The sequence below is a fragment of the Caballeronia sp. INML1 genome (assembly GCF_023631085.1).
Classification (GTDB): Bacteria; Pseudomonadota; Gammaproteobacteria; order Burkholderiales; family Burkholderiaceae; genus Caballeronia; species Caballeronia turbans.
This window is the reverse complement of sequence record NZ_JALQDT010000038.1, coordinates 1-56,496: the sequence shown is the minus strand read 5'-3', so window position 1 is coordinate 56,496 and position 56,496 is coordinate 1. Positions and strand designations below refer to the sequence as shown.

The 56,496-nt window shown below is 62.9% G+C and carries 58 protein-coding genes, 1 tRNA gene, 1 pseudogene and 1 riboswitch (1 of these 61 only partly in view); of the genes and pseudogenes, 53 read left to right on the top strand and 7 right to left on the bottom strand.

The features are described from left to right. Positions 1-286: the 3' portion of a protein-methionine-sulfoxide reductase heme-binding subunit MsrQ gene (gene msrQ, locus NCR38_RS12265; RefSeq protein ID WP_250477163.1), read on the top strand. It extends 365 nt beyond the left edge of the window; the window shows 286 of its 651 coding nt (coding positions 366-651); the start codon falls outside the window, past its left edge; the stop codon is at positions 284-286. A 46-nt stretch (positions 287-332) separates the two neighbouring features. On the opposite strand, the gene lysA is transcribed toward msrQ, so the two are convergent. Together lysA and lptM are read right to left on the bottom strand one after the other, a co-directional pair. Continuing rightward, positions 333-1,595, bottom strand: coding sequence for a diaminopimelate decarboxylase (gene lysA, locus NCR38_RS12260; RefSeq protein ID WP_061120209.1), 1,263 nt, complete (start codon positions 1,593-1,595; stop codon positions 333-335). Between the two features lie 45 nt (positions 1,596-1,640). Further along, on the bottom strand, positions 1,641-1,925 hold the full coding sequence (lptM, locus tag NCR38_RS12255) for an LPS translocon maturation chaperone LptM (RefSeq protein WP_061120208.1): 285 nt from the start codon (positions 1,923-1,925) through the stop codon (positions 1,641-1,643). Positions 1,926-1,960: 35 nt separating this feature from the next. On the opposite strand from lptM, the gene cyaY reads away from it, so the two are divergent. Next, the gene (cyaY, locus tag NCR38_RS12250; protein ID WP_250477162.1) at positions 1,961-2,278 is read left to right on the top strand and encodes an iron donor protein CyaY; all 318 of its coding nucleotides are present in this window, start codon (positions 1,961-1,963) and stop codon (positions 2,276-2,278) included. A 54-nt stretch (positions 2,279-2,332) separates the two neighbouring features. On the opposite strand, the gene NCR38_RS12245 is transcribed toward cyaY, so the two are convergent. Then, positions 2,333-4,747 (bottom strand): penicillin-binding protein 1A, encoded by a 2,415-nt coding sequence (locus NCR38_RS12245; RefSeq protein ID WP_061120206.1) that lies wholly within the window; start codon positions 4,745-4,747, stop codon positions 2,333-2,335. A gap of 246 nt (positions 4,748-4,993) precedes the next feature. On the opposite strand from NCR38_RS12245, the gene pilM reads away from it, so the two are divergent. The 12 genes and pseudogenes from pilM (at position 4,994) to ugpQ (ending at position 17,070) form a co-directional block, all read left to right on the top strand. Then, positions 4,994-5,995, top strand: a complete 1,002-nt coding sequence (pilM, locus tag NCR38_RS12240; protein ID WP_250477161.1) for a type IV pilus biogenesis protein PilM — start codon at positions 4,994-4,996, stop codon at positions 5,993-5,995. After that, positions 5,992-6,675: a PilN domain-containing protein gene (locus NCR38_RS12235; protein ID WP_250477160.1), complete on the top strand. Its 684-nt coding sequence runs from the start codon at positions 5,992-5,994 to the stop codon at positions 6,673-6,675. Before pilM ends, NCR38_RS12235 begins: the two co-directional genes overlap by 4 nt. Then, positions 6,672-7,541, top strand: coding sequence for a type 4a pilus biogenesis protein PilO (pilO, locus tag NCR38_RS12230; protein WP_250477159.1), 870 nt, complete (start codon positions 6,672-6,674; stop codon positions 7,539-7,541). Before NCR38_RS12235 ends, pilO begins: the two co-directional genes overlap by 4 nt. 65 nt (positions 7,542-7,606) lie before the next feature. Continuing rightward, positions 7,607-9,045: pseudogene (locus NCR38_RS12225) on the top strand (type IV pilus secretin PilQ). 92 nt (positions 9,046-9,137) lie between these two features. Beyond that, positions 9,138-9,689: a shikimate kinase gene (locus NCR38_RS12220; RefSeq protein WP_061120203.1), complete on the top strand. Its 552-nt coding sequence runs from the start codon at positions 9,138-9,140 to the stop codon at positions 9,687-9,689. Beyond that, entirely contained in the window at positions 9,689-10,786 is a 1,098-nt protein-coding gene (gene aroB, locus NCR38_RS12215; protein ID WP_250477158.1) for a 3-dehydroquinate synthase, read from the top strand. The genes NCR38_RS12220 and aroB overlap by 1 nt, the downstream gene beginning before the upstream one ends. A 44-nt stretch (positions 10,787-10,830) precedes the next feature. Further along, positions 10,831-12,051 carry a deoxyguanosinetriphosphate triphosphohydrolase gene (locus NCR38_RS12210; protein ID WP_061120201.1) on the top strand — a complete coding sequence of 407 codons (1,221 nt, stop codon included), beginning with the start codon at positions 10,831-10,833 and terminating at the stop codon, positions 12,049-12,051. Between the two features lie 43 nt (positions 12,052-12,094). Then, on the top strand, positions 12,095-13,420 hold the full coding sequence (gene ugpB, locus NCR38_RS12205; protein WP_061120200.1) for a sn-glycerol-3-phosphate ABC transporter substrate-binding protein UgpB: 1,326 nt from the start codon (positions 12,095-12,097) through the stop codon (positions 13,418-13,420). Positions 13,421-13,471: 51 nt separating this feature from the next. Continuing rightward, positions 13,472-14,356, top strand: a complete 885-nt coding sequence (gene ugpA / locus NCR38_RS12200; RefSeq protein ID WP_061120199.1) for a sn-glycerol-3-phosphate ABC transporter permease UgpA — start codon at positions 13,472-13,474, stop codon at positions 14,354-14,356. After that, a complete protein-coding gene (gene ugpE / locus NCR38_RS12195; protein WP_061120198.1) occupies positions 14,353-15,198 on the top strand; it encodes a sn-glycerol-3-phosphate ABC transporter permease UgpE in 846 nt (281 codons plus the stop codon). The genes ugpA and ugpE overlap by 4 nt, the downstream gene beginning before the upstream one ends. A gap of 16 nt (positions 15,199-15,214) precedes the next feature. Continuing rightward, positions 15,215-16,300 carry a sn-glycerol-3-phosphate import ATP-binding protein UgpC gene (locus NCR38_RS12190; RefSeq protein ID WP_250477157.1) on the top strand — a complete coding sequence of 362 codons (1,086 nt, stop codon included), beginning with the start codon at positions 15,215-15,217 and terminating at the stop codon, positions 16,298-16,300. Between the two features lie 14 nt (positions 16,301-16,314). Beyond that, complete coding sequence (ugpQ, locus tag NCR38_RS12185) at positions 16,315-17,070, top strand: glycerophosphodiester phosphodiesterase (protein ID WP_061120196.1); 756 nt, start codon at positions 16,315-16,317, stop codon at positions 17,068-17,070. Positions 17,071-17,074: 4 nt separating this feature from the next. Here the strand turns inward: ugpQ and NCR38_RS12180 are convergent, their stop codons facing one another. Then, complete coding sequence (locus tag NCR38_RS12180; RefSeq protein ID WP_061120195.1) at positions 17,075-17,452, bottom strand: YqjD family protein; 378 nt, start codon at positions 17,450-17,452, stop codon at positions 17,075-17,077. Between the two features lie 294 nt (positions 17,453-17,746). Beyond that, positions 17,747-18,472, bottom strand: coding sequence for an OmpW family protein (locus tag NCR38_RS12175; protein ID WP_061120194.1), 726 nt, complete (start codon positions 18,470-18,472; stop codon positions 17,747-17,749). 205 nt (positions 18,473-18,677) lie between these two features. Here NCR38_RS12175 and NCR38_RS12170 point away from each other — a divergent pair, with 205 nt between their 5' ends. The 3 genes from NCR38_RS12170 to NCR38_RS12160 all read left to right on the top strand — a co-directional run bounded on the left by NCR38_RS12170 (position 18,678) and on the right by NCR38_RS12160 (position 25,957). Continuing rightward, complete coding sequence (locus tag NCR38_RS12170) at positions 18,678-19,385, top strand: transposase (RefSeq protein WP_061120193.1); 708 nt, start codon at positions 18,678-18,680, stop codon at positions 19,383-19,385. Between the two features lie 324 nt (positions 19,386-19,709). Beyond that, positions 19,710-24,413 (top strand): glutamate synthase-related protein, encoded by a 4,704-nt coding sequence (locus NCR38_RS12165; protein WP_250477156.1) that lies wholly within the window; start codon positions 19,710-19,712, stop codon positions 24,411-24,413. Positions 24,414-24,490: 77 nt separating this feature from the next. Then, on the top strand, positions 24,491-25,957 hold the full coding sequence (locus NCR38_RS12160) for a glutamate synthase subunit beta (protein WP_061120191.1): 1,467 nt from the start codon (positions 24,491-24,493) through the stop codon (positions 25,955-25,957). A gap of 65 nt (positions 25,958-26,022) precedes the next feature. On the opposite strand, the gene NCR38_RS12155 is transcribed toward NCR38_RS12160, so the two are convergent. Next, a complete protein-coding gene (locus tag NCR38_RS12155; RefSeq protein ID WP_250477155.1) occupies positions 26,023-27,765 on the bottom strand; it encodes an ABC transporter ATP-binding protein/permease in 1,743 nt (580 codons plus the stop codon). 230 nt (positions 27,766-27,995) lie between these two features. Further along, positions 27,996-28,120, top strand: a riboswitch (TPP riboswitch). A gap of 182 nt (positions 28,121-28,302) precedes the next feature. On the opposite strand from NCR38_RS12155, the gene NCR38_RS12150 reads away from it, so the two are divergent. The 29 genes from NCR38_RS12150 to tatC all read left to right on the top strand — a co-directional run bounded on the left by NCR38_RS12150 (position 28,303) and on the right by tatC (position 49,708). Beyond that, positions 28,303-29,451, top strand: coding sequence for an FAD-dependent oxidoreductase (locus NCR38_RS12150; RefSeq protein WP_250477154.1), 1,149 nt, complete (start codon positions 28,303-28,305; stop codon positions 29,449-29,451). A 16-nt stretch (positions 29,452-29,467) separates the two neighbouring features. Continuing rightward, a complete protein-coding gene (thiS, locus tag NCR38_RS12145; protein ID WP_061120188.1) occupies positions 29,468-29,665 on the top strand; it encodes a sulfur carrier protein ThiS in 198 nt (65 codons plus the stop codon). Between the two features lie 23 nt (positions 29,666-29,688). Further along, the gene (locus NCR38_RS12140) at positions 29,689-30,495 is read left to right on the top strand and encodes a thiazole synthase (protein ID WP_250477153.1); all 807 of its coding nucleotides are present in this window, start codon (positions 29,689-29,691) and stop codon (positions 30,493-30,495) included. Then, positions 30,492-31,574, top strand: a complete 1,083-nt coding sequence (thiE, locus tag NCR38_RS12135; protein WP_250477152.1) for a thiamine phosphate synthase — start codon at positions 30,492-30,494, stop codon at positions 31,572-31,574. Before NCR38_RS12140 ends, thiE begins: the two co-directional genes overlap by 4 nt. Positions 31,575-31,671: 97 nt before the next feature. Next, positions 31,672-32,487, top strand: coding sequence for an ABC transporter ATP-binding protein (locus NCR38_RS12130; protein WP_061120186.1), 816 nt, complete (start codon positions 31,672-31,674; stop codon positions 32,485-32,487). After that, entirely contained in the window at positions 32,484-33,251 is a 768-nt protein-coding gene (mlaE, locus tag NCR38_RS12125; RefSeq protein ID WP_061120185.1) for a lipid asymmetry maintenance ABC transporter permease subunit MlaE, read from the top strand. The genes NCR38_RS12130 and mlaE overlap by 4 nt, the downstream gene beginning before the upstream one ends. A 93-nt stretch (positions 33,252-33,344) precedes the next feature. Next, positions 33,345-33,926, top strand: coding sequence for an outer membrane lipid asymmetry maintenance protein MlaD (gene mlaD / locus NCR38_RS12120; protein WP_061120184.1), 582 nt, complete (start codon positions 33,345-33,347; stop codon positions 33,924-33,926). Between the two features lie 10 nt (positions 33,927-33,936). Beyond that, positions 33,937-34,836, top strand: a complete 900-nt coding sequence (locus NCR38_RS12115) for a VacJ family lipoprotein (protein WP_250477151.1) — start codon at positions 33,937-33,939, stop codon at positions 34,834-34,836. Positions 34,837-34,960: 124 nt separating this feature from the next. Beyond that, on the top strand, positions 34,961-35,590 hold the full coding sequence (locus tag NCR38_RS12110) for a phospholipid-binding protein MlaC (RefSeq protein WP_061120182.1): 630 nt from the start codon (positions 34,961-34,963) through the stop codon (positions 35,588-35,590). Next, on the top strand, positions 35,587-35,874 hold the full coding sequence (locus NCR38_RS12105; protein WP_250477150.1) for an STAS domain-containing protein: 288 nt from the start codon (positions 35,587-35,589) through the stop codon (positions 35,872-35,874). Before NCR38_RS12110 ends, NCR38_RS12105 begins: the two co-directional genes overlap by 4 nt. A 205-nt stretch (positions 35,875-36,079) precedes the next feature. Next, positions 36,080-37,006, top strand: coding sequence for an ABC transporter ATP-binding protein (locus NCR38_RS12100; protein ID WP_061120180.1), 927 nt, complete (start codon positions 36,080-36,082; stop codon positions 37,004-37,006). Then, positions 37,003-37,758 (top strand): ABC transporter permease, encoded by a 756-nt coding sequence (locus tag NCR38_RS12095; protein ID WP_035506654.1) that lies wholly within the window; start codon positions 37,003-37,005, stop codon positions 37,756-37,758. The genes NCR38_RS12100 and NCR38_RS12095 overlap by 4 nt, the downstream gene beginning before the upstream one ends. Positions 37,759-37,773: 15 nt before the next feature. Continuing rightward, positions 37,774-38,013: a BolA family protein gene (locus NCR38_RS12090; RefSeq protein ID WP_035506651.1), complete on the top strand. Its 240-nt coding sequence runs from the start codon at positions 37,774-37,776 to the stop codon at positions 38,011-38,013. 152 nt (positions 38,014-38,165) lie between these two features. Then, a complete protein-coding gene (murA, locus tag NCR38_RS12085; RefSeq protein ID WP_250477149.1) occupies positions 38,166-39,437 on the top strand; it encodes a UDP-N-acetylglucosamine 1-carboxyvinyltransferase in 1,272 nt (423 codons plus the stop codon). Then, on the top strand, positions 39,434-40,126 hold the full coding sequence (hisG, locus tag NCR38_RS12080) for an ATP phosphoribosyltransferase (RefSeq protein WP_061120179.1): 693 nt from the start codon (positions 39,434-39,436) through the stop codon (positions 40,124-40,126). The genes murA and hisG overlap by 4 nt, the downstream gene beginning before the upstream one ends. 46 nt (positions 40,127-40,172) lie before the next feature. Beyond that, positions 40,173-41,495: a histidinol dehydrogenase gene (hisD, locus tag NCR38_RS12075; protein WP_250477148.1), complete on the top strand. Its 1,323-nt coding sequence runs from the start codon at positions 40,173-40,175 to the stop codon at positions 41,493-41,495. 74 nt (positions 41,496-41,569) lie between these two features. Then, a complete protein-coding gene (gene hisC / locus NCR38_RS12070; RefSeq protein WP_250477147.1) occupies positions 41,570-42,643 on the top strand; it encodes a histidinol-phosphate transaminase in 1,074 nt (357 codons plus the stop codon). A 32-nt stretch (positions 42,644-42,675) separates the two neighbouring features. Further along, entirely contained in the window at positions 42,676-43,263 is a 588-nt protein-coding gene (gene hisB / locus NCR38_RS12065; RefSeq protein WP_035506636.1) for an imidazoleglycerol-phosphate dehydratase HisB, read from the top strand. Between the two features lie 38 nt (positions 43,264-43,301). Beyond that, entirely contained in the window at positions 43,302-43,922 is a 621-nt protein-coding gene (locus tag NCR38_RS12060) for a MarC family protein (protein WP_250477146.1), read from the top strand. Further along, complete coding sequence (hisH, locus tag NCR38_RS12055) at positions 43,919-44,560, top strand: imidazole glycerol phosphate synthase subunit HisH (RefSeq protein WP_086961391.1); 642 nt, start codon at positions 43,919-43,921, stop codon at positions 44,558-44,560. Before NCR38_RS12060 ends, hisH begins: the two co-directional genes overlap by 4 nt. 152 nt (positions 44,561-44,712) lie before the next feature. Beyond that, positions 44,713-45,465, top strand: a complete 753-nt coding sequence (gene hisA, locus NCR38_RS12050) for a 1-(5-phosphoribosyl)-5-[(5-phosphoribosylamino)methylideneamino]imidazole-4-carboxamide isomerase (protein ID WP_061120174.1) — start codon at positions 44,713-44,715, stop codon at positions 45,463-45,465. Positions 45,466-45,543: 78 nt separating this feature from the next. After that, entirely contained in the window at positions 45,544-46,317 is a 774-nt protein-coding gene (hisF, locus tag NCR38_RS12045) for an imidazole glycerol phosphate synthase subunit HisF (protein WP_061120173.1), read from the top strand. A 15-nt stretch (positions 46,318-46,332) separates the two neighbouring features. Then, the gene (gene hisI, locus NCR38_RS12040) at positions 46,333-46,725 is read left to right on the top strand and encodes a phosphoribosyl-AMP cyclohydrolase (RefSeq protein ID WP_250477168.1); all 393 of its coding nucleotides are present in this window, start codon (positions 46,333-46,335) and stop codon (positions 46,723-46,725) included. After that, complete coding sequence (locus tag NCR38_RS12035) at positions 46,722-47,090, top strand: phosphoribosyl-ATP diphosphatase (protein ID WP_250477145.1); 369 nt, start codon at positions 46,722-46,724, stop codon at positions 47,088-47,090. Before hisI ends, NCR38_RS12035 begins: the two co-directional genes overlap by 4 nt. A 32-nt stretch (positions 47,091-47,122) precedes the next feature. Next, on the top strand, positions 47,123-47,515 hold the full coding sequence (locus tag NCR38_RS12030; protein WP_061120171.1) for a hypothetical protein: 393 nt from the start codon (positions 47,123-47,125) through the stop codon (positions 47,513-47,515). A gap of 49 nt (positions 47,516-47,564) precedes the next feature. Further along, complete coding sequence (locus tag NCR38_RS12025; protein ID WP_061120170.1) at positions 47,565-47,927, top strand: histidine triad nucleotide-binding protein; 363 nt, start codon at positions 47,565-47,567, stop codon at positions 47,925-47,927. Between the two features lie 156 nt (positions 47,928-48,083). Next, positions 48,084-48,320, top strand: a complete 237-nt coding sequence (gene tatA, locus NCR38_RS12020) for a Sec-independent protein translocase subunit TatA (RefSeq protein WP_061120169.1) — start codon at positions 48,084-48,086, stop codon at positions 48,318-48,320. Positions 48,321-48,356: 36 nt separating this feature from the next. Beyond that, positions 48,357-48,887: a Sec-independent protein translocase protein TatB gene (tatB, locus tag NCR38_RS12015; RefSeq protein WP_061120168.1), complete on the top strand. Its 531-nt coding sequence runs from the start codon at positions 48,357-48,359 to the stop codon at positions 48,885-48,887. 44 nt (positions 48,888-48,931) lie between these two features. Then, a complete protein-coding gene (tatC, locus tag NCR38_RS12010) occupies positions 48,932-49,708 on the top strand; it encodes a twin-arginine translocase subunit TatC (RefSeq protein ID WP_061120167.1) in 777 nt (258 codons plus the stop codon). Positions 49,709-49,804: 96 nt separating this feature from the next. Here the strand turns inward: tatC and NCR38_RS12005 are convergent, their stop codons facing one another. Next, entirely contained in the window at positions 49,805-51,031 is a 1,227-nt protein-coding gene (locus NCR38_RS12005; RefSeq protein WP_061120166.1) for a S1C family serine protease, read from the bottom strand. Between the two features lie 20 nt (positions 51,032-51,051). Here NCR38_RS12005 and NCR38_RS12000 point away from each other — a divergent pair, with 20 nt between their 5' ends. The 7 genes from NCR38_RS12000 to NCR38_RS11970 all read left to right on the top strand — a co-directional run bounded on the left by NCR38_RS12000 (position 51,052) and on the right by NCR38_RS11970 (position 56,160). Further along, positions 51,052-51,798 (top strand): Nif3-like dinuclear metal center hexameric protein, encoded by a 747-nt coding sequence (locus NCR38_RS12000; protein WP_061120165.1) that lies wholly within the window; start codon positions 51,052-51,054, stop codon positions 51,796-51,798. A gap of 219 nt (positions 51,799-52,017) precedes the next feature. Further along, positions 52,018-52,638 (top strand): ubiquinol-cytochrome c reductase iron-sulfur subunit, encoded by a 621-nt coding sequence (gene petA, locus NCR38_RS11995; RefSeq protein WP_061120164.1) that lies wholly within the window; start codon positions 52,018-52,020, stop codon positions 52,636-52,638. After that, a complete protein-coding gene (locus NCR38_RS11990; RefSeq protein ID WP_061120163.1) occupies positions 52,639-54,021 on the top strand; it encodes a cytochrome bc complex cytochrome b subunit in 1,383 nt (460 codons plus the stop codon). A 23-nt stretch (positions 54,022-54,044) separates the two neighbouring features. Further along, a complete protein-coding gene (locus tag NCR38_RS11985) occupies positions 54,045-54,800 on the top strand; it encodes a cytochrome c1 (protein ID WP_061120162.1) in 756 nt (251 codons plus the stop codon). A gap of 93 nt (positions 54,801-54,893) precedes the next feature. Next, a complete protein-coding gene (locus NCR38_RS11980) occupies positions 54,894-55,505 on the top strand; it encodes a glutathione S-transferase N-terminal domain-containing protein (protein WP_008344155.1) in 612 nt (203 codons plus the stop codon). Positions 55,506-55,568: 63 nt separating this feature from the next. Next, positions 55,569-56,066 (top strand): ClpXP protease specificity-enhancing factor, encoded by a 498-nt coding sequence (locus NCR38_RS11975; protein ID WP_061120161.1) that lies wholly within the window; start codon positions 55,569-55,571, stop codon positions 56,064-56,066. Positions 56,067-56,084: 18 nt separating this feature from the next. Next, positions 56,085-56,160 (top strand) — tRNA-Thr (locus tag NCR38_RS11970). The last annotated feature ends 336 nt before the right edge of the window (positions 56,161-56,496 follow it).

The following is a 56,496-nucleotide window of genomic DNA, read 5'->3' as shown; positions in this document are numbered from 1 at the left end:
CGGCAAGCGGCCGTTCATCACGGTCGGCTTCGCGGCGTTCGTGCTGCTGATTCCGCTTGCGGTCACGTCGCCCAAAGCCATCGCGAGAAAGCTCGGCCGCCGCTGGCAGACCTTGCATCGGGCGATCTATCTGATCGCCGCGCTCGCGATCCTGCATTTCTGGTGGATGAAGGCGGGCAAGCACGATTTCGAACTGCCGAAGATCTACGGTTCGATCGTGATCGTGTTGCTGGGCTGGCGCGTGATCGCGTGGCTTCGAACGCGAACGACACGACGGCGCGCATAAAAAAAGCGATGCCGAGGCATCGCTTTTTGTTGAAGCCCGCGAAGCTTCAGTCCGGCAGAACCGATTCCCCGGCGAACAACTGCTTCACTTCTTCACGTTCGCGCACGAGACGCGCGCGTTCGCCGTCGACCATGATTTCGGCCGCGCGCGGACGCGTGTTGTAGTTCGAGCTCATCACGAAGCCGTACGCGCCCGCGGAGCAGATCGCGAGCAGGTCGCCCGGTTCGATGGCCAGTTCACGGTCGCGACCGAGCCAGTCGCCGCTCTCGCACACCGGACCGACGACATCGTACTTGTGCGCCTGTGCGTCGCGCTTCACGACCGGCACGATGCGATGAAACGCCTCGTACATCGCGGGACGTGCGAGATCGTTCATCGCCGCATCGACGATGGCAAAGTTCTTTTCCTCGCCCGGCTTCAGAAACTCGACGCGCGTCAACAGCACGCCGGCATTGCCGACGAGTGAACGTCCCGGCTCGAAATACACTTCACGCTGACCGTGGCCGCGCTTCTCGATGTGATCGAGCACCGTCTTCACGAACTCGCCGATATCGGGCGGCGTTTCGTCGTCATAGGTGATGCCTAGACCGCCGCCCACATCAACGTGGCGAATGTTCATGCCGTCCGCTTCGATCTGCTCGACGAGTTCGAGCAGCTTGTCGACGGCATCGAGATACGGACTGATCTCGGTGATCTGCGAGCCGATGTGGCAATCGATGCCGACGACATCGAGGTTCGGCATCGCATGCGCTTGCGCGTAGGTCGCGCGGGCATCGCTGAACGCGACGCCGAACTTGTTCGATTTGAGGCCCGTTGAGATGTACGGATGCGTCTTCGCATCGACATCGGGATTCACGCGCAATGAAACCGGCGCTTTCTTGCCGAGCGATGTCGCGACTTCGTTCAACGCGTGCAACTCGGGAATCGACTCGACGTTGAAGCACTTCACGCCCGCTTCGAGCGCCTCGCGCATTTCCGCCGCCGATTTGCCGACGCCCGAAAACACCGTGTTTTCCGCCTTGCCGCCCGCCGCGAGCACCCGCGCGAGTTCGCCCGACGACACGATGTCGAAGCCCGCGCCCATGCGCGCGAACACGTTGAGCACCGCGAGATTGCTGTTCGCCTTCACCGCGACGTGGACCGTCGCGCGACGGCCCGCGCATGCATCGGCGTAGGCGTGATAGGCGCGCGTCAGCGCATCGCGGGAATAGACATAGAGCGGCGTGCCGAACTGCTCCGCGAGCGACGCGGCTGAGACGCCTTCAGCGTGCAGCACGCCGTCGACGTAGTGGAATGCGGAATCACTCATGCGTGGAATCGAAAATGCGCCCGTGAAGGCATCAAGGATCGAGGATCAGTAAGCGGACGACGCGGCTTTGGGCGCCGATGTGGCGTCGGGGCTGGTCTTGAGGTCGGTCTCGGGCGAGAGCGACAGGGGCTGTCCCGACGTATCCGGAACGTTGCCCGGAGCGACATTCGAAGGCGGCGTATTCTGGAGATCGTTGGGACGTTGCGGTAGCGGAGGTACCTGCGGCAGATAAAGCGGACCACGTTGCCCACAACCGCCGAGCGTGATCGTTGCTGCGGCGCCGATGCTCAAAGCCGCTACAATCGCGCTCATCCTGAAAACGACTCGCATGACCGTCCCTATACGTTTAATCGATGGAGTTTAGCATGACAGACCAGGAATACCTGACGCTGGCGGAGGCCGCGCTGAGCGCCATCGAGCGCTCGGTGGACGCCGCCGAGGCCGATATCGAATTCGAGCGCAGCGGCAATGTTTTGACGCTGGAGTTCGAGAATCGCACCAAGGTGATCGTGAACCTGCAACCGCCGAAACATGAGATCTGGCTGGCGGCCAAGGCGGGTGGTTTCCATTACAAGTACGTAAACGGCGCCTGGCGCGACACGCGCGACAACAGCGAATTCTTTGCCACGCTGAGCAAATATTCGAGCGAACAGGCCGGCGAGCCGATCCGGTTCAAGGCATAAAAAAAAGCGGGCGGACCGCGTGGTCCGCTCGCTTCACACGTTGCAAGGGCGTGGTTATTGCCCCTTGAACAGATTCATGATGTCCTGCTTTTCCTGTTCGCCGACTTCGGGCGTCGGCGCCGTCGTCGTCACACCGGACACACCTTCCTGCGGCGGCGCCTGACTCACGCCGATGGTCGCGACGAAGCCGTGCCCCGGCGTCATGTCGTCGAAGTACAGCTCGTTGCCGAGCGACGTGATATCGGGCGGCATCATCGGCTTGTACTCGGGCACGCCCTTAAGGGCCTTGCCCATGTAATCCATCCATACCGGCAACGCGAGCCCGCCGCCGGTTTCCTTGTCGCCGAGGCTGCGCGGATTGTCATAGCCGATCCACGCAATCGCGACGAGCGTGCGCTGATAGCCGGCGAACCACGCATCGCGCGAATCGTTCGTCGTGCCCGTTTTGCCGGCGAGATCGCCGCGCTTCAACTGATTCGTTTTCGCTCCCGTGCCGTGCTGCGCGACGCTCTGCAGAAGGCTGTTCATCACGAACGCGTTGCGCGGCGTGATCGCGAGCGGCGCGGTTTGCTGCGCGACGAGCGGTTGCGGGTGCGATACGACGCGGCCGTACGGATCGGTGATATCGGCGATCAGGTACGGATTCACGCGATAACCGCCGTTCGCGAACACCGCATAGCCGGCCGCCATCTGCAACGGCGTGACGAGGCCCGCGCCCAGCGCCATCGGCAGATAGGCGGGATGACGGTCCGCATCGAAACCGAAGTGCGTGATGTACTGCTGCGCGTATTTCGTGCCGATATGACTCAGGATGCGGATCGACACCATGTTCTTCGAGCGTTGCAGCGCGGAGCGCATCGACATCGGCCCGTCGAAGCCGCCGCCGTAGTTCTTCGGCTCCCACGCCTGGCCGCCGGTCTCGGCGGCGCTGAAGAACAGCGGGCCATCGTTGATGATCGTCGCGGGGGAAAGACCTTTCTCGAGCGATGCCGAATAGATGAACGGCTTGAAGCTCGAACCCGGCTGACGCCATGCCTGCGTGACGTGATTGAACTTGTTCTTGTTGAAGTCGAAGCCGCCGACGAGTGCCCGGATCGCGCCGTCCTGCGGCACCATCGACACGAGCGCGCCTTCGACTTGCGGCAGTTGCGTGATGACCCAATTGCCGTCGTCGTCCTTCACGAGACGCACGATCGCGCCCGGGCGGATGCGCGAATTCGGCTGCGCGCGCGAGCTCAGCGCGTACTGGACGAAGCGCAGATCGCTGCCGGTGATGGTCGCCGTATTGCCGTCGATGAAGCTCGCCTTCACTTCCTTCGGATTCGCCGACGTCACCACGGCCGCGACGATCTCGCCGTTGTCGGGATGCTCGGCGAGCGCATCGTCGATGGCCTGCTCGCGGTCATCCGCGTTCGAGGGCAGGTCGATATAGCCTTCCGGCCCGCGATAACCATGCCGATGCTCGTAGTCCATCAGGCCCTTGCGCACCGCGCGATAGGCGGCGTCCTGATCGGCGGAATCGATCGTCGTCACGACGTTCAGGCCGCGCGTGTACGCTTCCTCGCGATATTGCGCGTACATCATCTGACGCACCATTTCCGCGACGTACTCGGCGTGCACGCTGAACTCGCGGTCCTGGCCCTTCACGACGAGCGGCTGCTTCACGGCCTGCTCGAAATCGGCCTGAGTGATGAAATTCAGCTCGCGCATGCGTTGCAGGATGTACTCCTGCCGCACTTTCGCGCGCTTCGGATTGACGACCGGGTTATACGCCGACGGCGCCTTCGGCAGGCCCGCGAGCATCGCGGCCTCGGCGAGCGTGACGTCCTTCAGATCCTTGCCGAAGTAGACTCGCGCCGCGCTCGCGAAACCGTAGGCGCGTTGGCCGAGATAGATCTGATTCATATAGACCTCGAGAATCTGATCCTTCGTCAGCGCGCGCTCTATCTTGTACGCGAGCAGCATTTCGTAAATCTTGCGCGTGTAGGTCTTCTCGCTCGACAGGAAGAAGTTGCGCGCGACCTGCATCGTGATCGTGCTCGCGCCTTGCGACGCGTGGCCGTTGGTCAGCGCGACCGATCCCGCACGCAGAATGCCGGTGAGATCGACGCCGCCGTGATCGTAGAAACGCGAGTCCTCGATGGCGAGCACGGCTTTTTTCAGATGATCGGGCACGTCCTGGATGCGCACGACGCTGCGTCGCTCCACGCCGAATTCACCGATCAGGACGTGATCCGCCGTATAGATGCGCAGCGGCACCTTAGGCTTGTAATCAGTGAGCGCTTCGAGGGAAGGCAGGTTCGGCATCGCGACGACGAGCGCGTAGCCGAGCACGAGACCCGCGCAGACGACGAGCGCGAACAGGCTGACGAAAAATCCGAGCATGAGCCGCGCCCACCACGGGCGCCTGGATTTGTTGGGCCTCTCGGGCGGCGTGGACGACGGGTTGGACGGGGAAGAGGATTGCATTGGCACCACCAAAAACGGTCACGCGATTATAGCTGTCCCGATTTGAGACTTTTCTGAAGCCTTTCAGCACGTCGCTTACGTGCGCCTGCCGCTGTCTTCAAGATACGCGCGATCGTGCACGTAAGCATCCTTCTATCGTGAGCGTTGGCCGTTTGGCCGAGTGTTCGCCGCCGATCACGCTCGCGACAATCCTTCCACGTCGAGCGCCGAACGGTTCGGTGCGCGAGTGAATGGAAGGAGTGGCTGATGAGTAAGGAAAACACGCTGCGCGGCACGATGCTGACGATCACGCGGCGCTACGCGGCGGGGATCGACGTCGGCGAGGACGCGGTGCGGCTCGCGGTCGTGAGCAGGCGATTGCGAGCGAACGCGGCGGTGTGCGTCGAACATCTGGATTCGGTGGCGCTGCCGTCCGGCGCGGTGATCGACGGCGACTTCATCGACCGCGCGGCTATCGTCGCGGCGTTGCGCGAGGCGATCGGGCGCCTGCCGGAAAGCGGCGCGTGGCGGGCGCTGCGCTGCGCGATGGGCTTGCCCGCGTCGGCGACGCTCACGATGCAGATTCCGCTCGCGCGTCTGATCGACACCCAAGAGCAGCACGCGGACGCTATCGGCGGCGATCCGCGCGGCATGCTCGAACCGGCCGTGCTCGTGGAAGCCGAGCGCGCGGCGGGAATCGAACGCGGCGCGCTGGCCGTGGACGGGTCCGTGCAGGCCAGGGAGGACGGCGAGGCGCAGGTCGCGATCGCAGCCACGGCGCGGCGGCACGTGGAGGCGCGCGTCGAAACGGCGGCGCAAGCGGGCATCGCGCTATCCGCCATCGACGGCGAAGCGGCGGCCGCGTTGCGCGCGATGCGCCACGCCGGTTCGGTCGAACTGGACGCCGACGCGCGCTATCTCGTTTGCTGGCTGGAAAGCACCGGGTTGCACGGCTGGCTCGTCGGCAGGCGCGGAGTCGAAAACGAAGTCCGATATCCGGCGCCGGAGCATCGGAGCATCGCCGACGCGCTGCACGAACTCGCCGGTCAGGAGGCGCCGCTCGACTGTATCTATGTGGGCGGACAGATCGAGTTGATGACGCACGCGAGCCTTCCGCTCCCCGTTCTGGGCAAGACCTTCGGCTGTCCCGCGCTGCCCTTCGAGGCCGCGCCGTACTGCAACGGCGCCTCCGACATCCCGGCTGCGCACAGGCATTCGCCGCGCTTCGCGGCCGCGTTCGGGCTGGCCTTGCGCGAGGTGATGCAATGAGCGCCGCCATGCTCGATGGATTCAATCTTCTGCCGTATCGCGCACGAAAGCGCCGCGAAGTGAGGCGTCAGCGGCTTGCGCTGCTCGGCGCGATGAGTCTGGCCGGCTGCGCGGCTGTCGGCGCCGTGGCCGGCTGGGATACGTTCGAGCGCGCCCGTCTGGATGAGCGACGCATGGCGCTGGAGGCGTCGCTGCGCACATCGGGCGCGCAGATCGACGAACATGCGCGGCTCCTTCGCGCGGAATCGGACCGCCGGCGCGCGCGTGAGGCTGCGCAGCCGTTGGCCTTGCCGCGCGAGCGCTTCCTCGCACTGCTCGAAGCCCTCGCCGACGCGCCCTTGCAACGCGGTGTCGCGCTTCAACGCGTGTCGCAGCGAACGAACGAGGTCGAGCTTGCCGCGCTCGCTCCCGATTCGCAGTCGGCCGCGCAATGGCTCAAGCGGCTGGAACGCGTGCGCGGCGTGCAGGCGGTGGAAGTGATCGAAATGAAGCGGCGCGCGGAGCCGGCGGCTCCGGCCAGGCGTGGCGCATCGACTCCCGGGGGAGAGCGTTCCGCGCATTTCGAGTTCGTCGCGCTCGTGCGTTACGCGCCGGATCATTCGCGCGATGAAGCCGCGTTGCATCAGGCGCATCCGATATTGACCGCCACGCGTCCCGTCGCGCAGGAGAACCGTCCATGAGCACGATTCCGATGAACTTCGCTATGAAGACGCGTGCGCGCGGTGCGCCCTCTATCCTGCAGCCGCTCGCCGAATGGTCGTGGCGCCGGACCATGTGCGTCGCGATTGCATTGAGTGTGCTCGTCTTCGTGCTCGGTCTGCGAGCCTGGCGGACAGTGGACGCGAACCCGCTCGAAGCGAGCCGCGTCGCGTGGGCGGCGACGTCGGCGAAAGTGCAGGACGCCGGGCGCATCGCTGCGGATCTGCCGGACTTACGGGCGCGGGCGGCGTCGGGTCGTATGGAGCCGGAGCACTGGAGCGCCGCCGACGCGTTGCGCGCCATCGCGGATCTGGCCACACAGAGCGGCTTGCGCGTCGCCGATATCGAGCCTGTAGCGGTCAAGGGCGGCGAACCGAAGCGGAGTGAGCCGATTCCGGAGCGCGCGCTCAAACTGCGCGCGGACGGCACCTTCCCGGAGATGCGACGCTTCCTTGAAGCGCTCGCCGGCCTGCCTCGGCTCGTCGTGCCCGAAAGCGTGCAGATCAGGCGACAGCAGGGCACGCTCGCCCTCGAAGCGACGCTGCGCGTGTTCGAGACGCTGCCGGCGATATCGCGCGCCGCGGCCTCACGCGCCAACGCGTTCGTCGTCGATCCGTTCAGCAATGCGGACGCGGCGGTGCAGGGCGGCGACATGCTGCTCGTGGGCACGTTCGTCGGGCGCCGTCGTGCGATGGCGCTTTTGCAGAGCGGACGCGACGTCGTCGGCTTCACGCCGGGGCAGAAGATCGGCGACGAATGGATCGGGCGCGTCATACCGGGTGCAATCGAACTCGCTCGTACCGACGGCAACGCGCGCAAGCTGACGTTCGCGGAGGATCGCAAGTGAGCCAATTCGCGAAGCTTTCACGCAGGTTCGCGGGAACGGGCGCGGCCTTCATGCTGTTCGCGCACATGACGCTTGCAGCCGAAAGCGCCGATTCGATCGTCGCGCCGTTGCCGCCGTTGCCTGCATCGTTCGAAGCACAGCCTGTCGATCAGCCCGTACCGGATGCGCCCGTCGTCCAGAACGCCGACGCTGCCGCGCCCGCGAAGCCCGCGGCCGAAGCGGGGGACGCGCTTGAAGGCCCGCCGGTGCCCTTGCCGGCACTCGAACGATTGAGCCGCGCAAAGCATGACGGAAACGACGACGGCAAGCCGATCACGCTCGATCTGAAAAACGCCGACCTCAGCGCCGCGCTGCACGCTTTTGCGCGCTTCACGGGCCTGAACATCGTCGCGAGCGAAAAGGTACGCGGACAGGTGTCGATGAATCTCGTCGCTGTTCCGTGGCGCCGTGCGTTCGACACGCTCCTCGAAGTCCACGGTCTCGCGATGGAGCAGCACGGCAACGTGATCTGGGTCGCGCCGCTCGCCGAACTCGCCGCGCGCGAGAAGCTGCGTTTCGAGGCGCACGCGCGCGCCGCGGATCTCGAACCGCTCGCGAGCCGTACGTTCGTGCTGCGCTATTCGCGTGCGGAAGACCTTCGCAAGATGCTGACCGGCTCGGGCAGTCAGCGCGTGCTGTCCAAGCGCGGCTCCGCCATCGCCGATGCGCGCACGAACCTGCTCTTCGTCACCGACCTCGACGCGCGCGTGCAGCAGATCGCCGAGCTGATCGCCCTGATCGACAAGCCGACGCCGCAGGTGATGATCGAAGCGAAGATCGTGGAGGGTGAGGCGGGGCTGTCGCGCAATCTCGGCGTCAAGCTGGGCGTCGCGGCGCAGAACGATCCCGCGACCGGGTTGGCGGGCGGCAAGGAGGGTGTGGTATACGATCTGTCGGCGGGGCCGATCAACGGTTTCGACGCGGCGACCGCCGGGCTCACGTTGTTCGTCGCGCAGGCGACCCGGCTGCTCAATCTCGAACTGAGCGCGCTGAGGCGGAAGGGCGCGGACAAATCGTCTCGCGTCCGCGTGTCGTGACGGCGGACCGGATGAAATCCGTCGTCGAGCAGGGCGTGGACGTGCCGTATCAGGCGAAGGTCGGCAACGGCATGTCGGGCGTGCAGTTTCGGCGCGCAACGCTCAAACTGGAGGTTGAGCCGCAGATCACGCCGCACGGCCACGTCATTCTCGATCTCGACATCACGAAAGACAGTCTCGGCGAGCAGACGGCGAACGGGCCGGCCATCCACACCAAGCATGTTCAGACGCGCGTGGAGGTGGAAAACGGCGGCACGGTGGCGATTGGCGGCATTTATTCCGATGACGAGCGAGACGACACGACCGGCGTGCCGGGACTCTCGAAACTGCCGGTGATCGGCTGGCTGTTCCGTCACGACGCGCGGCGCAGGTCGAAAAGCGAGCTCGTCATATTGATTACGCCGCGTGTGATCGCGTCGAGCAGCTGAACGCCAGCTCCCTGGCGGCGCGACTCGACAAAGCGGGCGGTTTGCCCTTAAGCTGCCGCACGAAGAAATTCGATACTGTAAAAGGATCCAGGTTGCAGGAAGGGCACGCGAACGCGAACATTTTTTTCGTCGGACTCATGGGGGCGGGTAAAACCACCGTGGGCCGCGCGGTTGCGCGCCGTCTGCAGCGCTCGTTCATCGATTCGGATCTGGAGATCGAGGCGCGTACGGGCGCTCGCATCCCGGTGATCTGGGAACTCGAGGGCGAGGCGGGTTTTCGTCAGCGCGAGGCGAACATCATCGATGAGCTTTCGCAGCGCAGCGGCATCGTACTCGCGACCGGCGGCGGCGCGGTGCTTCGGCCCGAGAATCGGGAACATCTGAAGAATCGCGGCATCGTCATTTATCTGCGCGCCAATCCGCACGATCTCTGGCAACGCACGCGGCGCGACAAGAATCGCCCGCTCCTGCAGACCGAAGATCCGCGCGGCAAGCTCGAAGCGCTTTTTCAGGTGCGCGATCCGCTGTATCAGCAGTGCGCGCATTTCGTCGTGGAAACGGGGCGGCCGACCGTCAACGCGCTCGTCAATATGGTCCTGATGCAACTGGAGGTCGCCGGCGTCGTCAAGTCGGCTGAGTCATAATGTCCGCCATGATTACCCCAACGATCACCGTCAGCGTCGAACTGGGCGAGCGCGCCTATCCCATTCATATCGGTGCGGGCCTGATCGGCCGCACGGAACTCTTCGCGCCGCACATCAAGGGTTCGTCCGTGGCGATCGTCACGAATTCCACCATCGATCCGCTTTACGGCGAACGGTTGCGCGCCGCGCTCGAACCGCTCGGCAAGAAGGTGACTACCGTAGTCCTGCCGGACGGCGAAGCGCACAAGAACTGGGAAACGCTCAACACGATCTTCGATGCGCTCCTCACCGAACGCGCCGATCGCAAGACCACGCTGATCGCGCTCGGCGGCGGTGTCGTCGGCGACATGACCGGGTTCGCGGCGGCGTCCTACATGCGCGGCGTACCGTTCATCCAGGTGCCGACCACGCTGCTTTCACAAGTCGATTCATCGGTAGGCGGCAAGACGGGCATCAATCATCCGCTCGGCAAGAACATGATCGGCGCGTTCTATCAGCCGCAGGCGGTCATCGCGGATATCGGCGCGCTGCACACCTTGCCGGAGCGCGAACTGGCGGCGGGCATCGCGGAAGTCATCAAGACCGCGGCCATCAAGGACGCCGAGTTTTTCGAATGGATCGAAGCCAACATCGACGCGCTCAATCGCCGCGACGACGACGCGCTCGCGCACGCGGTCAAGCGTTCGTGCGAGATCAAGGCGTCGGTCGTCGCGTCCGACGAGCGCGAAGGCGGCCAGCGCGCCATTCTCAATTTCGGCCACACCTTCGGCCATGCGATCGAAGCCGGGCTCGGCTACGGCGAATGGCTGCATGGCGAGGCGGTCGGTTGTGGCATGGTGATGGCGGCGGATCTGTCGGTGCGCCTCGGCAAGCTCGACGAAGCCGCGCGTCAGCGTCTCGTGCGTGTGATCGAAGCGGCGAAGCTGCCGGTCACGGCGCCGCGGCTCGGCGACGACCGCTACGTCGATCTGATGAAGGTCGACAAGAAGGCCGAAGCTGGCGAGATCAAATTCATTCTGCTGACCCGCTTCGGCGCGACAGAGATCACGAGCGCGCCCGATCAGGCCGTGCGCGCGACGCTCGCAGCCAGCGTCTGATCCGCGCGAGCGGCGGCTAGAACCACGACGATGCGGAGCAGCCGGTGAGCGACATAGAAGATCAAGTTCCGCAGGGCACGCCGCCGACGCTCGCGTTCGAAGCGCATCTCGCGCCGTATGCCGCGCACGCGTCGCAATCGCGCGGGCGGCGCTTCGCCGAAACGCCGCCTGCGGCGCGCACCGAGTTCCAGCGCGATCGCGACCGCATCGTGCACTCGACCGCATTTCGCAGACTCGAATACAAGACGCAGGTCTTCGTCAATCACGAAGGCGATCTGTTCCGTACACGCCTCACGCACAGTCTCGAAGTCGCGCAGATCGCGCGTTCGGTCGCGCGCAACCTGAGGCTGAACGAAGATCTGGTCGAAGCCATCTCGCTCGCGCACGATCTCGGCCACACGCCATTCGGTCATGCCGGGCAAGACGCGCTGCACGAATGCATGCGCGATCACGGTGGCTTCGAGCACAATCTGCAGAGCCTCGCAGTGGTCGATCAGCTCGAAGAGCATTACGGCGCGTTCAACGGCCTGAACCTCTGCTTCGAGACGCGAGAAGGCATCCTCAAGCATTGCTCGCGCGAAAACGCGCGCAAGCTCGGCGAACTCGGCGAGCGCTTTCTCACGGGAAAGCAGCCGTCGCTCGAAGCGCAGATCGCGAATGTCGCCGATGAAATCGCCTACAACAATCACGATGTGGACGATGGCCTGCGCTCCGGCCTCATCACGCTCGATCAGCTTTCCGAAGTGAGTCTGTGGCACACGCATTACGATGCGGCGCGGGCCGATTATCCGGACATCGAAGGGCGCAGGCTCATCCACGAAACGATCCGCCGCATCATCAACACGTTGATCGTCGATCTGATCGAGGCGACGGGCCGCAACCTCGAACGCGTCGCGCCGCAATCGCTCGACGCCGTGCGCAATGCGCCGCCGCTCGTCGCACACAGCGATGAAGTCGCGGCGCAGGCGGCGCAACTCAAGCGCTTTCTCTTCAAGAACCTGTACCGCCACTATCGCGTGATGCGCATGGCCAACAAGGCGAAGCGCGTCGTGACGGGCCTTTTCGAAGCCTTCACCGACGATCCGCGTCTCTTGCCGCCCGCCTATCAGGCACGCGGGCCTGTGACGGAGGAATCCGCGAACGACGCGCCTTCATCGAGCCATGACAGCTCGCAGGCGCGGCTCATCGCGCATTACATCGCGGGCATGACCGATCGCTATGCATTGAAAGAGTATCAACGCCTGTTTGTCATCGACAACAACTAATATCGCGCGTTTCAAGCGCGAATCCTCAAAAGGAGACTCATCGATGAGCTGCAAGCCCTTGTTCCGCACGATCTCGGCCGCGGCCGTTCTGGCCTTCGGCGCCAGCACCGCAGCGCACGCCGCGACGGAAATCCAGTTCTGGCACGCGATGGAAGCCGCGCTCGGCGAGCGCGTGAACGACATCGCCAACGACTTCAACAAGTCGCAGAGCGATTACAAGATCGTTCCCGTGTTCAAGGGCACATATGACCAGGCGCTCGCGGCGGGCATCGCGGCGTATCGCAGCGGCAACGCGCCCGCGATCCTGCAGGTCTACGAAGTCGGCACCGCGACGATGATGCAGGCGAAGAAGGCAGTCATCCCGGTCTACGACGTCTTCAAGCAGGCCGGCGTGCCGCTCGACGAAAAGGCGTTCGTGCCGACCATCGCCGGTTACTACAGCGACGCGAAGACCGGCCATCTGATCTCGATGCCGTTCAACAGCTCGACGCCTGTTCTCTATTACAACAAGGACGCATTCAAGAAAGCCGGTCTCGATCCGAACCAGCCGCCGAAGACCTGGGCCGATGTCGAAGCCGACGCGAAGAAGCTGAAGGCCGCCGGCTATTCGTGCGGTTACTCGTCGGGCTGGCAAAGCTGGATTCAGCTCGAGAATTACAGCGCGTGGCATGCCGCGCCGTTCGCGACGAAGAACAACGGTTTCGACGGCCTCGACGCCAAGCTCGAATTCAACAAGCCGCTGCAGGTCGCGCATATCCAGTTCCTGCAGAACATGGCGAAGGAAGGCACGTTCACGTATGTCGGCCGCAAGGACGAGCCGGTGTCGAAGTTCTATAGCGGCGACTGCGGCATCATCACGAACTCGTCGGGCTCGCGCGCGACCATCGCGAAATTCGCGAAGTTCGACTACGGCGTGGGCATGATGCCCTACGACGCGAACGTAAAGGGTGCGCCCCAGAACGCGATCATCGGCGGCGCGAGCCTGTGGGTGTTGTCGGGCAAGGACCCGGCCGTCTACAAGGGCGTCGCGAAGTTCCTCGCGTATCTTTCGACGCCGGAAGTCGCCGGGAAGTGGCATCAGGACACGGGCTATCTGCCGGTCACGCAGGCCGCATACGAGCTCACGCAGAAGCAGGGCTTTTACGACAAGAACCCCGGCGCGGACATCGCGATCAAGCAGATGCTGAACAAGCCGCCGCTCCCTTACACGAAGGGGCTGCGTCTGGGCAACATGCCGCAGATCCGCACGATCGTCGACGAAGAGCTGGAACAGGTCTGGGCTGAGAAGAAGACGCCGCAACAAGCGCTCGACGCGTCAGTGCAGCGCGGCGACGAGCTGCTGCGCCGCTTCGAGAAGACCGGCAACTAAAGCGCATGCGCCCGCGATCATCGCGGGCGCTTCCGTTCGGGACATCAACGCATGGAAAAACGGTCTCGTTTCGATACGAGCGTCCTGCCGTATCTGCTCGTCGCGCCGCAACTCGCGATCACCGCGCTGTTCTTTCTCTGGCCGGCAGGCGAAGCGCTCTGGCAGGCCACGCAGAGTCAGGACGCGTTCGGCACGTCGAGCGAATTCGTCGGGCTGGCGAACTTCAGGCAGTTGTTCGCCGATCCGCTCTATCTCTCGTCGTTCAGCACGACGATGATCTTCTGCTCGCTCGTCACCGTGTCGGGCCTCGTGATCTCGCTCCTGCTCGCCGCATGCGCCGATCGCGTGACGCGCGGTGCGAAGGCGTATCAGACGCTGCTCATCTGGCCATACGCGGTCGCGCCCGCGATCGCCGCCGTGCTGTGGTCGTTCCTGTTCAACCCGAGCATCGGGCTCGTGACGTATGCGCTCGCCAAGCAGGGCATCATCTGGAACCACGCGCTCAATGGCACGCAGGCGATGTTTCTCGTCGTGCTCGCGTCGGTGTGGAAGCAGGTCAGCTACAACTTCCTGTTCTTCTATGCGGGCCTTCAGGCGATTCCGCAATCGCTGATCGAAGCCGCCGCCATCGATGGCGCCGGGCCCGTGCGGCGCTTCTTCGGCATTGCGCTGCCGCTCCTGTCGCCGACGTCTTTCTTCCTGCTCGTCGTGAACCTGGTCTACGCGTTCTTCGATACCTTCCCGGTCATCGATGCCGCTACCGGTGGTGGTCCCGCGCAATCGACCAAGACGCTCATCTACAAGATTTTCGCGGAAGGCTTTCAGGGACTCGACATCGGCAGCTCGGGCGCGCAATCGGTCGTGCTGATGGTGATCGTCGTCGCGTTGACCGTCATCCAGTTCCGCTTCGTCGAACGCAGGGTGCAATATTCATGATCGAAAACCGTCGCGGCTTCGATATCTTCTGTCACGCCGTGCTGTTGCTCGGCGTCGCGCTGATCGTGTTTCCGGTGTACGTCGCGTTCTGCGCGGCCACGATGAACTCGAACGAAGTGTTCAGCGTGCCGCTTTCGCTCGTTCCGAGCACGCATCTCTTCGAGAACGTCGCGCACATCTGGACGCACGGCAGCGGCAATGCGGCGGCGCCGTTCGGTCTCATGTTGATGAACAGCCTCGTGATGGCGCTCGTGATTTCGATCGGCAAGATCGCGGTGTCGATCGTCTCCGCGTACGCGATCGTCTTCTTCCGCTTTCCGATGAAGAACCTCGCCTTCTGGCTCATCTTCATCACGCTGATGCTGCCGGTCGAAGTGCGCATCTTTCCGACGGTGCAAGTCGTCTCGTCGATGCATCTGTCGAACACGTATGCGGGCTTGACGCTGCCGCTGATCGCATCCGCGACGGCGACGTTTCTCTTCCGCCAGTTCTTCATGACGCTGCCCGACGAACTGATGGAAGCGGCGCGCATCGACGGCGCGGGTTCGCTGCGCTTCTTCTGGGACGTCGTGCTGCCGCTGTCGAAGACCAACATCGCGGCGCTCTTCGTCATTACGTTCATCTACGGCTGGAATCAGTATCTCTGGCCGATTCTCATCACCAACGAGGTGTCGCTGCAGACGGCGGTGGTCGGCATCAAGAGCATGATCGCGTCGGGCGATACCGCGACCGAATGGCACCTCGTGATGGCAGCGACGCTGCTCGCGATGCTGCCGCCGCTCGCGGTCGTCCTGACGATGCAGCGCTGGTTCGTGCGCGGACTCGTGGACTCAGAGAAATAACGGAGAAGGCTGATCGATGGCCGCATTGAATCTCAAAGGCGTAAAGAAAACGTACGACGGCTCCAACTACGTGCTGCACGGCATCGACGTAGCCGTGGACGATGGCGAGTTCGTCGTGATGGTCGGCCCGTCCGGCTGCGGAAAATCGACGCTGCTGCGCATGGTCGCGGGACTCGAAAGCGTGTCGCACGGCACGATCGAGATCGGCGGCAAAGTCGTGAACAAGCTGGAGCCGAAGGATCGCGATATTGCGATGGTCTTTCAGAATTACGCACTTTATCCGCACATGAGCGTCGCGCAGAATATGGCGTATGCGCTGAAGATCGGCGGCGCGGACAGAAAGACCATCGAATCGCGCGTGGCCAATGCGGCGCGCATCCTGGAGCTCGAACATTTGCTCGCGCGCAAGCCGCGTGAACTGTCGGGCGGTCAGCGGCAACGCGTCGCGATGGGTCGTGCGATCGTGCGCGAACCGGCGGTGTTTCTCTTCGACGAACCGCTTTCGAATCTCGACGCGAAACTGCGCGTGCAGATGCGTCTCGAGATTCAACGGCTGCACGCGCGCCTCGCGACCACGAGCCTGTACGTCACGCACGATCAGATCGAAGCCATGACGCTCGCGCAGCGCGTCATCGTCATGAACAAGGGGCACGCTGAACAGATCGGCGCCCCGACCGACGTGTACGAGCGTCCGGCAACGGTATTCGTCGCGAGCTTCATCGGCTCGCCGGCGATGAATCTGCTCGAAGGCCGTCTGTCCGAAGACGGATCGACCTTCGATGTTGCGGGCGACGGGCCGAAGCTGCCGGTCGCGGGCGCGAGCAGCGTGACAAGCGCAATGTATGGGCGCGAGTGGATCGTCGGCATTCGTCCGGAGCACATGACGCCCGGCAACCACGACGCGCCGGGCGCGACGCTCGACGTCGATTCGGCCGAACTGCTCGGCGCGGACAATCTCGCGCACGGCAAGTGGGGCAAGCACGACGTGGCGGCGCGCTTGCCGCATGAACATCGTCCGCAGCGCGGCGAGCGGCTGAGGGTGTCGTTGCCCGCGCGGCATCTGCATTTCTTCGATGCGGCGGCGGGACTGCGCGCCAATTGAATGGAGCATATGCGATGAGAACCTGGCCCTATCCCGCGATCGTCGCGCATCGGGGCGGCGGCAAGCTCGCGCCGGAGAACACGCTCGAAGCGATCGACGTGGGCGCGCGCTTCGGTCACAAGATGATCGAATTCGACGCGAAGCTCTCCGCTGACGATGTCGTCTTCCTGCTGCACGACGACGCGGTAGACCGCACGTCGAACGGGCGCGGCGCGGCGAAAGCGATGTCTTACGCAGAACTGCGCGCGCTCGATGCGGGCACCTGGTTCAGTGCGGAGTTCGCCAACGCGCGCATGCCGACGCTTGCGCAAGTGCACGAACGATGCGCGAAACATGGGCTTGCGGTGAACATCGAGATCAAGCCGAGTCAGGGGCGGGACGTGGAAACAGGCGTGCTCGTCGCACGCGAGGCAGCGCGGTTATGGGCGGATGCCGAACCCGCGCCGCTGTTGTCATCGTTTTCATATGCGGCGCTCGAAGCCGCGCGCGATGTCGCGCCGAATCTTCCTCGGGGCATGCTGTACGAACATGTTCCGGAGAACTGGCGCGCGCAGACGGCGGCGCTGTCGTGCGTGTCGCTGCATGTGAATCATCGCGCACTCGACGAGACGCTCGTCACGGAAATCAAGGATGCAGGCTTGCGCATCCTCGCTTATACAGTGAACGAGCCGGCGCGCGCGCGCCTGCTTGCGCAATGGGGAGTCGATGCGATCTGCACAGACCGCATCGACATCATTGGCGCGGATTTTCTGGAAACGTCGGCCGATTGAAGCGTCAGCGCGCCCGCGCGAGCAACACGCCCGCGACCAGCGCCAGTCCGCCGACGAGCGCGATAGTCTGCCAGGGCTTTTCGTGAAGGTAGGCGTCCGCGTCTCCGAGCGCCGCGCCGGCGCGCTCGCGTAGTGCTGCGTGGGTATCGTTAAGGCGTGCGCGGGCGCTGTCGAGGCGCTCGCCGATCTGCGCGCGCAGCGCAGCCGCATCGGCCGATGTGCCTTGGGCCAAAGTGCTTTCAAGCTCGCTGAGCAGCGCGCGGAGTTCGGAGCCGATGTCCTCGGCCGCTTCACGGCCGTGTCGCGCCATGCGGCGTGCGCGGCGGCTCGTGGTGCTCCATGAATCTCCGATGGCGTCTCGCGTGTTAGGCAGTGCGTTCATAGATCGCTCCGATGGATGAATCGTGGACGGCCCGCCGAGGTGGCGGGGAAAATCCATAATGCAGCAAATTCGATGCCGGTGCTTCGACATTGCGCAACGCCTCGGTAAGCGCGACCGCGACATATTCGATGTGCGTGCGGACGCGTAAGAAGTGCGAGCGCTTCCTTCTTGCGGAGGTCACATTTACAAGTGCGTGCAAAAAGAAAATGCCGGCACGAGTTAATCATGCCGGCATTTTCTTTGTTTTCGCAGTCGCGCTTTTACGGTCGTTACATGCCCGTGCGCAGTTTGACTTTAGAAGCGATAGCCAACGCGCAAATATGTGACGATCGGGTTGAGCGTGATTTTTGCCTGCGACTGCACGTTGAGCGTGCCGACAGGCGTTTGAGCCTGTGTGTTCAGCTTCGCCGTGGCCTTCAAAGGGATGAACGACACGGAAAATCCGGCGAACCAGTGTTCTGTGAAATTGTAAGTCGCACCGACGTTAAACACGGGCGCCCAAGAACTATCCGTGTCGACCGTGGTCGGACCATGCAGTACCGAGCCTTCGAATTGCTGGTTCGTGATCTGAGCGTCGGTGAACCAGGTCCGCGTTACACCAAGGCCCACGAACGGACGGAACTTCGCCGTAGGTGCGTTGAAGAAGTATTTGAACAGCAGCGTCGGGCTCCACTGCTTCGCGCTGCCGAGCTTGCCGTACTGCGAGAAGGTGCCTGTGCCTTCAAGATCGAACGTGGGCGGCACGCCCATTTCGAGTTCGGCCGCGATGTGGTCGGTGGCGAAGTAGCCCAATGTGAAGCCGGCCGTGTCAGCGCTCGAGATGCCGGCGCCGGTGCCGGGAACATCGATATTGACCGGAGATCCGCCTACACTTGTTTCTTTGAGCGGACCACTGCTGTCTTGCGGGGCAAAGTGAAACCAGCCTGCTGTTGCATAGAAGGATCCAGCAGATTGCGCATGTGCCGCGGTGGACACACATGCTAATGCCGCAATCCCCGTGATGACTTGTTTTATTTTCAATTTGTGCTCCTCCGAAAAAGCACGCTCATTATGAACACAACATTTCACATAAACCATAGCGATGCCGTAGAGCATTTTCCCTAGGGCAAAGAGCGGCTTTGGGGCCTCGTTGCACGGCACTTGCATGCGTTTGTCCGCGCCACCGTAACGGCTCCGAAAGGCCCCCGATCGGGGTATCACAAATGCGACCAACGGAATATCCAGAATGGCACGGCTTGCACGACTCTACGTTCCCGAACAGCCGCAGCATGTCATCCTGCGTGGTCTCGACCAGCAACCCGCCTTCGTCGACGACCAGGACTACGAGCTCTTCATCGACTGCTTGAGGACTGCTTCACGTGATCATCACCTCTCCATCCATGCCTATGCGCTGATGCCGCAAGCGGTGCATCTGCTTGTCACGCCACGCGACGAGTCCAGCTTGCCCAAAGCGATGCAAGCAGTCGGACGTCGTTACGTCGCGCACTTCAATCGCCGTTACACGCGACGCGGCACGCTTTGGGAAGGGCGCTATCGTGCCACGGTCATCGAGGGCGAACGTTACTTTTTGCTCGCCACGCGCGTCGTCGAAATGGCGCCCGTGCGCGCGCAACTGGTCGCGGCCCCGCAGGACTACAAGTGGTCCAGCTTCCGTCATCATGTCGGGCTTACACTGGACGGCCTGATTACCGACCATCCGCTCTTCTGGTCGCTCGGCAACACGCCGTTCGAACGCCAGCACGCCTACAAAGAACTGTGCGAACAATCGCTCGACGAGCGCGAAGCCAATCGTCTTCTGCAAGCGACACTCAAAGGCTGGGTACTGGGCAGCGATGCCTATCGCGAATGGGCGTCGCATGCAGCCAACCGTCGGGTGTCGCCGCTGCCGCGCGGACGTCCGCGAAAGATCCGCGAAACCCCACAGCCCCAATAACGGCCTTGGGCGGCACACGTGAAGCTGAAAAATGAAACGGCGTCTCGATTTTTCGAGCTTCGCCGTTTCTTTTTGATGCCGGATGATATGCCCCTAATATATTGGGGCGTCTTTGCACCATAGCGATAATTGGTGTCACATCATCACGTTTTATTTGCCATCTTTTTGATTCGTCGCGTATATTTCGATTTCCGGCAATTGCCGCGGTGCAGCGTGCCGCGCATGACCGTGCTTCGTGACACATCCAGTTGAAAAAACGGTCGCGAGCGACAAGAAAATGGTTCAACGGCCGAGTCGGCCCCTCACAGTAGAGACGGTGTCCCCATGAACGATCATCAGCAACCGGCAGCCGGTTCGCTTCCCGCCGCGCAGGGCATGTACGACCCTGCGAACGAGCATGACGCCTGTGGCGTCGGCTTCGTCGCCCATATCAAGGGGAAAAAGAGCCACGAGATCATTCAGCAGGGTCTCAAGATTCTCGAAAATCTCGATCACCGCGGCGCGGTCGGCGCCGATCCGCTGATGGGCGACGGCGCCGGCATCCTGATCCAGGTGCCGGACGGTTTCTATCGCGAAGAAATGGCCAAGCAGGGCGTAACGTTGCCGCCGGCTGGCGAATACGGCGTCGGCATGATTTTTCTGCCGAAGGAGCATGCGTCGCGTCTCGCGTGCGAGCAGGAGCTCGAGCGCACGGTGAAGGCCGAAGGCCAGGTGGTGCTGGGCTGGCGTGACGTGCCCGTCGATTCCAACATGCCGATTTCGCCGACCGTGAAGGCGAGCGAGCCGCTGATCCGCCAGATTTTCATCGGCCGCGGCAAGGACATCGTCGTGACGGACGCGCTCGAGCGCAAGCTGTACATCATCCGCAAGACGGCGAGCCATCGCATTCAGGCGCTCAAGCTCAAGCACGGCAAGGAATATTTCGTGCCGTCGATGTCGTCGCGCACCGTCGTCTACAAAGGTCTTCTGCTGGCGGGTCAGGTCGGCGTGTACTACCGCGACCTGCAGGACGAGCGTGTCGTGTCGGCGCTCGCACTCGTGCACCAGCGCTTCTCGACCAACACGTTCCCTGCGTGGGAACTGGCGCACCCGTACCGGATGATCGCGCACAACGGTGAAATCAACACCGTGAAGGGCAACGTCAACTGGCTGAACGCGCGCACCGGCGCGATCGCGTCCTACGTGCTCGGCGACGACTTGCCGAAGCTCTGGCCGCTGATCTATCCGGGCCAGTCGGACACGGCGTCGTTCGACAACTGTCTCGAACTGCTCGTGATGGCCGGCTACCCGCTCGTCCACGCAATGATGATGATGATCCCGGAAGCCTGGGAACAGCACACGCTGATGGACGACAACCGTCGCGCGTTCTACGAATATCACGCCGCGATGATGGAGCCGTGGGACGGCCCGGCCGCGATCGCGTTCACGGACGGCCGCCAGATCGGCGCTACGCTCGACCGTAACGGCCTGCGTCCGGCGCGCTATCTCGTCACCGACGACGACCTCGTGATCCTCGCGTCGGAATCCGGCGTGCTGCCCATTCCCGAATCGAAGATCGTCAAGAAGTGGCGTCTGCAGCCGGGCAAGATGTTCCTGATCGACATGGAGCAGGGCCGCATCATCGAGGACAAGGAACTGAAGGACAACCTGTCCAACGCGAAGCCGTACAAGAGCTGGATCGACGCCGTGCGCATCAAGCTCGACGAGATCGAGCCGAAGGCCGAAGACGTCGAAACGCAACGCCGCGAAGCCGCCGCGCTGCTCGATCGTCAGCAGGCGTTCGGCTACACGCAGGAAGACCTCAAGTTCCTGATGGCGCCGATGGCGCAGTCGGGCGAAGAGGCCGTGGGCTCGATGGGCAACGACTCGCCGCTCGCGGTCATGTCGAACAAGAACAAGACGCTCTACAACTATTTCAAGCAGTTGTTCGCGCAAGTGACGAACCCGCCGATCGATCCGATCCGCGAGAACCTCGTCATGTCGCTCAACTCGTTCATCGGTCCGAAGCCGAACCTGCTCGACACGACCAACATCAATCCGACGATGCGTCTCGAAGTGTCGCAGCCCGTGCTCGACTTCAAGGACATCGCGAAGATCCGCGCGATCGACAAATACACCGGCGGCAAGTTCAGCTCGTACGAACTGAACATCTGCTATCCGGTGGCGTGGGGCAAGGAAGGTATCGAGGCACGCATCGCGTCGCTGTGCGCGGAAGCGGTCGATGCCGTGAAGTCCGGCTACAACATTCTGATCGTGTCCGATCGCAAGATGGACCGTGACAACGTCGCCATCCCGGCGCTGCTCGCCACCTCGGCGATTCACTCGCATCTCGTCGCGCACGGTCTGCGCACGAGCACGGGTCTCGTCGTGGAAACGGGCTCGGCGCGCGAGACGCATCACTTCGCGCTGCTCGCGGGCTACGGCGCGGAAGCCGTTCACCCGTACCTCGCGCTCGAAACGCTCGCCAACATGGCCGAAGGCCTGAAGGGCGATCTTTCGGCCGACAAGGTCATCTACAACTTCACGAAGGCGGTCGGCAAGGGCCTGTTGAAGGTCATGTCGAAGATGGGCATTTCGACGTACATGTCCTACACCGGCGCGCAGATCTTCGAAGGCGTCGGCCTGTCGACGGAGTTGGTCGAGAAGTACTTCAAGGGCACGGCGACGAAGGTCGGCGGCATCGGCCTTTTCGAAGTGGCGGAAGAGGCGATCCACCTGCATCGCGACGCATTCGGCGACAACCCGGTCCTCGCGACCATGCTCGACGCGGGCGGCGAGTATGCGTACCGCGTGCGCGGCGAAGAGCACATGTGGACGCCGGACGCGATCGCCAAGCTGCAGCATTCGGCCCGCAGCAACTCGTATCAGACGTACAAGGAATACGCGCACATCATCAACGACCAGACGAAGCGTCACATGACGTTCCGTGGCCTGTTCGAGTTCAAGGTCGAGCCGTCGAAGGCGATTCCGCTCGACGAAGTCGAATCGGCGAAGGACATCGTCAAGCGCTTCGCAACGGGCGCGATGTCGCTCGGCTCGATCAGCACGGAAGCGCACGCCACGCTCGCTGTCGCGATGAACCGCATCGGCGGCAAGTCGAACACGGGCGAAGGCGGCGAGGACGAAACGCGTTATCGCAACGAACTGCGCGGCATTCCGATCAAGAACGGCGACACGCTGCAATCGATCATCGGCAAGGAAGTCATCACCGACATCCCGCTGAAGGACGGCGATTCGCTGCGCTCGAAGATCAAGCAGGTCGCGTCGGGCCGGTTTGGCGTGACGGCGGAATATCTGTCGTCGGCGGACCAGATCCAGATCAAGATGGCGCAGGGCGCGAAGCCGGGCGAAGGCGGTCAGCTTCCGGGCCACAAGGTGTCCGATTACATCGGCAAGCTGCGGTATTCGGTGCCGGGCGTCGGCCTGATTTCGCCGCCGCCGCACCACGACATCTATTCGATCGAAGACCTCGCGCAACTGATTCACGATCTGAAGAACGTGAACTCGTCGTCGAGCATTTCGGTGAAGCTGGTGTCGGAGGTCGGTGTCGGCACGGTTGCCGCCGGTGTGGCGAAAGCGAAGGCGGATCACGTCGTGATCGCGGGTCACGACGGCGGCACGGGCGCATCGCCGTTGTCGTCGCTGAAGCACGCGGGCACGCCGTGGGAACTCGGCCTCGCCGAAACGCAGCAGACGCTCGTGCTGAACCGGCTGCGCGGACGCATCCGCGTGCAGGCCGACGGCCAGATGAAGACCGGCCGCGACGTCGTGATCGGCGCGCTGCTCGGCGCGGACGAGTTCGGCTTCGCGACGGCGCCGCTCGTCGTCGAAGGCTGCATCATGATGCGCAAGTGCCATCTGAACACGTGCCCGGTCGGCGTCGCGACGCAGGATCCGGTGCTGCGCGCAAAGTTCTCAGGGCAGCCGGAGCACGTCGTCAACTTCTTCTTCTTCGTTGCGGAAGAAGTGCGCGAAATCATGGCGCAGTTCGGTATCCGCAAGTTCGACGATCTGATCGGCCGCGTCGATCTGCTCGATATGAAGAAGGGCATCGAACACTGGAAGGCGAAGGGTCTCGACTTCTCGCGCATCTTCTATCAGGTGCCGGTCGGTGAGGACGTCGCGCGCAAGCATGTCGACGTGCAGGATCATGGGCTCGACAAGGCGCTCGATCACGTGCTGATCGAGAAATCGAAGGCGGCGATCGAGAAGGGCGAGCATGTCTCGTTCATCCAGCCGGTGCGCAACGTGAACCGCACGGTCGGCGCGATGCTGTCCGGTCTCATCGCGAAGAAGCACGGTCACGACGGCCTGCCCGACGACTCGATCCACATCCAGTTGAAGGGCACGGCCGGCCAGAGCTTCGGCGCATTCCTTGCGAAGGGCGTCACGCTGGATCTCGTCGGCGACGGCAACGACTATGTCGGCAAGGGCCTGTCGGGCGGACGCATCATCATTCGCCCGACCAACGACTTCCGCGGCAAGTCCGAGGAAAACATCATCTGCGGCAACACGGTGATGTACGGCGCGATCGAAGGCGAATCGTATTTCCGCGGCGTGGCGGGCGAGCGCTTCTGCGTGCGCAACTCGGGCGCAACGGCGGTCGTCGAAGGCACGGGCGATCACGGCTGCGAATACATGACGGGCGGCACGGTGGTCGTGCTCGGCGAGACGGGCCGCAACTTCGCGGCGGGCATGTCTGGCGGCATCGCATTCGTGTACGACCCGGACGGCATGTTCGCGGGCAAGTGCAACAAGTCGATGGTCGCGCTCGATCCGGTGCTGCAGCAGGCCGAACAGGAGCGCACGGTGGATCGCGCGCTGTGGCACGGCGGCAAGACGGACGAAGCACTGCTCAAGGGCCTGATCGAGCGTCACTTCCAGTTCACCGGCTCGCCGCGTGCGAAGTCGCTGCTCGAGAACTGGGATTCGGCTCGCCGCCAGTTCGTCAAGGTGTTCCCGACCGAGTACAAGCGCGCGCTCACCGAGCTCGGCGCGAAAAAGTCGAAAGACGCCATCGCGGCTTGAAGCGGTTTTATATATAGAAGGCCTTCCCGATGCGAGCGCGTCGGGAAGCAGGTCCCTCACTGTACACAGAGAAAGAAATGGGCAAGGCAACCGGTTTTCTCGAATTCGAACGCCGCCACGAGGCATACGAAGCACCGCTGACCCGCGTCAAGCATTACAAGGAATTCGTCGCCGCACTGACGGATGAAGACGCCAAGATTCAAGGCGCGCGCTGCATGGATTGCGGCATCCCGTTCTGCAACAACGGCTGTCCGGTCAACAACATCATTCCGGATTTCAACGATCTCGTGTTCCAGCAGGACTGGAAGAGCGCGATCAACGTGCTGCACTCGACCAACAACTTCCCGGAGTTCACGGGCCGCATTTGTCCGGCGCCGTGCGAAGCGGCTTGCACGCTCGGCATCAATGACGATCCGGTCGGCATCAAGTCGATCGAGCACGCGATCATCGACAAGGCATTCGCCGAGGGCTGGGTCGTGCCGCAGCCGCCGAAGCACAAGACGGGCAAGAAGGTCGCGGTCGTCGGTTCGGGCCCCGCGGGCCTCGCGGCCGCGCAACAGCTCGGGCGCGCGGGGCACGAAGTGGTCGTGTTCGAGAAGAACGATCGCATCGGCGGTCTGTTGCGTTACGGCATCCCCGACTTCAAGCTGGAGAAGTGGCTGATCGACCGCCGCATGCGTCAGATGGAGGCGGAGGGCGTGTCGTTCCGCACGAACGTGTTCATCGGTCGTGATCCGTTGCCGGCGTACATCGGCAACACGGCGAAGGAAACGATCACGCCGGACGAGCTAAAGGAACAGTTCGACGCGGTCGTGATCGCGGGCGGCTCGGAAACGCCGCGCGATTTGCCGGTGCCGGGTCGCGAGCTGGAAGGCATCTACTATGCAATGGAATTCCTGCCGCAGCAGAACAAGGTCAACGCCGGCGACAAGCTGACGGATCAACTGCTGGCGAAGGGCAAGCATGTGGTCGTGATCGGCGGCGGCGATACGGGTTCCGACTGTGTGGGCACGTCGAATCGTCACGGCGCAAAGAGCGTGGCGCAGTTCGAACTGCTCGCGCAGCCGCCCGAGGAAGAGAACAAGCCGCTCGTCTGGCCGTATTGGCCGATCAAGCTGCGCACGTCGTCGTCGCATGAGGAAGGTTGCGATCGCGACTGGTCCGTGGCGACGAAGCGCTTCGAAGGCAAGAACGGCAAGGTCGAGAAGCTGATCGCGGTGCGCGTCGAGTGGAAGGGCGGCAAGATGCAGGAAGTGCCGAATTCCGAATTCGAACTGAAGGCCGATCTCGTGCTGCTCGCGATGGGCTTTACGCAGCCGGTTTCGCCGGTGCTGGAGGCGTTCGGCGTCGAGAAGGATGCGCGCGGGAATGTGCGTGCCGCAACCGAAGGCGACAAGGCGTATTACACATCGGCGGACAAGGTGTTCACGGCGGGTGACATGCGCCGTGGTCAGTCACTGGTCGTCTGGGCGATTCGCGAAGGACGTCAGTGCGCGCGATCGGTCGATGCGTATCTGATGGGGTCGAGCGAGTTGCCGCGATAAGGCGCCGGGCATCGATGCGAAGGCCACGCGGTTGCGTGGCCTTTTTGTTTTGGCTGCGGCGCGGATCAAACCTCCGCCATCGCCCGCTCGATCTCGATCTTGTAGTCATGGAACATCGCCACCGACTCGCGATGCGCCACACTCAGAATCGCCGCCTTCGGCAGCCGCTCGACGAGCGTGTTGTAGATATGCAGTTCGTTCTCGGCGTCGAGCGCGCTGGTCGCTTCATCGAGGAACACGAAGTCGGGCTTGTGGAGCAGTACGCGCGCCGCGGCGAGACGCTGCTGCTCGCCCGGCGACAGGCTCCGCGCCCAGTGCGCGCTTTCGTCCAGCCGATCCGCATAAGCTTCGAGATTGCACATGCGCAGCACTTCGCGCGATTCGTCGTCGCTGAAGGTGCCGCCGGGCGACGGATACGAAAGCGCCGCACGCAGCGTCCCGATCGGCAGATAGCTCATCTGCGGGATGAACATCATCTTTGCGTCGACGGGCGCGTCGATCGTGCCGTCGCCGAACGGCCACAAGCCCGCCAGCGCGCGCATCAACGTGCTCTTGCCCGATCCCGACGGCCCGACGACGAGCCAGCGCGAGCCCGGCTCGATCGACACGTTCGCCACGCGCGAGAGCGGCGTACCGTTGGGAAGCGCGAGCATGAGGCCGTTCGTCGTGAGCGACGGCGTGCTCGTGTAGTGCAGGTTAATGCCCCCGTGCTCCGTCGCCGGCGACGTTTCCTCGCGGATATGCGTCGAGCGCATCACGCGCTTGAATTCGCGCAGACGGTTGACGGTGGCGCGCCATTCGACCAACGTCGAATAACTGTTGATGAACCATGAAAACGAATCGCTGACCGTGCCGAACGCCGATGAAATCTGCATCAGCACGCCGAACGAAAACGCGCCCGCGAAGTAGCGCGGCGCGGCGACCATGATCGGAAAGATGATCGCGATCTGTCCGTAGAAGCTCAACACGAAAGTCATGCGCTTCGTGTACTTCATGATGAGCCACCAGTTGTCGCGGATGCGCTGGAAGATGGTCTTTGCGTTGGCGGTTTCGGTGGAGATGCCATCGTAGAACGCGATCTGCTCGGCGTTTTCGCGCACGCGAATCAGCCCGAAGCGAAAATCCGCTTCGACTTTCTGCTGCTGATAGTTGATCGACACGAGCGGATGCCCGACCTTCTGGATGATCAGCGAACCGAGAATCGCGTAGAGCGCGGCGGCCCACACCATGTAGCCGGGAATCGTGACCGGTGTGGCGCCGAGCGAGAAGGTGAGCGCGCCCGCGATGGTCCAGAGAATCGTGATGAAGGTAACGAGTGTGACGAGCGTCGAAAGCAGGTCGAGGGACAGCGAAAGCGTGGTGGTGGCGAAGGACTGCAGGTCGTCGGAAATACGCTGGTCGGGGTTGTCGGCGAGGCGATCGCGCTCGATGCGATAGAACGCCTTGTCGCCGAGCCATTGCTCCAGAAACCTGTTGGTGAGCCACTGCCGCCAGCGAAACGCGAGCATCTGCCGCAGATAACGCCCATACACCGCGAGCAGGATGTACGCGAACGCGAGGCCCGTGAAGATCAGCAGCAGATGAGGAAAGTCCCTGACGTTCTTGTTCTGCAGCGCGTTATAGAAGTCGGCGTTCCAGCTATTGAGCCGGACATTGATCCACACGACCGTCATGTTGATCGCGATGATCGCGACGAGCAGACCCCACGCGACACCGCGCTCCTCGGAAACCCAGTACGGCTTGATGAGGCTCCACGCCGAGACTTCGTCGGCCTTCTGCTGTGTGCTTTCGGTACGAATGTTGGTCATGAGCTTCCTGCTGATGCGCCCCGGGGCGCCCGATTGTTACGTCCGCGGCCAGGTCGCGCGCGCTTTTTCCGGCCCCGCGAATTGTTCCGGGATTGTCTTAACGTCCGCTTAATTTCGCGCGATCGTGCGGCGAACCGTGTTCGCGGCATTGTGCCAGAGTGCCGGCGCGGGCGATAAAAGGCGGGCAATCCCGGTTTGCAGCGCCTTCGCCTTTCATGTTTTAATGATCCTCGACGAAACAGGGGTGCTTCGCGCGCATCGGCGGCCGGAACGGTCGGCAGCGCGGCGAGGCTGAGAGAGACCCTTTGCACCCGATCCGGGTAATACCGGCGAGGGAAGTTTCCGGAGAACGCGCGAGTCACGCGCCATTCCTCCAGTCTCTTCCAGTATTTTCTTTCCGCCCGGCACGTTTCATCCATGCCGAGCCGGTCTCTCCGCTGATTTCGTCCTTGTGATGCGGCGCCGCGCCCGCACGGTCGAGATCGCGTACTTCGTCTCCTCGTACAGTGCAGCGTCGCGCCCTTTGGAGACAGCGAATTGAACAGGATCGAACAGGGCGCACCGCGCCGGGAGGATTTCGCCGTCGTCGGCGGCGGGCTCGTCGGGCGGCTCATCGCCTGGCAACTCGCTGGCGCGGGCCATGACGTCGCGCTCTACGAACGCGGCGACGCAGCGGGCACGCAGTCGGCTGCGTGGGTCGCCGCCGCGATGCTAGCGCCGCTCGCCGAGGCGGCGAGCGCGGAGCCGCTCGTCGTCGGGCTCGGGGCGGCGTCGCTCGAACGCTGGCCGCGTCTCATCGCGCAATTGCCCGAGCCGGTCTTCTTTCAGCGCAACGGAACGCTCGTCGTCTGGCACGGCGCGGATCGCGCGGAGGCGCCGCTGTTCGAGCGCCGCTTGCGCGCCAATTCGCCCGCCGACTTGCTCGATGGCGGGTTCGTCAAGCTCGCGGGCGCGCAGGTCGCGCAAGCCGAACCGGCACTGGGAACGCGCTTCGCGCAGGGCTGGCTGCTGCCGAACGAGGGTCAGCTGGATAACCGGCAGGCCTTGAGCGTGCTCGCGGCCGGCCTCACGGCGCGCGGCGTGCGCACATACTGGAACACGCCGGTCGACGCCATGCCCGACGCCCGCTGGATCATCGATTGCCGCGGCTTGGGCGCAAAACCCGCGTGGCCCGCACTGCGCGGCATCCGGGGCGAAGTCGCGCGCGTGCATGCGCCGGGCATTGGGCTTTCGCGGCCCGTGCGGTTGCTGCATCCGCGCTATCCGCTCTATATCGCGCCCAAGGAGAACGATCTGTACGTGATCGGCGCGACGGAAGTGGAAGGAGAAGACATGTCGCCCGTAAGCGTGCGCTCGGCGCTGGAACTGCTGAGCGCCGCTTTCGCCGTGCATCCGGGCTTCGGCGAGGCGCGCATCCTTGAACTGAATTCGCATTGCCGGCCGACCTTGCCGGATCATCGGCCGGCCATCGTCTGGGACGGGGCGCGGACCGTGCGCGTGAACGGCCTGTACCGCCACGGCTTCATGATCGCGCCCGAAGTCGCGGATGTGGCGAGCTGTCTAGCGGAGGCGCTCGTTTCTGGCGACGTCGCCGATGCCGGGACCTTCGCCGATTTCCGCGGCGCCGCGCGCTGGCCCGAGCTGCTGCACGGCGCGTTCTCGGTCGCGCCCGCGCTGTCGCATTGAGCAAGAGACCAAAGCCATGAACATCCATATCAATCAGCGCGTCTTCGATTTGCCCGACGACGTCACCGTCACTCAAGCGCTCGCCGCATTCGGCGCGAAGCCGCCATTCGCAGTCGCCTTGAACGGCCAGTTCGTGGCGCGCGGCGAGCACGCCACGAAAACGCTCGCCGCCGGCGACAAGCTCGATGTCGTGTCGCCCGTCGCGGGCGGCTGAACTCCGAACCGAAGGATCGAATCATGACCATCTCCACCGCCGACGTTCTCACGCTCTACGGCGAGACCTTTCCGAGCCGCGTGCTGCTCGGCACCTCGCGTTATCCGTCGCTGCAATCGCTTTCCGACTCCATCGACGCCGCTCGGCCAGGCATGGTCACGGTCGCGTTGCGCCGCCAGTCGGAAACGGGCGAAGCCGGCTTTTTCGATGTTTTGAAGCGCCACGGCGTCGCACTGCTTCCCAACACGGCCGGCTGCCAGAGCGTCGACGAGGTGCTCACGACCGCCCGCATGGCGCGCGAAGTCTTCGAAACGCCCTGGATCAAGCTGGAGCTGATCGGCGACGATTACACGCTGCAGCCCGATCCGATCGGCCTCGTCGAAGCGGCGGCGAAGCTGATTCGAGAGGGCTTCAAGGTGCTGCCGTATTGCACGGAGGACCTGGTGATCGGCCGGCGTCTGCTCGATGCGGGCTGCGAGGCGCTGATGCCGTGGGGCGCGCCGATCGGCACCGGTAAGGGCGTCACCAATCCGTACGGGCTGCGCACGCTGCGCGAGCGGCTGCCGGATGTGCCGCTGATCGTCGATGCCGGTCTCGGTGTGCCGTCGCACGCCTGCCAGGTGATGGAATGGGGCTTCGACGGCGTGCTGCTCAATACGGCCGTATCGCAGGCGACTTTCCCGCCGCAGATGGCGCGAGCCTTCGCGCTCGGCGTCGAAGCGGGACGCACGGCATTCCTCGCCGGGCCGATGGCCGAGCGCGACAGCGCGCAGGCGAGCACGCCGGTCGTCGGCATGCCGTTCTGGCATCAGGACGGAGGCGCGGCATGAGCTTGCTGAATCACGAAGTTTTCTGGCCGCCCGCCGACGAGTTGATCGAAGTCGCCGAGCGGATTCGCGCGCGTCTCGGCGCATGGCCCGCGGCTGAAACGCGCTGGCGCATTTGCCTGACCGCGCCGGAATCGCCGAAGGCCGGCGATCTGATCGTTATCGAGGCGCACGACGCGGACGCCGCCCGGCTCGCAAAAAGCGGCGCAGCCGTGCTCGATGCACGCGAAGGGCGGGTCACGCTGTATCGCGGCGACGAACGCTTCGCGCTGGAAGGCGAATGGGCCGACGATTGGCTGGCCGCTCTGGCCGCTTTCCTCGATTGCAACTTCGAACCGCACGACGCGCTCACGCTCGCGCTCGCCTGGCGCGCGGGCGACGAGAACAAGGCCGACGCCTGGCCCGTCGATTTCGCGACGTTCCCGCGTGTCGCCGATCTGCCGGCGGCGCCCGAAGGCGGCTTTCCGGCTTGTCCTGATCGGCTCGGCCTGTATCCGGTGCTGCCGAGCGCGGACTGGGTCGAACGCGTGCTGGAGTTCGGCGTGCGCACCGCGCAATTGCGCCGCAAATCGACCAGTACCGACGACTTGCGGCGCGAAATCGCACGCTCGGTCGAGGCAGGGCGCCGGCATGATGCGCAACTTTTCATCAACGATCATTGGCGCGAAGCGATCGCCGCGGGCGCGTACGGTGTGCATCTCGGCCAGGAAGACGTGCAGACGGCCGATCTGAACGCGATCGCAAAGGCCGGCGTGCGACTCGGACTGTCGACGCACGGCTATTACGAGATGCTGCGCGCGCTGCATTTCAAGCCAAGCTATCTCGCGCTCGGCGCGGTTTTCCCGACCACGACCAAAGTCATGCCGACCAGGCCGCAAGGGCTCGCGCGGCTCAGACGCTACGTGCAGCTTCTCTCGGGGCGCGTACCGCTCGTTGCGATCGGCGGAATCGACGCCGGCGTGATGCCGGACGTCCTCGCAACGGGCGTCGGCAGCGCGGCGGTCGTGCGCGCGGTCACCGAGGCGCCGGACGCGGCAGGGGCGGTCTCGTCGTTGCAACAAATGTTTGCTGGTCAACGGTAAAGAATCCCAAAAGCGAAGGAGCGAGGACCTAGGCAAAGCACCGATTGCGCGCAGGCCCTATAATTCGGCCTCTTGCGTCAACGGAATCTCTTACCCAGTGCCTGCTTCTTCCGAGACTCTGCTAGAGCTGCGCGACGTCGATTTCGGCTACGGCGACCGGCTCGTACTGTCGAACCTGAACATGCGCTTCACGCGCGGTCAGGTGGTCGCGGTCATGGGCGGCTCAGGCTGCGGCAAAACCACGACCTTGCGTCTGGTCGGCGGCCTCGTGAAGGCGAGCCGCGGCCAGGTCATGTTCGACGGACAGGACGTCGGCGCGCAGACGCGCGATGGCCTTTACGCGCTGCGCCGAAAGATGGGCATGCTGTTCCAGTTCGGCGCGCTGTTCACCGACCAGACCGTGTTCGAGAACGTGGCGTTTCCGCTGCGCGAGCACACCGATCTGCCCGAAGCGCTGGTCCGCGATCTCGTGCTGATGAAGCTGAACGCAGTCGGTTTGCGCGGCGCGCGCGATCTCGCGCCGTCGGAAATTTCGGGCGGCATGGCGCGCCGCGTGGCGCTCGCCCGCGCGATCGCGCTGGACCCCCAGCTCATGATGTACGACGAGCCGTTCGCCGGCCTCGATCCCATCTCGCTCGGCATCACGGCGCAACTCATTCGCACGATCAACGACGCGCTCGGCGCAACGTCCATTCTCGTCACGCACGACGTGCCTGAATCGTTCGCCATCGCCGACTACGTGTATTTCATCGCGAACGGCGGCATTCACGCCGAAGGCACGCCGGCGGAACTGCGCGCTTCGCAGGACCCGACCGTGCGGCAGTTCATCGACGGCACGCCGGACGGCCCGTTCAAGTTTCACTACGCGAGCACGTCGCTCGCCGCGGATTTCGGCATCGGAGGGCAGGCATGATCAGCGCGCTCGGACGCTGGGTGCTCGACGGTTTCGGCACCGCAGGCTACGCGACGCGCATGTTCCTGCGCCTCGTGTTCGAATTTTTTTCGCTGTTGCGGCGCCCGCGCCTCGTTACGAAACAGATCCACTTCGTCGGTAATTATTCGCTCGTCATCATCGCGGTGTCGGGATTGTTCGTCGGCTTCGTGCTCGGCTTGCAGGGCTACTACACGCTGAGCCGCTATGGCTCGGAGCAGGCGCTCGGCCTGCTCGTTGCGCTGTCGCTCGTGCGCGAGCTCGGGCCGGTCGTCACGGCGCTGCTGTTCGCGGGGCGCGCGGGCACGTCGCTCACCGCCGAAATCGGGCTCATGAAGGCAGGCGAGCAGCTCACCGCGATGGAAATGATGGCCGTCGACCCGCTCAAGGTGGTCGTCGCGCCGCGCATGTGGGCGGGCATCATCGCCATGCCGGTGCTGGCCGCCATTTTCAGCGCGGTCGGCATTATCGGCGGCTACGTCGTCGGCGTAATGCTGATCGGCGTCGATCCGGGCGCCTTCTGGTCGCAGATGCAAGGCGGCGTGGACGTGTGGCGTGATGTCGGCAATGGCGTCATCAAGAGCATCGTGTTCGGCTTCGCGGTGACGTTCATCGCGCTGTTCCAGGGCTACGAGGCGAAACCGACGCCTGAAGGCGTGTCGCGCGCGACGACGAAAACCGTCGTGTACGCGTCGCTCGCCGTACTCGGGCTCGATTTCCTGCTGACCGCATTGATGTTCAGCTAATGGACCAAGCGCAGGCGCCGGGCACGGCGCGGGCGTTGTGAAGGGCACAGACCGTCACGCGCCATCTGCGAAAAGATTCTCTTTGGGAAGACGATGAAAAAGACTGCTCTCGACTTTTGGGTCGGCCTCTTCGTGGTGCTCGGTTTCGTGGCGCTGCTCTTTCTCGCGCTGAAGGCGGGCAACATGAGCTCCCTGTCGTTCCAGCCAACCTACGCGGTGAAACTCAAGTTCGACAACATCGGCGGGCTCAAGGCGCGCGCGCCGGTCAAAAGCGCGGGCGTGACGGTCGGGCGCGTCGGCGGCATCGGCTTCGACTCGAACACCTATCAGGCCGTCGTCACGATCGATATCGACAAGCAGTACCAGTTTCCGAAGGACTCGTCCGCGAAGATCCTGACCTCGGGTCTGCTCGGTGAGCAGTACATCGGCCTCGAGCCGGGCGGCGACGATCAAATGCTGAAGAACGGCGACACCATCACGATGACGCAATCGGCCGTGGTCCTCGAAAATCTGATCGGCCAGTTCCTCTACAACAAGGCGGCGGATTCCGGCGCCTCGAAATCGTCGGCGGCGCCGGCAGCGCCCGCGCCCGCACCGGCTTTCCCGGGCGCGGCGAGCGCAATGGGCGCATCGGGTGCCACTGGGGCGAACGCCGCTTCGGCACCGGCTCAATAAGGAGAACAGCATGCAGGCGATGGGGATGCGGCGCGCAATCATCGTGGCGGGCGCAATCGCGCTCGCCGGCTGCGCGACGGTGACGACGCCGACCAAAGGGGACCCGCTCGAGAGCTACAACCGGACAATGTTCAAGATCAACGATACCGTCGATCAGTATGCGTTGAAGCCGGTGGCGAAGGGTTACGTGTGGGCGGTGCCGGAGCCGGTGCGCAACAGCGTGACCAACTTCTTCTCGAATATCGGTGACGTCTACATCGCCGCGAATAATCTGCTGCAGTTGAAAGTTGCGGATGGCGTATCGGACATCATGCGCGTCGCGATCAATACGGTGTTCGGCGTCGGCGGCCTGTTCGACGTGGCGACCATCGCGAAGCTGCCGAAGCACGCGGGGGATTTCGGCCTCACGCTCGGCCACTATGGCGTGCCGGCCGGCCCGTATGTCGTGCTGCCGCTGCTCGGGCCGAGCACGGTGCGGGATTCCGCCGGTCTCGTCGTCGACTACTTCGGCAATCCGCTCACCTATGTGAGCCCGGATTCGGTGAGCTGGGCGCTCTATGGTGTGAACCTCATCAATGTGCGCGCGAATCTGCTGGGCGCGACCGACGTGCTCGCCGATGCCGCGCTCGACAAGTACTCGTTCGTGCGTAACGCTTATCTGCAACGTCGTCAGTATCTGATCTCAGGCGGCGAAAGCAATATGCCGGATTACGGTGAAGCGCCGCTGCCGAACTACAGCGATGAGGGCGCGGCCCCCGCGCAAGGCGCATCGGCCACAGCGGTTCCGGGCGCCGCCGCCCCTGCTTCGGGCACGGCCGCAGCGCCCACGCCCGCGAGCGGTACCAGCAACACGGTGCCGGGCAACCAGTATGTGCCACCATCCGGTTTCCCTTCATTCCGCTTGCGTTGAGCGGGGTTTTGCTAACGCGCGGTAACATATCTAACGACGTTTCTTACGCTTTCGATACCGCGCCGCCTGAACTCGGATCAGGCGGCGCGCTCAAACCGAAGCCTCAACTTTTGCAGGATCTGTGATGAAAAAACTTCTACTTCTTCCCCTCTTCGCGATGTTCCTAGCGGTCTGCGGCGTGGCCTCGGCACAGAGCGTCGATTCGAGCGCGCCCGACACGATGATCAAGACGGTGACGCAGCAGGTCCTCGACGAGATCAAGTCGGACCCGAAGATCCAATCGGGCGATATCAACAAGATCACCGAGCTTGTCAACCAGAAGATCCTGCCGTACACGGATTTCACGCGCACGACGCGCCTCGTGATGGGCCGCAACTGGAATTCGGCGACGCCGGAGCAGCAAAAGCAGATCGTCGAGCAGTTCAAGATGCTGCTGATCCGCACATACTCGGGCGCGCTCGCGCAGGTGCGCAACCAGACGGTGCAGTACAAGCCGTTCCGCGCGAATCCGGACGACACCGACGTCGTGGTCCGCTCGGTCGTGATGAACAACGGCTCGCCGGTCGAGCTCGACTATCGCCTGTACAAGACGGCGCAAGGCTGGCGCGTGTACGACATCAACGTGCTCGGCGCGTGGCTGATCCAGGCGTATCAACAGCAGTTCAACGAGCAGATCTCGCAGAACGGCGTGGGCGGTCTGCTGCAGTTCCTGACGCAGCGTAACCAGCAGCTCGCGAGCGGCAAGGCATCGTGAGCACGGCAGCTACAGGCGGCCGTTTCCAGACGGCCGCAACCCTGACCCACGAGAGCGCGAAGGCGGCGCTCGACTCGGGTCTGTCGCGCATCGCAGCAGGCGCGACCGAAGTCGATTGCGCGCCGCTTACGCAGTTCGACTCTTCCGCGCTCGCCGTGCTGCTTGCATGGCAGCGCGCCGCGACCGCGCGCGGCGCCGCGTTGGGCGTCGTCAATCTTCCTTCCGGGCTCGTGAGTCTCGCGCGAGCCTACGGCGTCGATACGCTCCTCTCGTTCCGACATTGATCCTGTTCTGACTTTCATGCAGAACGCGGCAGCGCGCTTCGCTGCCGCAATCAGGATCGCTCCGAAGTCGGCCCCAGCCGCTTTGCCCTATAATCAAACGTTTTTTTCGGGCCCCAACCCGGCCCTTTTTGGTCCAAGCCCGGGTCCGTGAAGCGAAAATCCGCACACTCGAGGCGCGGCCGCGCGCGGCGCGCGCACTGTCTAAATGTCAGCCATAGAAATCCGAAACGTCAGGAAGCGCTACAAGGATCTCCAGGCGCTCAAAGGCGTGAGCCTCACGGTGGAAGAGGGCGAGTTCTTCGGCTTGCTCGGCCCCAACGGCGCGGGCAAAACCACGTTGATCAGCATTCTGGCCGGTCTGGCGCGCGCCGATAGCGGCACGATCTCCGTGCGCGGCCACGATGTCGTCAGCGACTTCCGGGCGGCGCGGCGCGCGCTCGGCGTCGTGCCGCAGGAACTGGTGTTCGATCCGTTCTTCACCGTGCGCGAGTCGCTCCGGATTCAGTCGGGCTATTTCGGCTTGCGCAACAACGACGACTGGATCGACGAGGTCATGGCCAATCTCGATCTCACCGAGAAAGCCGACGTCAATACGCGCGCGCTGTCGGGTGGGATGAAGCGCCGTGTGCTCGTCGCGCAGGCGCTCGTGCATCGTCCGCCCGTGATCGTGCTCGATGAGCCCACCGCCGGCGTCGATGTGGAGTTGCGCCAGACGCTCTGGAAGTTCATTTCGCGCCTGAATCGCGAAGGTCACACCATCGTTCTGACGACGCACTATCTCGAAGAAGCCGAATCGCTGTGCCACCGGCTCGCGATGCTTCGTCGCGGTGAAGTCGTCGCGCTCGAACGCACGAGCACGCTGTTACAGCGTTTCTCGGGCCTGCAGTTGTATCTGCGGCTCTCGAACGGAGCGTTGCCCGCCGACTTGCGCGCGCTCGAAGTCGATCCGCACGCGGTGTCGGGCGCGCAGCACTTGCTGCGCCTCGCGAGCTACGACGACGTCGAGCCGATTCTCGCGAAATGCCGCGCGGCAGGCTGCACGTTCGATGAAATCGAAGTGCGCAAGGCCGATCTGGAAGACGTGTTCGTGCAGGTGATGAACGAGCCGGAAGTGATCGAGGGGCTTTCATGAGCGGTTTCCAGACGTTGTTCTACAAGGAGCTGCTGCGCTTCTGGAAGGTTTCGTTTCAGACCGTCCTCGCGCCGGTCGTTACGGCGCTGCTGTATCTGACCATCTTCGGCCACGCGCTGTCGGGGCACGTTCAGGTGTATCCCGGCGTCGGCTACACGAGCTTTCTCGTGCCCGGCCTCGTCATGATGAGCGTGCTTCAGAACGCGTTCGCGAACAGTTCTTCGTCGCTGATCCAGTCGAAGATCACCGGCAATCTCGTGTTCGTGCTGCTGCCGCCGATCGCGCATTGGGAGATGTTCTTCGCGTATGTGCTGGCATCGGTCGTGCGCGGACTGTGCGTGGGCTTCGGCGTGTTCATCGTGACGATATGGTTCATCCCGATGTCTTTTTCCGCGCCGTTCTACATCATTGCGTTCGCGATCCTCGGTTCGGGCATTCTCGGCACGCTGGGTTTGATCGCGGGCATCTGGGCCGACAAGTTCGATCAGTTGGCCGCGTTTCAGAACTTCCTGATCATGCCGCTCACGTTTCTTTCCGGCGTGTTCTACTCGACACATACGCTGCCGCCGCTGTGGCGCGCGGTGTCGCATCTGAATCCGTTTTTCTACATGATCGACGGCTTTCGCTACGGCTTCTTCGGCCTCTCCGACGTGAATCCGCTGGTGAGTCTCGGCATCGTCGGCGGATTCCTGGCCGTGCTGGCGCTGATCGCCGTGCGATTGCTCGCGAGCGGCTACAAGCTGCGTCACTAATTCAAGGAGACTTCCATGTTGCCGACTCCGGAGCAGGTGAAGGACTACATCGCTGGCGGCTTGTCCTGCCAGCATCTCGAAGTGGAAGGCGACGGCCAGCACTTTTTCGCGACCATCGTGAGCGATGCGTTCGTCGGCAAGCGGCTGATCGCGCGTCATCAACTGGTTTATGCGGCGCTCGGCGAGCGCATGCGCGAGGAGATTCATGCGCTGAGCATGAAGACCCTTACCCCCGACGAGTGGAAATCGGCCTGAGTCCACCCGGCGAAGCCAATCAGGTCACACGACTCAACTTACGTAACACCGGCATCACCGGCAGACAAAGGCAGTAAAGAGTGCGATTCATTCAAGATAACCGCGGCGCCGAAAACGGCTCCGCAGCAGGAAGCTCGGTCGAAGGACAAGCAATGGATAAATTGGTCATCACGGGGGGCGCGAAGCTCTCTGGCGAAATCACCGTATCGGGCGCGAAGAACGCGGCTTTGCCCATTCTTTGCGCAAGCCTTCTCACCGCCGACGACGTCCATCTGTCGAACGTGCCGAATCTCCAGGACGTGCGAACGATGATCAAGCTGCTGCGCCAGATGGGCGTGCAGTCGGAAGTCTCGGGCGACGGTCGCGTGAGCCTCAATGCATCGACAGTCGACAAGCTGATCGCGCCGTACGAAATGGTCAAGACGATGCGCGCGTCGATTCTCGTGCTCGGGCCGCTCGTCGCGCGCTTCGGCGAGGCGAAGGTGTCGCTGCCCGGGGGCTGCGCGATCGGCGCGCGTCCGGTCGATCAGCACATCAAGGGCCTGCAGGCGATGGGCGCCGAGATCAACATCGAGCACGGTTTCATCGAAGCGCGCGCGAAGCGTCTGAAGGGCGCGCGCATCATTACCGACATGATTACCGTCACCGGCACCGAAAATCTGCTGATGGCGGCGGTGCTGGCCGAAGGCGAGACGGTGATCGAAAACGCGGCGCGCGAGCCGGAAGTGAGCGACCTCGCGCATCTGCTCGTGAAGATGGGCGCGAAGATCGACGGCATCGGCACTGATCGTCTGGTGATTCAGGGCGTCGACAGGCTGCATGGCGCAAAGCATGACGTCGTGCCGGATCGCATCGAGGCCGGCACGTTCCTGTGCGCGGTCGCGGCCGCGGGCGGCGATGTCACCTTGCGCCGCGTGAGCCCGCACCTGCTGGACGCCGTGACGGCCAAGCTGCGCGAAGCGGGCGTCAGCATCGAGGAAGGCGACGACTGGATGCGCGTGCGCATGGACAAGCGCGCCGGCGCGGTGAATATCCGCACGTCGGAATATCCCGCGTTCCCGACTGACATGCAGGCTCAGTTCATGGCGCTCAACACGATCGCGAACGGCACGTCGCAAGTGGTCGAGACGATCTTCGAGAACCGGTTCATGCACGTGCAGGAACTGAACCGCCTGGGCGCGAACATCACGATCGACGGCAATACGGCGCTCGTCAGCGGCGTCGAGCAACTCTCCGGCGCGAAAGTGATGGCAACCGATCTGCGCGCGTCCGCGAGTCTCGTGATCGCTGCGTTGTGCGCGGACGGCGAAACGCTGATCGACCGCATCTACCATCTGGATCGCGGCTACGACCGCATGGAATCGAAACTGACGGCGGTCGGCGCGAACGTGCGCCGCATCAAGGGCGGCGGGAGCGAGCAATGAGCTCGCTGCCGCAGACGTCGTCGTCGGTGGAGCCGAGCGCGCCCCTCACGCTCGCGCTGTCGAAAGGGCGTATCTTCGAGGAAACGCTGCCGCTGCTCGCCGCCGCCGGCGTGCAGGTGGCCGAAGATCCGGAGAGTTCGCGCAAGCTGATCCTGCCGACCACGAACCCGAATCTGCGCGTGATCATCGTGCGCGCGACCGATGTGCCGACCTATGTCGAATACGGGGCGGCCGATTTCGGCGTCGCGGGCAAGGATGTGCTGATCGAGCACGGCGGCAGCGGCCTGTATCAGCCGATCGATCTGGACATAGCGCGTTGCCGGATGTCGGTGGCCGTGAAGGCGGGCTTCGATTACGCGAGCGCGGTGCGCCAGGGCGCGCGTTTGCGCGTCGCGACGAAGTACACCGAGACCGCGCGTCAGCATTTCGCGGCGAAGGGCGTCCACGTCGATCTGATCAAGCTGTACGGCTCGATGGAGCTCGCGCCGCTCGTCGGGCTCGCGGATGCGATCGTCGATCTGGTCAGTTCGGGCGGCACGCTGCGGGCGAACAATCTCGTCGAGGTCGAAGAGATCATGCAGATTTCATCGCGCCTCGTCGTGAACCAGGCGGCGCTCAAGCTGAAGCGCGCGGCGCTCAAGCCGTTCCTCGACGCCTTCGAGCGCGCCACCGTCGCAACAGGAAATTAGGCGAGCCGCAGGCCGCGGCGCGCCACCAGCAAAACGGAAAACCAGCATGTCTATCAAGATTCGCAAACTCGATTCCAGCACCGATGGTTTTCACAAGGCGCTGCGTGCCGTGCTCGCGTTCGAAGCGAGCGAGGACGAGGCAATCGAGCGTTCGGTCGCGCAAATTCTCGCGGATGTGAAGGCGCGCGGCGACGCGGCCGTGCTCGAATACACCAACAAGTTCGATCGTCTGAAGGCGGAGAGCGTCGCGGCGCTCGAATTGCCGCTGTCCGAAATGGAAGCCGCGCTCGAAGGGCTCGAGCCGAAGCGCCGCGCGGCGCTCGAAGCGGCGGCGGCGCGCGTGCGCGGCTATCACGAGAAGCAGCGCATCGAGTGCGGCAGCCATAGCTGGCAATACACCGAAGCCGACGGCACCGTGCTCGGCCAGAAAGTCATGCCGCTCGATCGCGCGGGCATCTACGTGCCGGGCGGCAAGGCGGCGTATCCGTCGTCGGTTTTGATGAACGCGATTCCGGCGCGCGTTGCGGGCGTCAAGGAAATCGTGATGGTCGTGCCGACGCCGGACGGCGTGAAAAATCCGCTCGTGCTCGCAGCGGCGCTGCTCGGCGGCGTGGACCGTGTGTTCACGATCGGCGGGGCGCAGGCGGTCGGCGCGCTCGCGTACGGCACGCAAAGCGTGCCCGCGGTTGACAAGATCTGCGGTCCGGGCAACGCGTATGTCGCGTCGGCGAAGCGCCGCGTGTTCGGCACAGTCGGCATCGACATGATCGCGGGGCCGTCCGAGATTCTCGTCATCTGCGATGCCACCACCGATCCCCGCTGGGTCGCGATGGACCTCTTCTCGCAAGCCGAGCACGACGAGCTCGCGCAATCCATCCTGCTGTGCCCGGACGACAACTTCATCCAGCGTGTCGAGGATGCGATCGTCGAACTGCTTCCGTCGATGCCGCGCCGCGATGTCATTCAGCGTTCGCTCGAAGATCGCGGCGCGCTCATCAAGGTGAAGGACATGGCCGAAGCGTGCTTGATCGCCAACGACATCGCGCCGGAGCACCTCGAAATTTCCGCGCTCGATCCGCATCAGTGGGCCGCGCAGATTCACAATGCCGGCGCGATGTTCCTCGGCCGCTACACGAGCGAAAGTCTCGGCGACTACTGCGCCGGCCCGAACCACGTGCTGCCGACGTCGCGCACCGCGCGCTTTTCGTCGCCGCTCGGCGTGTACGATTTCATGAAGCGTTCGAGCGTGATCGAAGTGAGCGCGGACGGCGCGCAGACGCTCGGCGAAATCGCGGCGGAACTGGCATACGGCGAAGGCTTGCAGGCGCATGCGCGCAGTGCGGAATACCGGATGAAAAACGTCGGCTGAAAAAAAAGCCGGCCCGAATGAACAAGGCGGCCTGAGAGCCGCCGCCCCACCGGCGAGAGAGACGCCGGGAAATCATGACCACACCACAAGACATCATTCGTCCCGACGTCCTCGCGATGACGAGCTATCCCGTGGCCGACTCCACGGGCCTCATCAAGCTCGACGCGATGGAAAATCCCTACAGCTTGCCCGCCGATCTCGCCAAACGTCTGGGCGCGCATCTCGCGGGCGTCACGCTGAATCGCTATCCGGCGCCACGCCCGGCGGATTTGCTCTCGAAGATCAAGCGCAAGATGCAGTTGCCCGACGCGTGCGACGTGCTGCTCGGCAACGGCTCGGACGAACTGATCAGCATGATGTCGGTCGCGTGTTCGAAGCCGGGCGCGAAGGTCGTCGCGCCGGTGCCGGGCTTCGTGATGTACGAAATGTCGGCGAAGTTCGCGCATCTCGACTTCATCGGCGTGCCGCTGAAGGCGGACTTCACGCTCGACGCCGACGCGCTGATCGCCGCCGTCGAAGAACACGAGCCGGCGCTCGTGTACCTCGCGTATCCGAACAACCCGACCGGCACGCTCTACGACGACACCGACATGGCCCGCGTGATCGACGCGGCGCGCAAGAGTCTCGTGGTAATCGACGAGGCGTATCAGCCGTTCGCCGGCAAGAGCTGGATGCCGCGCGCGGCGGAGTTCGATAACGTCGTCGTGGTGCGGACCGTCTCGAAGCTCGGGCTTGCGGGCATCCGCCTGGGTTACATGGCGGGCCGTCCTTCGTGGATCATGCAGTTCGACAAGGTGCGCCCGCCGTACAACATCAATGTGCTGACGCAGGCGACCGCCGATTTCCTGCTCGATCACCTCGACGTGCTCGACGCACAGGCCGCCGATCTGCGCGCGCAACGCGCCGCGCTCGCGCGAGAAGTCGCCGCGCTTCCGGGCATGACGGTTTTTCCGAGCGCGGGCAATTTTCTGCTCGTGCGCGTGCCGGACGCCGCCGTTGCTTTCGAAACCCTTCTGACTTCGCGGGTTCTGATCAAAAACGTGAGTAAAATGCATCCATTGCTGGTTAACTGCGTGCGTTTGACGGTCGGAACGGCTGAAGAAAACGCACATATGGTCGCGGCGCTGAAAAAGCTCGCACCCAACTGAATCCCTACTTTCGAAAGTCTCAAGGAATCACCATGCGCATTGCGGAAGTCGTTCGCAACACCAGCGAAACGCAGATCCGTGTGAAGCTCGACCTGGACGGCACCGGCAAGCAGAAGCTCGCCACCGGCGTCCCGTTCCTCGATCACATGCTCGACCAGATCGCCCGTCACGGGCTCATCGATCTCGACATCGAAGCGCATGGCGACCTCCATATCGACGATCACCATACCGTCGAAGACACCGGCATCACGTTGGGGCAGGCGGTGGCGAAGGCCATCGGCGATCGCAAGGGCATTCGCCGTTACGGACATTCGTACGTGCCGCTCGACGAAGCCCTGTCCCGCGTCGTGATCGATTTTTCCGGCCGGCCGGGTCTCGAGTTTCACGTGCCATTCACGCGCGCGCGCATCGGCACATTCGACGTCGACCTCACCATCGAATTCTTTCGCGGCTTCGTGAATCATGCCGGCGTGACGCTGCATATCGACAACCTGCGCGGCATCAACGCGCATCATCAGGTCGAGACCGTGTTCAAGGCGTTCGGCCGCGCGTTGCGCATGGCCGTCGAAATGGACGAGCGCGCGGCAGGACAGATTCCGTCGACCAAGGGCAGTCTCTGATCGACTCACGCTGATTCGGCGCGCGCGTCGACAACACGATGGATCTGTTCAAGTCGTTCATATCGTTGCTCGCGCTGATCAACCCGATCGGCGCGATACCGTTTTTTCTGAGCCTGACCTCGCAGCAGTCCGAGATCGAGAGACGCAACACGATTCGCGTCGCGTCCATTTCGGTGTTTTGCGTGATCGCGGTGACGGCGCTGCTCGGGCAGCAGATCATTGCGTTCTTCGGCATTTCGGTCGGATCGTTCGAAGTGGGCGGCGGCATCATCATGCTGCTCATGGCAATCAGCATGTTGAACGCGCAGGTCGGCAACGCGCGCTCGACGGTGGAAGAACGCATGGAAGCCGAGGAACGCAACAGCATCGCGGTCGTGCCGCTCGCGATTCCGCTGCTCACCGGGCCGGGTTCCATCAGCACGGTGATCGTCTATGCTGCCAATGCGCAGCACTGGTACGACCGTTTCGGGCTCGTCGTGCTGGGCGCGATCATCGCGGGGCTGTGCTTCGGCGCGCTGAGTCTCGCCGAGCCGATCGCCCGCTGGGTCGGGCGCACGGGAATCAACATCGGCACGCGTCTCATGGGTTTGATGTTGTCCGCATTGGCGGTGGAGTTCATCGTCGACGGGTTGAAGGCCTTGATGCCATCTTTGAAATGAATACTTCGATTGCGATTGTTGATTACGGAATGGGCAACCTGCGCTCGGTCTATCAGGCGCTGAAAAAGGCTGCACCCGAAGCGAACGTGGCGATCGTCGATCAGCCGCAAGGCATCCATGCGGCGGATCGGGTCGTGTTGCCGGGACAGGGCGCGATGCGCGACTGCATGGCGCATCTGGCCGAATCCGGGCTTCAGGAAGCGGTGATGCAGGCGGCGCGCGAAAAACCGATGCTCGGCGTGTGCGTCGGCGAGCAAATGCTTTTCGACTGGAGCGAGGAAGGCGATACCAAGGGCCTGGGCCTCTTGCCCGGCAAAGTCGTCCGCTTCCAGCTCGACGGCCTGCTGCAGGACGACGGCTCGCGCTTCAAGGTGCCGCAAATGGGCTGGAACCGCGTTCGTCAGACGCAAGCGCATCCGATCTGGGACGGCGTCGCGGACGGCGCATTCTTCTATTTCGTGCATAGCTACTACGTGGTGCCGGACAATCCGGCGCACACGTCCGGCGAAACCGTGTACGGCAGCGCATTTACGTCGGCAGTTGCGCGCGACAATATCTTCGCGACCCAATTTCATCCGGAAAAGAGCGCGGATGCAGGCCTGCGTCTGTACCGGAATTTCGTGCACTGGAACCCGTGAAACGGCGCGTGCGCTAGCGTTTTCGCCTACTACTACGGGCGCATGACCGTTGCAAGACTTGTACTACACTAGCGAGACGGCTCGCGGCAGAGGCACGAAAGACCGCACGTGCGCCGTTTTGATCAACTTCACCCCGAAAATACGCGATACCTATGCTGCTCATTCCGGCCATCGATCTTAAGGACGGTCAGTGCGTGCGCCTCAAGCAAGGCGATATGGACCAGGCGACCATTTTTTCAGAAGATCCGGCAGCGATGGCCCGACATTGGGTCGATCGCGGCGCACGACGGCTGCATCTGGTCGATCTGAACGGCGCGTTTGCCGGCAAGCCGAGGAACGGCGACGCGATCCGCGCGATCCTCGACGAGGTGGGCAGCGAGATTCCCGTGCAACTGGGCGGCGGCATCCGTCACCTGGAAACCATCGAGCGCTATCTGGACGACGGCCTGTCGTACGTCATCATCGGCACTGCGGCGGTGAAGAATCCAGGCTTCCTGCAGGACGCGTGCAGCGCGTTCGGAGGGCACATCATCGTCGGGCTGGACGCGAAGGACGGCAAGGTCGCCACGGATGGCTGGAGCAAGCTGACGGGCCACGAAGTCGTCGATCTCGGCCGCAAGTTCGAGGACTACGGCTGCGAATCGATCATTTATACGGATATCGGCCGGGACGGGATGCTTCAGGGCATCAACATCGACGCGACCGTGCGCCTCGCGCAGGCGGTGAAGATTCCGGTGATCGCGAGCGGCGGGCTGTCGAGCATCGCGGATATCGAGTCGCTCTGCGAGGTCGAGGACGAAGGCATCGAAGGGGTGATCTGCGGCCGCGCGATCTATTCCGGCGACCTCGATTTCAAGGCCGCCCAGACACGCGCCGACGCGCTGCGCGAAGCCGACGGCGCTTGAAGACGCCTGAGCGCGAGCACATCTGAGCAGCACTCCGGGCGGCCGCGACGCCGCCCTTACTTTGTAAGTGGCAAGAACATGGCTCTCGCAAAACGCATCATTCCCTGCCTGGACGTGACCGCCGGTCGCGTCGTGAAGGGCGTCAACTTCGTCGAGCTGCGCGATGCGGGCGATCCCGTCGAAATCGCGCGTCGTTACGACGACCAGGGCGCCGACGAACTCACGTTCCTCGATATCACCGCGACTTCCGATCAACGCGATCTCATTCTGCCGATCATCGAGTCGGTGGCGTCGCAGGTGTTCATTCCGCTGACCGTCGGCGGCGGCGTGCGCGCTGTCGAGGATGTGCGGCGTTTGCTCAACGCGGGCGCGGACAAGATCAGCATGAATTCCTCGGCGGTCGCGAATCCGCAGCTCGTGCGCGACGCGTCGGACAAGCACGGCTCGCAGTGCATCGTCGTCGCGATCGACGCCAAGCGTGTGTCGGCCGAGGGCGAGACGCCGCGCTGGGAAGTGTTCACGCACGGTGGCCGCAAGGCGACGGGCATCGACGCGATCGAATGGGCGCGCAAGATGGCCGAGTACGGCGCGGGCGAAATTCTTCTGACCAGCATGGACCGCGACGGCACCAAGGCCGGGTTCGATCTCGCCCTGACGCGCGCCGTATCGGACGCGGTGCCGGTGCCGGTGATCGCATCGGGCGGCGTGGGATCGTTGCAGCATCTCGCGGACGGCGTCGTCGAAGGCCACGCGGACGCGGTGCTTGCCGCGAGCATCTTTCACTACGGCGAGCATACGGTCGGCGAGGCGAAGCGCTTCATGGCCGATCACGGCATTTCGGTAAGGACGTAAGCGGTGAGCGATCAAATGACTTGGCTCGACAAGGTGAAGTGGGACGCGAGCGGCCTCGTGCCGGTGATCGCGCAGGAAGCGTCGACCAACGACGTGCTGATGTTCGCGTGGATGAATCGCGAGGCGCTCGCGAAGACCATCGAACTGAAGCGCGCGGTGTACTTCTCGCGCTCGCGTCAGCGCCTGTGGTTCAAGGGCGAGGAATCGGGTCACGTGCAGCATGTCCACGACGTGCGCCTCGACTGCGACGAAGACGTCGTGCTGCTCAAGGTCGAGCAGGTATCGGGCATCGCGTGCCACACCGGCCGCCATTCCTGTTTTTTCCAGAAATTCGAAGGCACGGCGGAGAGCGGCGAGTGGGTCGCTGTCGAGCCGGTCCTGAAAGACCCAGAAAGCATTTACAAATGACGCAAGCCAATACGCTCGACACGCTGCTGCGCCTCGCCTCCGTTATCGACAGTCGCAAGGGCGGCGATCCGGAACAATCCTATGTTTCCCGACTCTTTCATAAAGGCGACGATGCTGTCCTGAAGAAGATCGGCGAGGAAGCGACGGAAGTCGTGCTCGCCGCGAAGGACGCGCGTCATGGCGGCGCGCCGAAAGCGCTCGTCAGTGAAGTCGCTGATTTGTGGTTTCATTGTCTCGTGATGCTGTCGCATTTCGACCTGAGCCCCGCCGACGTGGTCGCGGAACTGGAACGTCGCGAAGGCCTGTCGGGGCTCGAGGAGAAGGCGCTGCGCAAGTCGCGCCAGCGCGAGCAAAGCGGCAGCTGACGAGCGTCTCGCCTCGAGCGAAGGAGGGCAGCATGAACCGGCAGTACGAACCTTATCCGCCACCCGTCGTTCAGAACTCGGATGACCCGGAGCGTCTGCGCAACATGCGCACGTTCACCCACGTTCTGTACGCGTTGTATGCCGTCTACTGGCTCACCGGGGGGCTGACCGGCCTGGTCGCCATCATCCTCAACTACGTCAAGCGAAGCGACGCCGCCGGCACCCCCTATGAGGATCACTTCACCTGGCAGATCCGCACGTTCTGGTGGGCGGTGCTGGGTCATGTGATCGGCTTTGCGACGATCTGGATCGGCATCGGCTTCCTGATTCTCGCCGCGGTCAGCATCTGGACGCTCTATCGCATCATCAAGGGCTGGTTGTATCTCTACGAGGACAAGGCGATCGAACCGCGCGCCTGGTTCTGAATACGCTTCGATCAATCTGGCCCGGGAACGGGAGACACACGGGACATACATGAGTCAAGACAACTGCATTTTCTGCAAGATCGCCACGGGCCAGCTGCCGAGCACGAAGGTTTATGAGGACGACGAGTTCGTCGCCTTCAACGACATCAACCCGGCAGCGCCGGTGCATGTGCTGGTGATTCCGCGCAAGCATATTGAAACACTTTCCCACTGCACAGAAAGTGACAGTCCGCTGCTTGGTAGAATGGTGAGTCTCGTCGGACGTTTGGCGAAAGATCTGGGTGTCTCCTACACGGGAGGGAACACCGGTTTTCGCACGGTAATTAATACCGGACCGGGCGGCGGGCAGGAGGTGTATCACATCCACGCGCATTTGTTGGCCGGCGAGCGCCCGTGGCGCCGAATGGGGTAATGCTGCAATCTGCGTCTGCATTCTCCTTTCCAATGAAATATTGGGCGAGCAAAATCGATAGTTGAAGTCGAGGCGGTCAGCCTTGGCTCAGGCCGCGAGGCCAGTCTTCCGCTTTAGATACCCAAATCGGGGCGGAATCACGGAGAGTTTTCATTCATGGGTTCGTTAAGCATTTGGCATTGGTTGATCGTTCTGTTGATCGTGGCGCTCGTGTTCGGCACCAAGAAACTGCGCAATATCGGCGGCGATCTGGGCGGCGCGGTGAAGGGTTTCAAGGAAGGCATGCGCGAAGGCGAGACGCCGGCAAACACGACCGATCAGCGCGAGCTGCCGCGTAACGGCGCCGTTGACGTCGAAGCGAAGGACAAGTCCCGCCCGGGCGACTACCGCTAATCCGTCCGCCGACGGTAACCCTCCACTCTTCGTTCAATGCTCGATCTCGGTCTGACCAAAATGGCGGTCATCGGCGTCGTCGCGCTGGTGGTTCTCGGGCCGGAGCGCCTGCCGGGCGTCGCTCGCACGGCGGGGGCGCTGTTCGGGCGCGCGCAGCGTTATATCAACGACGTCAAATCGGAAGTGGCACGCGAGATGGAACTCGATGAGCTGAAGAAAATGCGCACCGAGTTCGAAACCGCGGCGTCCAACGTCGAATCGACGATTCACGACACGCTGCGTCGCCACGAGTCCGAACTGAACGATGCGTGGAAAGAGGGCACGTCGGTCGCGCCGAGCATCGCGGGTAGCGCGGGCGAACAGGCGGACAGCGCCGCGTCGGACAAGCCCTGGGCGAGCACGTCGTCATCGACGTCGACCAGGCGCAAGAACTGGCGCGTGAAGCAGGCAGCGATTCCGAACTGGTACAAGCGCACGACTTCTCGTCGCACGCGGGTCCAGTCGGGCGCGGCGCGCGTCGCTCGTCATACGCCAGCCACCCTGCGCCGGCAGACGAAGTTCTTCTGAGCGAGCCGCGATTCCTTCATCGATGATTTCTACCGAGGGCCGGCGTGAGCGACCCGCAACACAATAAAGAAGAGCCCGTCGAAGAGACGTTCATTTCGCATCTCGTCGAATTGCGCGACCGCATCATTCGCGCGGGCGCTTCAGTCATCGTCGTATTCATCGGGCTGGTGTACTGGGCGCCGGACATCTTCAAGCTGCTGGCCCGTCCGCTGATGCAGAACCTGCCAGCCGACGGCAAGATGATCGTCACCGACGTCACCGGCTCGTTCTTCGTGCCGATGAAGGTGACAATGCTCGTCGCCTTCGTGATCGCGCTGCCGATCGTGCTGTATCAGGTCTGGGCCTTCGTCGCGCCGGGGCTGTATCAGCACGAGAAGAAGCTCGTCGGGCCGCTCGTCTTCAGCAGCTACACGCTTTTCCTGTGCGGCATGGCGTTCGCCTACTTCGTCGTGTTCCCCACTATTTTCCGCGTGATGGCGCATTACAACGCGCCGCTGGGCGCGGAGATGACAACGGACATCGACAACTACCTGAGCTTCGTGCTGACGATGTTCATCGCGTTCGGGGTGACGTTCGAGGTTCCGATCGTCGTCGTGCTGCTGGCGCGCATGGGCGTCGTGTCGATCCAGAAGCTCAAGCAGATCCGCCCATACGTGATCGTCGGCGCGTTCGTCATCTCGGCTGTCGTGACGCCGCCCGACGTTTTCTCGCAACTGATTCTCGCGATTCCGCTCGTCATTCTTTATGAGGCGGGCATCATTGCGGCACGGCTCGTGGTCGGCAAGGAGCAGATCAAGAACGAGGAGCCGGCGGCGGAGTAGGTGCGGCGTATTGTCGCGGTGAGCGCCGGCTTGCCGGATACAAAAAAGGCAGCTTCGAGTGATCGAAGCTGCCTTTTTGTTTTGTGAATGCGGCGTTTATTCGTCGCCCTGGTCACCCTGATCGCCTTGATCTTCGTCCGGCATCTGTGGTGCGCGCGGCGGCGCGGGACGCTTGCCGATCATCACGTTGACGTCGAGTTCCTTGTTCTTGCGCATCAGATGAACCTTGACCGACGTGCCCGGCTTGATCTGCGCGACGACGTTGAGCAGGCGCGTCGTGTCGGTGATGGTGTCTTCGTTGATGGACACGAGGATGTCGCCCGGCCTGATACCCGCCTTGTCCGCCGGACCGCCTTGCAGCACGCCGGCGACGATCGCGCCGGATTTCTGATCCAGCCCGAACGATTCGGCGATCTCCGGGGTCACGTCCTGCGGCTCCACGCCAATCCAGCCACGCGTGACGGTGCCCGTCGTGATGATGCTTTCCAGTACGCTGCGCGCGGTCGACACGGGAATCGCGAAGCCGATGCCGAGCGAGCCGCCGCTGCGCGAATAGATTGCCGTGTTGATGCCGAGCAGATTGCCGTTCACGTCCACCAGCGCACCGCCCGAGTTGCCGGGATTGATGGCTGCATCCGTCTGGATGAAGTTCTCGAAGGTGTTGATGCCGAGGTGATTGCGTCCGAGCGCGCTGACGATGCCCATCGTGACCGTCTGGCCGACGCCGAACGGATTGCCGATCGCGAGTACGACATCGCCGACGCGCGTCTGGTCCATGCGCCCGAGCGTGATGCTCGGCAGATTGGTCATGTTGATCTTGAGCACGGCGAGGTCGGTTTCCGGATCGACGCCGATCACTTTTGCGCTGGCCGTGCGACCATCGGCGAGCGCGACTTCGATTTGATCCGCACCGTCGACGACATGCTGGTTCGTTAGAATGTAACCTTCCGAGCTGACGATGACGCCGGAGCCGAGGTTCGACGCCGGCGGCTCGTCGCTCTTGCGTTTGTTCTTGTCACCGAAGAAATAGCGGAACAGCGGGTCTTTCGCACGCGGATCGGGCGGCAGATTGCCGTCCTTGCTGGAGAACACGTTCACGACGGCCGGCATCGCCTTTTGCGCGCCTTCCGAGTAGGACGATTGAACCGGGCGCGAGCCGATGCTCGGCGCCACTTCCTGCAACGCGACGATCGGCTCGGCAAGCTGCTTGCCGAATTGACCCTGACGTTGAAGCCACTGCGGTTTCAAGGTCGCGATGATGAACATCAGGGCCAAAAGCACGGTGACCGCTTGGGCAAAAAATAGCCAGAAGCGTCTAAGCATTTGAAGGGATAGAGGATTTCATGGATCGGATCGAACTCGAATTGTATCTGAACAATCTGCTGGAAATCGGCCGCTTCAAGGACTATTGCCCGAACGGTCTGCAGGTCGAAGGCGCGCGCCGCGTGCAGAAGATCGCAACCGGTGTGACGGCCTCGCAGGCTTTCCTGGAGGCCGCGCTGGAATGGGGCGCGGACACCGTCCTCGTGCATCACGGCTACTTCTGGCGCAACGAGGCGCCGCAGATCACGGGGCGCAAGTATCGTCGGTTGCGCACGCTGATCGCCAACGACATCAATCTCTTCGCCTACCATCTTCCGCTCGATTCGCACCCGGAGTTCGGCAACAACGCGCAGATCGGTGCGCGCCTCGGGCTGATCGCGGACGGCCGTTTCGCCGATCAGGATCTCGGCTGGGTCGCGACGCTCGCGATGCCGCTTTCGCTCGAGCACTTCGGCGCGATGGTCGAGAACGCGCTTGGCAGGAAGCCTCTCGTGTTCGGCGATACGAACAGGGAATTGCGACGCGTGGCGTGGTGCACGGGCGGCGCGCAGGGCTATTTCGAAGACGCGATAGCGGCGCGCGCCGACGTCTATCTGAGCGGCGAGGTCTCGGAGCAGACCATGCATATCGCGGCGGAGTCGGGCGTGGCGTATATCGCGGCCGGGCATCACGCGACGGAGCGTTACGGCGTGCAGGCCGTCGGCGCGCATCTGTCGGAGCAGTTCGATATCGAACATCTTTTTATCGATATCGATAATCCGGTTTAATACGCTGTTAAGCCGGCGCGCCCATTATTTGGCGCTTGCAGTTGACTTAAACGAACGCTTCACGATATTGCGCGAAAAACGTGGGGGAAACCCTGAAGCATCAATCACTTCGAGTGATTTTTTGCTAGGCGGCCCTTGTAAATGCTAACTCCATTCGCGCACACTAACGGCGAACAACTGATGTGACGGTATAAATCCAACTCAGAAGTGGGGCGTGTGATGCGAGACAAGGATGAAAAACGCGTCGACGGCGGCCGCCGTACCTGGCTGATTGCGACGACCGCAGCAGGTGGTTTCGGAGCTGTGGCAACCGTGGTTCCTTTTGTAGGTTCGTTTGCTCCATCGGAGAAGGCCAAGGCGGCGGGCGCGCCCGTCGAGGTCGATATCAGCGGACTCAAGCCGGGCGAAATGATGACCGTTGCCTGGCGCGGCAAGCCGGTGTGGATCGTCAACCGCACCGACGAAATGCTGGCCGACGTCAAGAAGGCCGACAACGAAGTCGCTGACCCGAAGTCCAAGATGGAATTTTCGATGCCGTTGCCGGAGTACTGCAACAACGAGTATCGCTCGCGCGCCGATCACAAGAACATTCTCGTGGCGGTCGCGGTGTGCACCCATCTGGGCTGCACGCCGACGCCGCGTTTCCAGGAGGGTGCGCAACCCAATCTCCCCGATAACTGGCCGGGCGGCTTCCTTTGCCCGTGCCACGGCTCGACCTATGACATGGCCGGCCGCGTCTTCAAGAACAAGCCCGCGCCGCAGAACCTGGACATTCCACCGTTCATGTTCACCTCCGCGACGCAACTCGTGATCGGCAAGGACGAAAAGGGAGAGGCGTAAATGGCGACCGCAGACAAGGAAGTGGAGACAACGGGCTTGACCGGTTGGATCGACCGCCGGTTTCCGATGACCTCGACCTGGAAGAAGCACGTTTCCGAGTACTACGCGCCGAAGAACTTCAACTTCTGGTACTTCTTCGGCTCGCTGGCGCTGCTGGTGCTGGTGAATCAGATTGTCACCGGCATTTTCCTGACGATGAATTACAAGCCCGATGCGACGCTTGCGTTCGCATCGGTCGAGTACATCATGCGCGAGGTGCCGTGGGGCTGGCTCATCCGCTACATGCACTCGACGGGCGCGTCGATGTTCTTCGTCGTCGTATATCTCCATATGTTCCGCGGGCTGATGTACGGGTCGTATCGCAAGCCGCGCGAACTCGTATGGATCTTCGGGTGCGCGATCTTCCTGTGCCTCATGGCCGAAGCGTTCTTCGGTTATCTGCTGCCGTGGGGGCAGATGTCGTTCTGGGGCGCGCAGGTTATCGTGAACCTGTTCTCGGCGATTCCGTTCATCGGCCCGGATCTGTCCTTGTGGATTCGCGGCGATTACGTCGTGTCGGATGTCACGCTGAACCGCTTCTTCGCGTTCCACGTGATTGCGATTCCGCTCGTGCTGATCGGACTCGTCGTCGCGCATCTGGTCGCGCTCCATGAAGTCGGCTCGAACAATCCGGACGGCATCGAGATCAAGGCGAAGAAGGGGCCGGACGGCATTCCGCTCGACGGCATTCCGTTTCATCCGTACTACTCGGTGCACGACTTCATGGGCGTGTGCGTGTTCCTGCTGATCTTTGCGGCGATCATCTTCTTCGCGCCGGAAATGGGCGGCTACTTCCTCGAAGCCAACAATTTCGTGCCGGCCAACCCGCTGCAGACGCCGCCCGAGATCGCGCCCGTGTGGTACTTCACCGCGTTCTACGCGATGCTTCGCGCCACCACCGATCCGTTCAAGATCGTGCTGATGATCGTCATCGCACTGCTCGGACTGCTTGCGCTGGTGAAGGGGCGCGGCAAGTGGCGCCTTGGCCTGCCGGTGCTCGCGGTTCTCGTGCTGATTTTCATGGCGCTGACGGAATCGAAATTCTGGGGCGTGGTCGTGATGGGCACGGCGGTCGTGTCGCTGTTCTTCCTGCCGTGGCTCGATCGCAGTCCGGTGAAATCGATCCGCTACCGACCGCTCTTCCACAAGGTCTTCTACGCGATCTTCATCTTCGCGTTTCTAATGCTCGGCTTCCTGGGCACGCGACCGCCATCGCCGGCCGCGACGCTGATCGCGCAGATCTGCGCGTTGATCTATTTCGCGTTCTTCCTCGGCATGCCTTTCTGGACGCCGCGCGGCAGGTTCAGGACGCCGCCTGAGCGAGTGCACTACAAACCTCACTGAGCGCACGTCCGGAGACGAATACGATGAAAAAATGGCTCTCTACAATAGCGATGATCGGTGCGGCGCTGCTCTCGTTCGGTGCGGCGCCGGCTTTTGCGCAGGAAGAGGCGGTGCTCGACCGGGCGCCCGCTAGTTCGGACAATCTCGCGTCCTTGCAGCATGGCGCCCAGGTTTTTGTAAACTACTGTCTGAACTGCCACAGCGCGAATCTGATGCGGTACAACCGGCTGACCGACATCGGCATCAGCGAAAAGCAGATTCAGGAGAACCTGCTTTTCTCGACCGACAAGGTCGGCAACACGATGTCCATCGCGATGCGCCCCGAGGATGCGAAAGCCTGGTTCGGCGCGTCGCCGCCGGATTTATCGGTCGAGGCGCGGGCGCGCGGCAACGACTGGCTCTATACGTACTTGCGGAGTTTTTATCGCGATCCGACGCGGCCGACCGGCTGGAACAACCGCGTGTATGAGAATGTCGGCATGCCGCACGTGCTCTGGACTCTGCAAGGAATTCGGGATGCGAAATTCGAGACCGATACGGACGAAAAGACCGGCGAAAAGGTAAGAAGATTCGTCGGTTACACTCAGGTTGCGCCTGGTGCCATGTCATCCGTGGATTATGATTCAACTGTGGCCGATCTCGTTTCGTACATGTCGTGGATGGCGGAGCCTGCGCAGCAGACGCGCAAGCGGCTCGGTGTCTGGGTTCTGCTGTTCCTGGCGCTGCTGAGTTTCCTCGCATGGCGCCTGAACGCGGCATACTGGAAAGATATCAAATAGCGCGCCTTCGAAGGCGTGGGTCGGCGCGACGACGTTTTCGGCGAGAAAACGCCGCGGCCGACCCTTCGAGTTTACTGAAGGAACTTTAAAAACATGATGGTTCTGTATTCCGGCACTACTTGCCCCTTCTCCCAGCGCTGCCGGCTGGTGTTGTTCGAAAAGGGCATGGATTTCGAGATTCGCGACGTTGACCTGTTCAACAAGCCGGAAGACATCGCGGTGATGAACCCATACGGACAGGTACCGATTCTCGTTGAGCGCGACCTGATCCTGTACGAGTCGAATATCATCAACGAGTATATCGACGAGCGTTTCCCGCACCCGCAACTCATGCCGGCAGACCCGGTGCAGCGCGCCCGCGCGCGCCTGTTCCTGCTGAACTTCGAGAAGGAGCTGTTCGTTCACGTCGGCACGCTCGAGAACGAGAAGGGCAAGGCCGCCGAGAAGAATCACGAGAAGGCGCGTAGCGCGATCCGCGATCGCCTCACGCAGCTCGCTCCGATCTTCCTGAAGAACAAGTACATGCTGGGCGAGGAGTTCTCGATGCTCGACGTCGCGATCGCGCCGCTGCTGTGGCGTCTGGATCACTACGGCATCGAGCTGTCGAAGAACGCCGCACCGTTGATGAAGTACGCCGAGCGGATTTTCAGCCGCCCGGCTTATATTGAAGCGCTGACGCCTTCCGAAAAGGTGATGCGTCGATAGTTTGAGTGCGTTGGGACGCGGCGGCGCGGTTTCGTGCCGCCGCATTCCGGCAGAGGAAAGTTGATGCAAGAGATTTCCACCAAGCCGTATTTGTTGCGCGCGCTGTACGAGTGGTGCACGGACAACGGTTTTACGCCCCATATCGCCGTGCGAGTCGATGCGGCGACGCGCGTTCCGCGTCAGTTCGTGCGCAACGACGAGATCGTGTTGAACATCAGTTTCGAGGCGACGAGCCAGCTGCAGATGGGCAACGAGTGGATCGAGTTCAGCGCGCGATTCTCCGGCAAGTCGCACAAGATCGAGGTGCAAGTCGCGAACGTTTTGGCTATCTACGCGCGCGAGAACGGACAAGGGATGGCGTTCCCGGTCGAGCAGACGCATTCTGGAGCGGAGTTGGCGAGCGCTCCCGTCGGGGGGCGATCGTCTGAGCGCGACACTCGGCAGATCGAGGAGCCAGCGGATGAGCGTGTGGATCCCGTGCCAAAGGATCAATCGCAAACGGACGCCGATGACGATGCTTCAAAATCCCCCGCGAGGTCTCACCTCAAAGTCGTTAAATGAAGTAGAATCTCGTCCTTCGCCGGCTTAGCTCATCTGGTAGAGCAGTTGATTTGTAATCATCAGGTGGCGGGTTCGAGTCCTGCAGCCGGCACCAAGATTTACGTCAACGGGTCGTGCGATGTCCGCACGACCCGTTTGATTTGAGTCGACAGGTCTTAGCAGTTTGAGTCGATAAGAAAATGCGTCGAATTCTTGTTGACACGAACCGAAATGTTGTTCATAATCTCGTTTCTCTGCTGCTGATGCAGCGACGCAAGACGGAAGGTGAGGTAGGGGTCTTGCGATGTGCTCTTTAAAAACTAACAGCCGATAAGTGTGGGCGCTTGATGTTGGGTGCGGTCTGGTTCTTCGGAGCTGGATATAGCGAAAGTATCAAGAGTCTCACACGAAGTATCAGAGGAAGGTTTTTCCATCTTTGGATGGAGTAAAT

Bases quoted from the DNA above. Each gene is read 5' to 3' on its own strand.
- hisG (WP_061120179.1), top strand. From the start codon at position 39,434: ATGAGCTCGCTGCCGCAGACGTCGTCGTCGGTGGAGCCGAGCGCGCCC.
- NCR38_RS12110 (WP_061120182.1), top strand. From the start codon at position 34,961: ATGAAAAAACTTCTACTTCTTCCCCTCTTCGCGATGTTCCTAGCGGTC.
- NCR38_RS12190 (WP_250477157.1), top strand. From the start codon at position 15,215: ATGGCCGCATTGAATCTCAAAGGCGTAAAGAAAACGTACGACGGCTCC.
- NCR38_RS12000 (WP_061120165.1), top strand. From the start codon at position 51,052: ATGGATCGGATCGAACTCGAATTGTATCTGAACAATCTGCTGGAAATC.
- NCR38_RS12030 (WP_061120171.1), top strand. From the start codon at position 47,123: ATGAACCGGCAGTACGAACCTTATCCGCCACCCGTCGTTCAGAACTCG.
- aroB (WP_250477158.1), top strand. From the start codon at position 9,689: ATGTCCGCCATGATTACCCCAACGATCACCGTCAGCGTCGAACTGGGC.
- mlaE (WP_061120185.1), top strand. From the start codon at position 32,484: ATGATCAGCGCGCTCGGACGCTGGGTGCTCGACGGTTTCGGCACCGCA.
- NCR38_RS11990 (WP_061120163.1), top strand. From the start codon at position 52,639: ATGGCGACCGCAGACAAGGAAGTGGAGACAACGGGCTTGACCGGTTGG.
- NCR38_RS12035 (WP_250477145.1), top strand. From the start codon at position 46,722: ATGACGCAAGCCAATACGCTCGACACGCTGCTGCGCCTCGCCTCCGTT.
- pilM (WP_250477161.1), top strand. From the start codon at position 4,994: ATGAGTAAGGAAAACACGCTGCGCGGCACGATGCTGACGATCACGCGG.
- NCR38_RS11975 (WP_061120161.1), top strand. From the start codon at position 55,569: ATGCAAGAGATTTCCACCAAGCCGTATTTGTTGCGCGCGCTGTACGAG.
- hisI (WP_250477168.1), top strand. From the start codon at position 46,333: ATGACTTGGCTCGACAAGGTGAAGTGGGACGCGAGCGGCCTCGTGCCG.
- NCR38_RS12245 (WP_061120206.1), bottom strand. From the start codon at position 4,747: ATGCAATCCTCTTCCCCGTCCAACCCGTCGTCCACGCCGCCCGAGAGG.
- hisC (WP_250477147.1), top strand. From the start codon at position 41,570: ATGACCACACCACAAGACATCATTCGTCCCGACGTCCTCGCGATGACG.
- NCR38_RS12090 (WP_035506651.1), top strand. From the start codon at position 37,774: ATGTTGCCGACTCCGGAGCAGGTGAAGGACTACATCGCTGGCGGCTTG.
- NCR38_RS12005 (WP_061120166.1), bottom strand. From the start codon at position 51,031: ATGCTTAGACGCTTCTGGCTATTTTTTGCCCAAGCGGTCACCGTGCTT.
- ugpE (WP_061120198.1), top strand. From the start codon at position 14,353: ATGATCGAAAACCGTCGCGGCTTCGATATCTTCTGTCACGCCGTGCTG.
- petA (WP_061120164.1), top strand. From the start codon at position 52,018: ATGCGAGACAAGGATGAAAAACGCGTCGACGGCGGCCGCCGTACCTGG.
- NCR38_RS12165 (WP_250477156.1), top strand. From the start codon at position 19,710: ATGAACGATCATCAGCAACCGGCAGCCGGTTCGCTTCCCGCCGCGCAG.
- ugpB (WP_061120200.1), top strand. From the start codon at position 12,095: ATGAGCTGCAAGCCCTTGTTCCGCACGATCTCGGCCGCGGCCGTTCTG.
- mlaD (WP_061120184.1), top strand. From the start codon at position 33,345: ATGAAAAAGACTGCTCTCGACTTTTGGGTCGGCCTCTTCGTGGTGCTC.
- cyaY (WP_250477162.1), top strand. From the start codon at position 1,961: ATGACAGACCAGGAATACCTGACGCTGGCGGAGGCCGCGCTGAGCGCC.
- NCR38_RS12170 (WP_061120193.1), top strand. From the start codon at position 18,678: ATGGCACGGCTTGCACGACTCTACGTTCCCGAACAGCCGCAGCATGTC.
- NCR38_RS12095 (WP_035506654.1), top strand. From the start codon at position 37,003: ATGAGCGGTTTCCAGACGTTGTTCTACAAGGAGCTGCTGCGCTTCTGG.
- ugpA (WP_061120199.1), top strand. From the start codon at position 13,472: ATGGAAAAACGGTCTCGTTTCGATACGAGCGTCCTGCCGTATCTGCTC.
- NCR38_RS12025 (WP_061120170.1), top strand. From the start codon at position 47,565: ATGAGTCAAGACAACTGCATTTTCTGCAAGATCGCCACGGGCCAGCTG.
- NCR38_RS12115 (WP_250477151.1), top strand. From the start codon at position 33,937: ATGCAGGCGATGGGGATGCGGCGCGCAATCATCGTGGCGGGCGCAATC.
- NCR38_RS12155 (WP_250477155.1), bottom strand. From the start codon at position 27,765: ATGACCAACATTCGTACCGAAAGCACACAGCAGAAGGCCGACGAAGTC.
- lysA (WP_061120209.1), bottom strand. From the start codon at position 1,595: ATGAGTGATTCCGCATTCCACTACGTCGACGGCGTGCTGCACGCTGAA.
- hisD (WP_250477148.1), top strand. From the start codon at position 40,173: ATGTCTATCAAGATTCGCAAACTCGATTCCAGCACCGATGGTTTTCAC.
- NCR38_RS12160 (WP_061120191.1), top strand. From the start codon at position 24,491: ATGGGCAAGGCAACCGGTTTTCTCGAATTCGAACGCCGCCACGAGGCA.
- hisA (WP_061120174.1), top strand. From the start codon at position 44,713: ATGCTGCTCATTCCGGCCATCGATCTTAAGGACGGTCAGTGCGTGCGC.
- tatA (WP_061120169.1), top strand. From the start codon at position 48,084: ATGGGTTCGTTAAGCATTTGGCATTGGTTGATCGTTCTGTTGATCGTG.
- thiE (WP_250477152.1), top strand. From the start codon at position 30,492: ATGAGCTTGCTGAATCACGAAGTTTTCTGGCCGCCCGCCGACGAGTTG.
- NCR38_RS12235 (WP_250477160.1), top strand. From the start codon at position 5,992: ATGAGCGCCGCCATGCTCGATGGATTCAATCTTCTGCCGTATCGCGCA.
- murA (WP_250477149.1), top strand. From the start codon at position 38,166: ATGGATAAATTGGTCATCACGGGGGGCGCGAAGCTCTCTGGCGAAATC.
- lptM (WP_061120208.1), bottom strand. From the start codon at position 1,925: ATGCGAGTCGTTTTCAGGATGAGCGCGATTGTAGCGGCTTTGAGCATC.
- NCR38_RS11985 (WP_061120162.1), top strand. From the start codon at position 54,045: ATGAAAAAATGGCTCTCTACAATAGCGATGATCGGTGCGGCGCTGCTC.
- thiS (WP_061120188.1), top strand. From the start codon at position 29,468: ATGAACATCCATATCAATCAGCGCGTCTTCGATTTGCCCGACGACGTC.
- hisH (WP_086961391.1), top strand. From the start codon at position 43,919: ATGAATACTTCGATTGCGATTGTTGATTACGGAATGGGCAACCTGCGC.
- ugpQ (WP_061120196.1), top strand. From the start codon at position 16,315: ATGAGAACCTGGCCCTATCCCGCGATCGTCGCGCATCGGGGCGGCGGC.
- NCR38_RS12180 (WP_061120195.1), bottom strand. From the start codon at position 17,452: ATGAACGCACTGCCTAACACGCGAGACGCCATCGGAGATTCATGGAGC.
- NCR38_RS11980 (WP_008344155.1), top strand. From the start codon at position 54,894: ATGATGGTTCTGTATTCCGGCACTACTTGCCCCTTCTCCCAGCGCTGC.
- pilO (WP_250477159.1), top strand. From the start codon at position 6,672: ATGAGCACGATTCCGATGAACTTCGCTATGAAGACGCGTGCGCGCGGT.
- tatB (WP_061120168.1), top strand. From the start codon at position 48,357: ATGCTCGATCTCGGTCTGACCAAAATGGCGGTCATCGGCGTCGTCGCG.
- hisB (WP_035506636.1), top strand. From the start codon at position 42,676: ATGCGCATTGCGGAAGTCGTTCGCAACACCAGCGAAACGCAGATCCGT.
- hisF (WP_061120173.1), top strand. From the start codon at position 45,544: ATGGCTCTCGCAAAACGCATCATTCCCTGCCTGGACGTGACCGCCGGT.
- NCR38_RS12100 (WP_061120180.1), top strand. From the start codon at position 36,080: ATGTCAGCCATAGAAATCCGAAACGTCAGGAAGCGCTACAAGGATCTC.
- NCR38_RS12140 (WP_250477153.1), top strand. From the start codon at position 29,689: ATGACCATCTCCACCGCCGACGTTCTCACGCTCTACGGCGAGACCTTT.
- NCR38_RS12060 (WP_250477146.1), top strand. From the start codon at position 43,302: ATGGATCTGTTCAAGTCGTTCATATCGTTGCTCGCGCTGATCAACCCG.